The sequence below is a fragment of the Trinickia sp. EG282A genome, assembly GCF_040965455.1.
Taxonomy (GTDB): domain Bacteria; phylum Pseudomonadota; class Gammaproteobacteria; order Burkholderiales; family Burkholderiaceae; genus Trinickia; species Trinickia symbiotica.
In genome coordinates this window covers 1-56,325 of the sequence record NZ_JBFRCC010000007.1, presented here as the reverse complement: position 1 = coordinate 56,325, position 56,325 = coordinate 1, and the positions used below count along the sequence as shown (strand labels likewise).

At 62.4% G+C, this 56,325-nt stretch carries 60 protein-coding genes and 4 tRNA genes (1 of these 64 only partly in view); 6 read left to right on the top strand and 58 right to left on the bottom strand.

What is annotated here, in order from left to right; translation table 11 throughout:
- A protein-coding gene (gene pilM / locus AB4Y31_RS27970; RefSeq protein ID WP_368676840.1) for a pilus assembly protein PilM crosses the window boundary here: on the bottom strand, positions 1–876 show its 5' portion. 168 nt of this gene lie to the left of the window's left edge; 876 of the gene's 1,044 nt are visible here — the first part of the coding sequence; it begins with the start codon at positions 874–876; its stop codon lies beyond the left edge, outside the window.
- Between the two features lie 247 nt (positions 877–1,123).
- Here pilM and AB4Y31_RS27965 point away from each other — a divergent pair, with 247 nt between their 5' ends.
- Positions 1,124–3,574 (top strand): penicillin-binding protein 1A, encoded by a 2,451-nt coding sequence (locus AB4Y31_RS27965; RefSeq protein WP_368676940.1) that lies wholly within the window; start codon positions 1,124–1,126, stop codon positions 3,572–3,574.
- A gap of 12 nt (positions 3,575–3,586) precedes the next feature.
- Here AB4Y31_RS27965 and cyaY read toward each other — a convergent pair whose 3' ends face one another.
- Positions 3,587–3,904 (bottom strand): iron donor protein CyaY, encoded by a 318-nt coding sequence (gene cyaY / locus AB4Y31_RS27960; protein ID WP_368676839.1) that lies wholly within the window; start codon positions 3,902–3,904, stop codon positions 3,587–3,589.
- 41 nt (positions 3,905–3,945) lie between these two features.
- Here cyaY and AB4Y31_RS27955 point away from each other — a divergent pair, with 41 nt between their 5' ends.
- Both AB4Y31_RS27955 and lysA read left to right on the top strand, forming a co-directional pair.
- The gene (locus tag AB4Y31_RS27955; RefSeq protein ID WP_368676838.1) at positions 3,946–4,215 is read left to right on the top strand and encodes a lipoprotein; all 270 of its coding nucleotides are present in this window, start codon (positions 3,946–3,948) and stop codon (positions 4,213–4,215) included.
- A 27-nt stretch (positions 4,216–4,242) separates the two neighbouring features.
- A complete protein-coding gene (gene lysA / locus AB4Y31_RS27950; protein WP_368676837.1) occupies positions 4,243–5,505 on the top strand; it encodes a diaminopimelate decarboxylase in 1,263 nt (420 codons plus the stop codon).
- Here the strand turns inward: lysA and msrQ are convergent.
- From msrQ to AB4Y31_RS27925, 5 genes are all read right to left on the bottom strand, one after another.
- Positions 5,491–6,225 carry a protein-methionine-sulfoxide reductase heme-binding subunit MsrQ gene (msrQ, locus tag AB4Y31_RS27945; RefSeq protein WP_368676836.1) on the bottom strand — a complete coding sequence of 245 codons (735 nt, stop codon included), beginning with the start codon at positions 6,223–6,225 and terminating at the stop codon, positions 5,491–5,493. The two genes, lysA and msrQ, sit on opposite strands and share 15 nt — an antisense overlap.
- 60 nt (positions 6,226–6,285) lie before the next feature.
- Positions 6,286–7,296 (bottom strand): protein-methionine-sulfoxide reductase catalytic subunit MsrP, encoded by a 1,011-nt coding sequence (gene msrP, locus AB4Y31_RS27940; RefSeq protein WP_368676835.1) that lies wholly within the window; start codon positions 7,294–7,296, stop codon positions 6,286–6,288.
- Between the two features lie 192 nt (positions 7,297–7,488).
- A complete protein-coding gene (ccsB, locus tag AB4Y31_RS27935) occupies positions 7,489–8,682 on the bottom strand; it encodes a c-type cytochrome biogenesis protein CcsB (protein WP_368676834.1) in 1,194 nt (397 codons plus the stop codon).
- A 33-nt stretch (positions 8,683–8,715) separates the two neighbouring features.
- A complete protein-coding gene (locus tag AB4Y31_RS27930; RefSeq protein WP_368676833.1) occupies positions 8,716–10,881 on the bottom strand; it encodes a cytochrome c biogenesis protein ResB in 2,166 nt (721 codons plus the stop codon).
- Between the two features lie 91 nt (positions 10,882–10,972).
- A complete protein-coding gene (locus AB4Y31_RS27925) occupies positions 10,973–11,623 on the bottom strand; it encodes a cytochrome c (RefSeq protein ID WP_026229627.1) in 651 nt (216 codons plus the stop codon).
- A gap of 234 nt (positions 11,624–11,857) precedes the next feature.
- On the opposite strand from AB4Y31_RS27925, the gene yihA reads away from it, so the two are divergent.
- A complete protein-coding gene (gene yihA / locus AB4Y31_RS27920; RefSeq protein WP_018440454.1) occupies positions 11,858–12,505 on the top strand; it encodes a ribosome biogenesis GTP-binding protein YihA/YsxC in 648 nt (215 codons plus the stop codon).
- A 229-nt stretch (positions 12,506–12,734) separates the two neighbouring features.
- Positions 12,735–13,733 carry a porphobilinogen synthase gene (gene hemB, locus AB4Y31_RS27915; protein ID WP_368676832.1) on the top strand — a complete coding sequence of 333 codons (999 nt, stop codon included), beginning with the start codon at positions 12,735–12,737 and terminating at the stop codon, positions 13,731–13,733.
- Between the two features lie 44 nt (positions 13,734–13,777).
- Here hemB and dsbD read toward each other — a convergent pair whose 3' ends face one another.
- The 51 genes from dsbD to AB4Y31_RS27660 form a co-directional block, all read right to left on the bottom strand.
- On the bottom strand, positions 13,778–15,757 hold the full coding sequence (gene dsbD / locus AB4Y31_RS27910; RefSeq protein ID WP_368676831.1) for a protein-disulfide reductase DsbD: 1,980 nt from the start codon (positions 15,755–15,757) through the stop codon (positions 13,778–13,780).
- Entirely contained in the window at positions 15,711–16,022 is a 312-nt protein-coding gene (gene cutA, locus AB4Y31_RS27905) for a divalent-cation tolerance protein CutA (RefSeq protein ID WP_368676939.1), read from the bottom strand. The genes dsbD and cutA overlap by 47 nt, the downstream gene beginning before the upstream one ends.
- 216 nt (positions 16,023–16,238) lie before the next feature.
- Positions 16,239–16,634, bottom strand: a complete 396-nt coding sequence (rplQ, locus tag AB4Y31_RS27900) for a 50S ribosomal protein L17 (RefSeq protein WP_368676830.1) — start codon at positions 16,632–16,634, stop codon at positions 16,239–16,241.
- Positions 16,635–16,786: 152 nt separating this feature from the next.
- Positions 16,787–17,764, bottom strand: coding sequence for a DNA-directed RNA polymerase subunit alpha (rpoA, locus tag AB4Y31_RS27895; protein WP_018440459.1), 978 nt, complete (start codon positions 17,762–17,764; stop codon positions 16,787–16,789).
- A gap of 127 nt (positions 17,765–17,891) precedes the next feature.
- Positions 17,892–18,515, bottom strand: a complete 624-nt coding sequence (rpsD, locus tag AB4Y31_RS27890; protein ID WP_018440460.1) for a 30S ribosomal protein S4 — start codon at positions 18,513–18,515, stop codon at positions 17,892–17,894.
- A gap of 156 nt (positions 18,516–18,671) precedes the next feature.
- Entirely contained in the window at positions 18,672–19,076 is a 405-nt protein-coding gene (rpsK, locus tag AB4Y31_RS27885; protein WP_018440461.1) for a 30S ribosomal protein S11, read from the bottom strand.
- A gap of 28 nt (positions 19,077–19,104) precedes the next feature.
- The gene (rpsM, locus tag AB4Y31_RS27880) at positions 19,105–19,470 is read right to left on the bottom strand and encodes a 30S ribosomal protein S13 (protein ID WP_018440462.1); all 366 of its coding nucleotides are present in this window, start codon (positions 19,468–19,470) and stop codon (positions 19,105–19,107) included.
- 41 nt (positions 19,471–19,511) lie between these two features.
- Positions 19,512–19,628: a 50S ribosomal protein L36 gene (gene rpmJ / locus AB4Y31_RS27875; protein WP_004199844.1), complete on the bottom strand. Its 117-nt coding sequence runs from the start codon at positions 19,626–19,628 to the stop codon at positions 19,512–19,514.
- 21 nt (positions 19,629–19,649) lie between these two features.
- Entirely contained in the window at positions 19,650–19,877 is a 228-nt protein-coding gene (gene infA, locus AB4Y31_RS27870) for a translation initiation factor IF-1 (RefSeq protein WP_018440463.1), read from the bottom strand.
- 8 nt (positions 19,878–19,885) lie between these two features.
- On the bottom strand, positions 19,886–21,232 hold the full coding sequence (gene secY / locus AB4Y31_RS27865; RefSeq protein ID WP_018440464.1) for a preprotein translocase subunit SecY: 1,347 nt from the start codon (positions 21,230–21,232) through the stop codon (positions 19,886–19,888).
- Positions 21,233–21,293: 61 nt separating this feature from the next.
- On the bottom strand, positions 21,294–21,728 hold the full coding sequence (gene rplO / locus AB4Y31_RS27860) for a 50S ribosomal protein L15 (RefSeq protein ID WP_018440465.1): 435 nt from the start codon (positions 21,726–21,728) through the stop codon (positions 21,294–21,296).
- A 29-nt stretch (positions 21,729–21,757) separates the two neighbouring features.
- Positions 21,758–21,940: a 50S ribosomal protein L30 gene (gene rpmD / locus AB4Y31_RS27855; RefSeq protein ID WP_018440466.1), complete on the bottom strand. Its 183-nt coding sequence runs from the start codon at positions 21,938–21,940 to the stop codon at positions 21,758–21,760.
- Positions 21,941–21,956: 16 nt separating this feature from the next.
- A complete protein-coding gene (gene rpsE, locus AB4Y31_RS27850; protein ID WP_018440467.1) occupies positions 21,957–22,475 on the bottom strand; it encodes a 30S ribosomal protein S5 in 519 nt (172 codons plus the stop codon).
- 14 nt (positions 22,476–22,489) lie between these two features.
- Positions 22,490–22,855, bottom strand: coding sequence for a 50S ribosomal protein L18 (gene rplR / locus AB4Y31_RS27845; protein ID WP_008923336.1), 366 nt, complete (start codon positions 22,853–22,855; stop codon positions 22,490–22,492).
- 12 nt (positions 22,856–22,867) lie between these two features.
- Positions 22,868–23,398, bottom strand: a complete 531-nt coding sequence (gene rplF / locus AB4Y31_RS27840) for a 50S ribosomal protein L6 (protein WP_018440468.1) — start codon at positions 23,396–23,398, stop codon at positions 22,868–22,870.
- Positions 23,399–23,418: 20 nt separating this feature from the next.
- Entirely contained in the window at positions 23,419–23,814 is a 396-nt protein-coding gene (rpsH, locus tag AB4Y31_RS27835; RefSeq protein ID WP_368676829.1) for a 30S ribosomal protein S8, read from the bottom strand.
- Between the two features lie 14 nt (positions 23,815–23,828).
- Positions 23,829–24,134: a 30S ribosomal protein S14 gene (rpsN, locus tag AB4Y31_RS27830; protein ID WP_018440470.1), complete on the bottom strand. Its 306-nt coding sequence runs from the start codon at positions 24,132–24,134 to the stop codon at positions 23,829–23,831.
- A gap of 7 nt (positions 24,135–24,141) precedes the next feature.
- Positions 24,142–24,681 carry a 50S ribosomal protein L5 gene (rplE, locus tag AB4Y31_RS27825; protein ID WP_018440471.1) on the bottom strand — a complete coding sequence of 180 codons (540 nt, stop codon included), beginning with the start codon at positions 24,679–24,681 and terminating at the stop codon, positions 24,142–24,144.
- Positions 24,682–24,697: 16 nt separating this feature from the next.
- Complete coding sequence (gene rplX / locus AB4Y31_RS27820) at positions 24,698–25,006, bottom strand: 50S ribosomal protein L24 (protein WP_107153029.1); 309 nt, start codon at positions 25,004–25,006, stop codon at positions 24,698–24,700.
- A gap of 9 nt (positions 25,007–25,015) precedes the next feature.
- Positions 25,016–25,384, bottom strand: coding sequence for a 50S ribosomal protein L14 (rplN, locus tag AB4Y31_RS27815; protein WP_026229630.1), 369 nt, complete (start codon positions 25,382–25,384; stop codon positions 25,016–25,018).
- A 328-nt stretch (positions 25,385–25,712) separates the two neighbouring features.
- A complete protein-coding gene (gene rpsQ / locus AB4Y31_RS27810) occupies positions 25,713–25,985 on the bottom strand; it encodes a 30S ribosomal protein S17 (RefSeq protein WP_018440474.1) in 273 nt (90 codons plus the stop codon).
- Entirely contained in the window at positions 25,982–26,176 is a 195-nt protein-coding gene (gene rpmC / locus AB4Y31_RS27805) for a 50S ribosomal protein L29 (protein ID WP_026229631.1), read from the bottom strand. Before rpmC ends, rpsQ begins: the two co-directional genes overlap by 4 nt.
- 10 nt (positions 26,177–26,186) lie before the next feature.
- Positions 26,187–26,603, bottom strand: a complete 417-nt coding sequence (gene rplP, locus AB4Y31_RS27800) for a 50S ribosomal protein L16 (RefSeq protein WP_018440476.1) — start codon at positions 26,601–26,603, stop codon at positions 26,187–26,189.
- A 2-nt stretch (positions 26,604–26,605) separates the two neighbouring features.
- Positions 26,606–27,436, bottom strand: coding sequence for a 30S ribosomal protein S3 (rpsC, locus tag AB4Y31_RS27795; RefSeq protein ID WP_018440477.1), 831 nt, complete (start codon positions 27,434–27,436; stop codon positions 26,606–26,608).
- 11 nt (positions 27,437–27,447) lie between these two features.
- Positions 27,448–27,777, bottom strand: coding sequence for a 50S ribosomal protein L22 (gene rplV, locus AB4Y31_RS27790; protein WP_004199272.1), 330 nt, complete (start codon positions 27,775–27,777; stop codon positions 27,448–27,450).
- Positions 27,778–27,789: 12 nt separating this feature from the next.
- On the bottom strand, positions 27,790–28,065 hold the full coding sequence (gene rpsS, locus AB4Y31_RS27785) for a 30S ribosomal protein S19 (protein WP_018440478.1): 276 nt from the start codon (positions 28,063–28,065) through the stop codon (positions 27,790–27,792).
- A 10-nt stretch (positions 28,066–28,075) separates the two neighbouring features.
- On the bottom strand, positions 28,076–28,903 hold the full coding sequence (rplB, locus tag AB4Y31_RS27780; protein ID WP_368676828.1) for a 50S ribosomal protein L2: 828 nt from the start codon (positions 28,901–28,903) through the stop codon (positions 28,076–28,078).
- Between the two features lie 2 nt (positions 28,904–28,905).
- A complete protein-coding gene (rplW, locus tag AB4Y31_RS27775) occupies positions 28,906–29,220 on the bottom strand; it encodes a 50S ribosomal protein L23 (protein ID WP_018440480.1) in 315 nt (104 codons plus the stop codon).
- A complete protein-coding gene (rplD, locus tag AB4Y31_RS27770; RefSeq protein WP_018440481.1) occupies positions 29,217–29,837 on the bottom strand; it encodes a 50S ribosomal protein L4 in 621 nt (206 codons plus the stop codon). Before rplD ends, rplW begins: the two co-directional genes overlap by 4 nt.
- Entirely contained in the window at positions 29,837–30,496 is a 660-nt protein-coding gene (rplC, locus tag AB4Y31_RS27765; protein WP_026229632.1) for a 50S ribosomal protein L3, read from the bottom strand. Before rplC ends, rplD begins: the two co-directional genes overlap by 1 nt.
- 175 nt (positions 30,497–30,671) lie before the next feature.
- Positions 30,672–30,983, bottom strand: a complete 312-nt coding sequence (gene rpsJ, locus AB4Y31_RS27760; protein ID WP_006998489.1) for a 30S ribosomal protein S10 — start codon at positions 30,981–30,983, stop codon at positions 30,672–30,674.
- 186 nt (positions 30,984–31,169) lie between these two features.
- Complete coding sequence (gene tuf, locus AB4Y31_RS27755; RefSeq protein ID WP_368676822.1) at positions 31,170–32,360, bottom strand: elongation factor Tu; 1,191 nt, start codon at positions 32,358–32,360, stop codon at positions 31,170–31,172.
- A gap of 78 nt (positions 32,361–32,438) precedes the next feature.
- Positions 32,439–34,541 (bottom strand): elongation factor G, encoded by a 2,103-nt coding sequence (gene fusA / locus AB4Y31_RS27750; protein WP_368676827.1) that lies wholly within the window; start codon positions 34,539–34,541, stop codon positions 32,439–32,441.
- Between the two features lie 151 nt (positions 34,542–34,692).
- Positions 34,693–35,163, bottom strand: a complete 471-nt coding sequence (gene rpsG / locus AB4Y31_RS27745; RefSeq protein WP_008343817.1) for a 30S ribosomal protein S7 — start codon at positions 35,161–35,163, stop codon at positions 34,693–34,695.
- A 154-nt stretch (positions 35,164–35,317) separates the two neighbouring features.
- Complete coding sequence (rpsL, locus tag AB4Y31_RS27740; protein WP_018442855.1) at positions 35,318–35,698, bottom strand: 30S ribosomal protein S12; 381 nt, start codon at positions 35,696–35,698, stop codon at positions 35,318–35,320.
- 194 nt (positions 35,699–35,892) lie between these two features.
- The gene (gene recQ, locus AB4Y31_RS27735) at positions 35,893–37,740 is read right to left on the bottom strand and encodes a DNA helicase RecQ (RefSeq protein ID WP_368676826.1); all 1,848 of its coding nucleotides are present in this window, start codon (positions 37,738–37,740) and stop codon (positions 35,893–35,895) included.
- A 131-nt stretch (positions 37,741–37,871) separates the two neighbouring features.
- Entirely contained in the window at positions 37,872–38,063 is a 192-nt protein-coding gene (locus AB4Y31_RS27730) for an STY0301 family protein (protein WP_368676825.1), read from the bottom strand.
- A 256-nt stretch (positions 38,064–38,319) separates the two neighbouring features.
- Positions 38,320–41,721 (bottom strand): hypothetical protein, encoded by a 3,402-nt coding sequence (locus tag AB4Y31_RS27725; RefSeq protein ID WP_368676824.1) that lies wholly within the window; start codon positions 41,719–41,721, stop codon positions 38,320–38,322.
- Positions 41,722–42,050: 329 nt separating this feature from the next.
- Positions 42,051–46,295, bottom strand: coding sequence for a DNA-directed RNA polymerase subunit beta' (gene rpoC, locus AB4Y31_RS27720; RefSeq protein ID WP_018442860.1), 4,245 nt, complete (start codon positions 46,293–46,295; stop codon positions 42,051–42,053).
- 21 nt (positions 46,296–46,316) lie between these two features.
- Complete coding sequence (gene rpoB, locus AB4Y31_RS27715; RefSeq protein WP_368676823.1) at positions 46,317–50,423, bottom strand: DNA-directed RNA polymerase subunit beta; 4,107 nt, start codon at positions 50,421–50,423, stop codon at positions 46,317–46,319.
- A 391-nt stretch (positions 50,424–50,814) separates the two neighbouring features.
- Positions 50,815–51,195: a 50S ribosomal protein L7/L12 gene (rplL, locus tag AB4Y31_RS27710; RefSeq protein WP_018442862.1), complete on the bottom strand. Its 381-nt coding sequence runs from the start codon at positions 51,193–51,195 to the stop codon at positions 50,815–50,817.
- A gap of 84 nt (positions 51,196–51,279) precedes the next feature.
- Positions 51,280–51,777: a 50S ribosomal protein L10 gene (gene rplJ, locus AB4Y31_RS27705; RefSeq protein WP_026230078.1), complete on the bottom strand. Its 498-nt coding sequence runs from the start codon at positions 51,775–51,777 to the stop codon at positions 51,280–51,282.
- Between the two features lie 378 nt (positions 51,778–52,155).
- The gene (gene rplA / locus AB4Y31_RS27700) at positions 52,156–52,854 is read right to left on the bottom strand and encodes a 50S ribosomal protein L1 (RefSeq protein ID WP_018442864.1); all 699 of its coding nucleotides are present in this window, start codon (positions 52,852–52,854) and stop codon (positions 52,156–52,158) included.
- Positions 52,855–53,286 (bottom strand): 50S ribosomal protein L11, encoded by a 432-nt coding sequence (rplK, locus tag AB4Y31_RS27695; protein ID WP_018442865.1) that lies wholly within the window; start codon positions 53,284–53,286, stop codon positions 52,855–52,857.
- A 156-nt stretch (positions 53,287–53,442) separates the two neighbouring features.
- Complete coding sequence (nusG, locus tag AB4Y31_RS27690) at positions 53,443–54,003, bottom strand: transcription termination/antitermination protein NusG (RefSeq protein WP_018442866.1); 561 nt, start codon at positions 54,001–54,003, stop codon at positions 53,443–53,445.
- Position 54,004: 1 nt separating this feature from the next.
- The gene (gene secE, locus AB4Y31_RS27685; protein WP_107153018.1) at positions 54,005–54,385 is read right to left on the bottom strand and encodes a preprotein translocase subunit SecE; all 381 of its coding nucleotides are present in this window, start codon (positions 54,383–54,385) and stop codon (positions 54,005–54,007) included.
- 34 nt (positions 54,386–54,419) lie between these two features.
- Positions 54,420–54,495: transfer RNA gene (locus AB4Y31_RS27680), tRNA-Trp, on the bottom strand.
- A gap of 62 nt (positions 54,496–54,557) precedes the next feature.
- Positions 54,558–55,748: an elongation factor Tu gene (gene tuf / locus AB4Y31_RS27675; RefSeq protein ID WP_368676822.1), complete on the bottom strand. Its 1,191-nt coding sequence runs from the start codon at positions 55,746–55,748 to the stop codon at positions 54,558–54,560.
- A 62-nt stretch (positions 55,749–55,810) separates the two neighbouring features.
- Positions 55,811–55,885, bottom strand: a tRNA-Thr gene (locus tag AB4Y31_RS27670).
- Between the two features lie 16 nt (positions 55,886–55,901).
- Positions 55,902–55,975 (bottom strand) — tRNA-Gly (locus AB4Y31_RS27665).
- Between the two features lie 37 nt (positions 55,976–56,012).
- A tRNA-Tyr gene (locus AB4Y31_RS27660) sits at positions 56,013–56,098 on the bottom strand.
- Positions 56,099–56,121: 23 nt separating this feature from the next.
- On the opposite strand from AB4Y31_RS27660, the gene AB4Y31_RS27655 reads away from it, so the two are divergent.
- Positions 56,122–56,325, top strand: a 204-nt coding sequence (locus AB4Y31_RS27655; RefSeq protein ID WP_368676821.1) for a hypothetical protein, incomplete at its 3' end; no start/stop codon positions are given.

The following is a 56,325-nucleotide window of genomic DNA, read 5'->3' as shown; positions in this document are numbered from 1 at the left end:
CATCCCGCATTCAGCGAGCAGCTCCAAGTCGCCTCCGGTCATCGCGCATCCGAGCTCTTCGCCGTCGGTCAGCGCGCGCAGCGCGGCCGGTAAATCGGGGTGCTGGGGCGCCGGATACCGCACATGGGCTTCGACTGCATCATCGGCGATACGCCAACCGTAGACGCCGTCGCCGCCCACCCACACCGCGGCGTAGCGTTCGCTTTCCCGCAGCTCGTAATGGGCCGCGTAGCAAAGCGCACGCAATGCGGCGGGCGGCTCGCCGTCGATCGCGCTCAAGGCGATCCCCGCAGCCGCGGCGGCTTCGACACGTGCTTCGAGGTGCCGCCGAGCCGCCGCGGCAATCGTCACTCGCGCCGCGCCATCGCCCTGCGACGAGGCACCGCCCGGACCGCAGCCGCTATTGCTTTCGTCGACGAACCAGTCCACCGCCAGCGCCTGGCGCTCGAGGCCAGCCACCCGCTCGGCGTGGGCGTACACGGCGGGTTCCAGTTCCGCAAGGGTGTCCATCGACACCGCGCCCGACGCATCGGGCGGCGGGAGGTTCATCGGAATTGAGTCGACCAGCGTGGCGCTGCCGGGCAGCGCCATCGAACACGACAGCAGGCCGGTGGCGCGGCGCCGTGGCCACTCGGCGAAAAGCGCCGCGATCGCTCGCGAAACAGCGGCGCTATCCACGATTTCGACACCGGACATGGCGGCGCGGTCGAGCGGGACCGCGCCCAGCCATTCCACACGGACCGACGCCTCGCGTCGCGTGCGGCGGCTCAGCACGACGAGTCTGACCTCGGACGCGCTCACGTCGATGCCCGCGGCGAAGCGGCGGCTGAATGGCTGGGGAAGGGGCGAGCACAACAGTTCATTTGCAACCAGCATGATTTCTCCTTGCTAGACCCGGCCGGCTTGGCCGTGGCGTCGTTCGCGTTGGAGAAATTCTGCAGAGCGCGCAGCCGGCGCGACATTCGACCAAATGGCCAACGCGCGCGCCGATGCGAGGGGCACGACGATCGAGCGCCCGGCACGTCGGCCGCCGGCACGTCGCGCTTGTCCGCTCGGCCAAGCGGTGTCGAAACGGTCACCGTTCGCCCGCTATAATCGCGGCCTTCCTTACATCACCTTTCATATGCAGCCGCCCGCGTCGCCGCCGCCCACCGCACCGTCAGCGCCCGCCCCTCGCGGGCGCCGTCTGCTGACGAAGCTTCTCGCCGGACTCACAGGCCTCGCGGCCGCGGGCGCGCTGGCGGTCGGGCTCGTGGTCGCCTATGCGTTGATCGTGGCGAGTCCGCGACTGCCTTCCATCGACGCGCTGACGGATTACCGGCCGAAGATCCCGCTGCGGATTTACACGGCCGATCACGTGCTGATCGGGGAGTTCGGCGACGAGCGGCGCGACGTCGTCCATATCGCGGACGTGCCGCCCTACCTGAAGCAGGCCATTCTCGCGATCGAAGACGCGCGCTTTTACGATCACGGCGGCGTCGATCCCGCCGGCGTCGTACGCGCCGGCATGGCGGCGCTGACGAACGGCCACGCGACGCAGGGCGCGAGCACGATCACGATGCAAGTCGCGCGCAATTTCTTTCTCTCGAGCGAAAAGACCTACACGCGCAAGCTCTACGAAATGATGCTCGCCTACAAGATCGAGAGCGAGCTCACGAAGGATCAGATTCTCGAGGTCTACATGAATCAGATCTACCTGGGCCAACGCGCCTACGGGTTCGCGTCCGCCGCGCGCATCTACTTCGGCAAGAGTCTCAAGGAAATCACGTTGGCCGAGGCGGCGATGCTGGCCGGGTTGCCGAAGGCGCCATCGGCCTACAACCCCGTCGTCAATCCCGAGCGCGCGAAGCTGCGCCAGCGGTACATCCTGCAGCGGATGCTCGAGCTCGGCTACATCGCGCAGGCCCAGTACGAAACGGCGGCGAAAGAACCGCTCGCGCTGGTCAAAGGGCCGGCGCAGCAATTCAGCGTGCATGCCGAGTATGTCGCTGAGATCGTGCGCCAGGCCATGTATCAGCAATATCGCGACGAAGCCTACACGCGCGGCCTCATCGTCACGACGACGATCGATTCGGCCGACCAGGCGAGCGCCTATCGTGCGCTGCGCCGAGGTCTCCTCGCGTACGACGCGCGCCGCGGGTATCGCGGCCCGGAGGCTTTCATCGACTTGCCCGCCGAAGCGAGCGCGCGCGCCGACGCCATCGCCGATGCCCTCTCCGCGCGGCCGGACACGGGTGAGATCGCGGCGGCCGTCGTGACGGTCGCCGACCCTGGGCGAGTCGAGGCCATGCTGGCCGACGGCAGCACGGCGACGATCGAAGCGGACGGCCTGCGTTTTTCGGCGGCGGCGCTCAGCACGCGCGCGCAGGCGGCTTCACGCATTCGCCCGGGCGCCATCGTGCGCGTCGCAAAGCGGGACGACGGCGGTTGGGCAATCGTCCAGCTGCCGCAAGTCGAGGGCGCGTTCATCTCGATCGCGCCGCAAGACGGTGCTATCCGCTCACTCATCGGCGGCTTCGATTTCAACAAGAACAAATTCAATCACGTGACGCAGGCGTGGCGCCAACCCGGATCGAGCTTCAAGCCGTTCATCTATTCCGCCTCGCTCGACAAGGGCCTCGGCCCCGCGACCATCATCAACGACGCGCCGCTCTTTTTCAGCGCGGCGCAAACGGGCGGCGCGCCGTGGGAGCCGAAGAACTATGGCGGCGGCTTCGACGGACCCATGACGATGCGAACCGCCCTGCAAAAATCGCGCAACCTCGTCTCCATCCGCATCCTCTCCCACATCGGCACCCACTACGCGCAGCAATACGTCACGCGCTTCGGCTTCGACGCGGAGCGCCATCCGGCCTATTTGCCGATGGCGCTCGGCGCGGGCCTCGTGACGCCGTTGCAGATGGCCGCGGCATACTCCGTCTTCGCCAACGGCGGCTATCGCGTGAATCCCTATCTGATCGGCGAAGTGACCGATCAGCGCGGCACCGTGCTCGCGCGCGCGGTGCCGATCGAGGCAGAGAACGATGCGCCGCGCGCCATCGATGCGCGCAACGCTTACGTGATGAATAGCCTGCTGCAAAGCGTGGCGCAGCACGGCACGGGCGCGAAATCGAACGAGCTCGGGCGCAAAGACCTCGCGGGCAAGACAGGCACGACGAACGACTCACGCGATGCCTGGTTCGCAGGGTATCAGCACACGCTCGCGGCGATTGCATGGGTCGGTTACGATAGCCCGCGCAGCCTCGGCGACCGCGAGACGGGCGGCGGCGTGGCCTTGCCGATATGGATGGACTACATGCGCGATGCGTTGAAGGGTCTGCCCGAGTACACGATGCCGATGCCGGCCGAGGTCGTATCGGCGGGCGGCGAACTGTATTTCGACGCATTTCCGCCCGGGCATGGCTTCGTCGCGTCAGTGGGCGTGCCCGCGGCAGCCGAAACGGAAGCCGGCGAGAAACACGAAGCCGAACCACCGGGAGCAGCATCGGGCACGGCAGGTATCGAACCCGTCGCCGCGGGCCTGCCGGCCACCGATCACGGCGGCGGTGCCGCTAGTCCAACGGAAAGTCGCTGAACGCGGCGCGCCTCAAGGCTCGAACGTCACCGGCTCACCGGCTTGCTGGGAAGCATAATCCGATAGCGCCGAAAAGAACTCGATCCCGTTGCGCGTGTCCCGCCATTCGCCGTCGGTGAATTTGAAGTGAAAGCCGCCCGCCTTCGCGGCGATCCAGATCTCCTGCATCGGCGGCTGCAAATTGACGATGATCTTCGTGCCGTTCGCGAACTCGAGCGTCACGACGTTGCCGTTGCGCTCCGCCTCGATGTCGGCATCACAGTAGTCGAGCGAGCGCTCGACGGCTGTCAGCACGGCTTCGGCACGCGTCAGGTAGTCACTGTCGGTCATGCTAAACTCCGGGGTTTGAATACTTCACGGACCCAGCAGTCATGCGAGTCGTCTGCAGGATGAGCGCGATTGTAGCGGCTTTGACCATCGCCATCGCGGGCGGTGTCACGCTCGCAGGCTGCGGACAACGCGGACCGCTTTATCTGCCGACGGTTCCGCCGCTGCCGCCCAAGCCTGGCGCCGCAACCGAGGCACCTCAAGGCGCCACGTTCGATGCGCAGGCTGCGAGTCCTGCCGCCGGGAACGCGCCGTCGCCGGCAAGCGCCGCTTCGGACACGCGCGGCCGCTCGAACCCTTCGCAAGATCAGTAACCGCTCACGCGACACGGTCGTCACCGCATGGCTCATTCCGCCTTTACCTACATCGACGGTGTCTTGCACGCCGAACAGGTCAGCGCCGTTTCTCTTGCCGACGAGTTCGGCACGCCGCTCTACGTCTATTCGCGCGCCGCGTTGACCGACGCGTACGAAGCCTATGCGCGCGCCTGCGCCGGCCGTCGAGCATCGGTGCACGTGGCCGTGAAGGCGAACAGCAATCTCGCGGTGCTGAATGTCTTTGCACGACTCGGCGCGGGCTTCGACATCGTGTCGGGCGGCGAGCTCGCGCGCGTGCTCGCGGCAGGCGGCAAGGCCGAGAACGTCGTGTTCTCGGGCGTCGGCAAGAGCGCCGATGAAATGTGCCAGGCGCTTGAAGCCGGCGTCAAATGCTTCAACGTCGAATCGATCGCGGAGCTCGATCGGCTCGATGCGGTGGCGGGCGCGCTCGGCAAGAAGGCGCCCGTGTCGCTACGCGTGAATCCGGACGTCGATCCGAAAACCCACCCGTACATCTCGACGGGTTTGAAGGCGAACAAGTTCGGCGTCGCGTTCGACGATGCGCGCGATGCCTACCGGCGCGCGGCCGCGATGCCGCATCTCGAAGTAGTCGGCATCGATTGCCATATCGGCTCGCAAATCACCGAGATCGCCCCCTATCTCGATGCCGTCGATCGCCTGCTCGCGCTCGTCGAGCAAATCGAAGCCGACGGCACGAGGATCCATCACGTCGACGTCGGCGGCGGTCTCGGCATCACCTACGACGATGAAACGCCGCCCGACACCGGTTTGTTCGTACGCACGCTGCTTGACCATATCGACGCGCGCGGCCACGGCCACCGCTCGGTTTTCTTCGAGCCGGGCCGCTCGGTGACGGGCAATGCGGGCATGCTGCTGACGCGCGTCGAATTCCTGAAGCCGGGGGAAGAAAAGAACTTCGCGATCGTCGACGCGGCGATGAACGATCTCGCCCGCCCCGCGATGTACCAGGCGTTCCACGCAATCGATCCCGTCGTGCCGCGCAATGAGGCACCGAGCGTTTACGACGTGGTCGGCCCCGTTTGCGAAAGCGGCGACTGGCTCGGCCGCGAGCGCGCGCTTGCGGTCCGTCCCGGCGATTTGCTCGCCATCCGCTCGGCCGGTGCCTATGGCTTCGTCATGAGCTCCAACTACAACACGCGGCCGCGCGCCGCGGAAGTCATCGTCGACGGAAACAAGGCTTACGTCGCACGGCCGCGCGAAACGGTCGAGTCGCTCTTCGCGACTGAAGCGCTATTGCCGGACTGACCCTGGTCGGCCACGCAAGAGCCGCGGCCTCATCCACGCGACGAGCCGCCATCCGAGCAGCAGAACTATGATCGAGCCGTAGATTTTCGGCTCGATCAAATCGTGTTTGCCGGCCTTCATCCACCAGAAGTGCAAAATTGCCAGCGCGCCGATCAGATAGATGGCGCGGTGCAACGTCTGCCAGCGCCGCCCGAGCTTGCGCGCGGCGGCACGCGGCGAGGTCGCGGCCAGCACGACGAGCAACAAGAACGCAGCGAAGCCGACGGTAATGAACGGCCGCTTGCCGATGTCCTTGACGATCGACGCGATGTTGAACCACTGATCGAACCAGACGTAGGTGACGAAGTGCAGCGTACCGTAGAAGAACGCATAGAGACCGAGCATGCGCCTGAACCGTAACAGCGCGTTGATGCCGGTCAGCTTGCGCAGCGGTGTCACGGCAAGCGTGATGCAGAGAAAGACGAGCGTCCAGGTCCCCGTCGACCATGTGATGAAACGGATCGGATCCGCGGTGAGCCGGTCGGTCAATCCGTACACGAGAAGACGCACAAGCGGAAACCAGGCCGCCACGAAGACGGCGATCTTGGCCGGCACGACCCAGCCTTCGCCCTTGCGAGCAGGAGTGGCCGCGCGTGCTGGGCGGCCCTTCTTGGCGGGGGCGCTGACAGCCGCGAGGCGGCCCTCACCGCCTTGCGCCGCGGCCGCTCTCGATCGGGTCATAGTGGATGTGTCGGTCGTCATGGTTGCGTTTCGCCGCGAGTGATCAGGCATTGCCCGGAGTCAGTAGTCCTTGCGCAGGTCCATGCCCTGATACATCGAGGCGACGAGATTGCCATAGCCATTGAACATCAATGTCTTGCGCTTCGGCGTGAAAAAGCCGTCCTCGCCGATGCGCCGCTCCGTCGCCTGACTCCAGCGCGGGTGGTCGACGTTCGGATTGACGTTCGAATAAAAGCCGTACTCGTTCGGCGCATAGGTGTTCCACGATGTCGGCGGTTGCTTCTCCACGAAGCGAATCTTCACGAGCGACTTGGCGCTCTTGAAGCCGTACTTCCACGGCACGACGACGCGAATCGGCGCGCCGTCCTGATTCGGCAGCACTTGCCCGTAGAGGCCCACCGTCAGCAGCGTCAACGGATTCATGGCTTCGTCCATGCGCAGCCCTTCCGAGTATGGCCAATTCAGAATGGGATCCGCCAGACCCGGCATCTGCGACGGATCGGCAAGCGTGATGAACTGCACGAACTTCGCGTTGCCTGTCGGCTGCACGCGCTTGATGAGCTCGGCAAGCGGATAACCGATCCACGGAACGACGATCGACCAGCCCTCGACACATCGAAGCCGATAGACGCGCTCCTCGAGCGGGGCGAGCTTCAGCAGTTCGTCGATGTCGTAGACCTTCGCGTTCTTGACCTCGCCTTCGACGCTCACGCGCCACGGACGCGGGCGCAGCGTCCCGGCGTTTTGCGATGGATCGCCCTTATCGGTGCCGAACTCGTAGAAGTTGTTGTAGGTAGTGATGTCTTTGTACGACGTCACTTTATCGGGCACGACGAACTTCGTGTTCGTCGTCGCGGCGAGCTTTTGCGCCTTCGGATCGGCGGGCGCAAATTCGGCGCGAGCGGCCGGGCTCGCGAGGCCGAGCGCCCCACCCGCCGCGGCGAGGCCCGCCACGCCGGCCGCCTGCAGCAACCGCCGACGATGCTCGAAGACAGCGCGCGGCGCGATCTCGCTCGGGCGGAGGTCTTCGCCCGTCAGTTGCCGGCTCTGCTCTCGTTTGATCAACACCATGATGGTTCCTCATAGAAGACGTCGGGCTGCCTGCGCTGGGGCCGGATGATCGACCGATCACGCCCGTCGTTTTCATATACCGATCGTTTCGGCATTTGGATGCATGCCAATTCACCGACGAATAAAAAACCGCCGGGAGCCGAAAGGCTCATCCGGCGGTTTCGCGATGAAACCGGTATTCCGTCAGACGGCTTACAGCTTCCCGTAACTATGGAGACCGGACAGGAACATATTGACACCGAGGAACGCGAATGTCGTCACCAGCAGTCCCGTAAGCGCCCACCACGCCGCGACGGCCCCGCGCAAACCCTTCATGAGCCGCATGTGCAACCACGCGGCGTAGTTGAGCCAGACGATGAGCGCCCACGTTTCCTTCGGGTCCCAACTCCAGTAGCCGCCCCAAGCCTCGGCGGCCCAGAGCGCGCCGAGAATCGTCGCAATGGTGAAGAACGCGAAGCCGACGGCGATCGACTTGTACATGACGTCGTCGAGCACCTCGAGCGCCGGCAACTGGTCGGTGAGCACGCCGCGCTCCTTCACGAGATACGCGACGCCGACCATCGCCGACAGCGCGAAGCTGCCGTAGCCGATGAAGTTCGCCGGCACGTGGATCTTCATCCACCAGCTTTGCAGCGCCGGCACGAGCGGCTGGATCTGCTGCGCGTCGCGTGCGATCGAATACCACATCAGGAAGCCGACGGCCGCGCTGATCACGAGCATGACGAAGGCGCCGAGCGCGCGCGTGGCGTAATGCTGTTCGTAATACAGATAGAAGAGCGACGTGATCAGGCAGAAAAGAACGAAGACTTCGTAGAGATTCGAAATCGGAATGTGGCCGACGTCGGCGCCAATGAGATACGACTCGTACCAGCGCACCATCATGCCGGTGAAGCCCATGAGCACGGCGAACCAGGTCAGCCGGGTGCCGATTGCGCCGCCCGAGGGCGAGCGCGAGAGCATGCCGATCCAGTAAAAGAGCGTGGCTAGCACGAAGAGCGCGCTCATCCAGAGAATCGCGGACTGGCTCGACAGGAAGTACTTGAGCAGGAAGGCGCTGTCGGCCCGTGTCAGGTCGCCGTTATAGAGGTTGATCGACAGCAACGAGAGCACGGCGATGGCGGCCATCAGCGGCCGCGCGGATTTCCAGCGCCAGCCAAGGGCGACGAGCGCCGGCGTCGCGCCCATTAGCACCAGCTCGTCGTAGTAGTTCATGAACGCGTGATAGCGCGACAGCGCGAAGCCCGCGCCGCCGACGAGCGCCACCGCGAAAAGCCAATCGATGAGGCTCAGGCGCCGCAGGAACGAACGATCGTCGAAGACGTGGCTCGCGGCGGCGGAAGGTTCGTCCGCCATGGGGTCGGAGCGGGAGACGTTTGTCAGATCCATGCTGTTACCGGGTGAGATTCGTGGCCCGCGCGTTCAAGCGGGCGAGCTTGCATCACGAGGCGCCGCGCCGAGCGTGGCGCCCACCGTATCGCGCGTGCGCGCGAATTCCTTCTCGAAATCGAGTGTCTTGCGCGCCGACGACATCGCCATCACGACGCTAGTGCCCGCGCCCGAATCCTTGAGCCAGAACCAGACACGCCGCTCGCGCACATAAAACATCGAAAAGATGCCGGCCACGAGCAGCAGGCTGCCAAGATATACCACTTTCTTGCCCGGCGCGCGTGTGAGTTGAAACACCGATGCCTGCACTTGCTTGAACGAATCGAGCTGAAGATAAACGGGAGATCCGTACAGAAAGCTGTCCGAGAGCGCGTTGATCGAGCTTTGCACGAAACGGCTCGCCGCCGGGTCCGCCTGCGCATCGGGTTCGCCCGCCTGCTCGCGCGCGAGTTGCCAGAGGTCCCATGTGGCCCCTTCCAGCATGCGCAGCAACAACGATGCCGCCTTTTCCTGCTCGGCCTTCGGCACCGAGTGATCGATGAACGTCGCGATCGCCTGAAAGCCCGCGTTGGCTTGAGCCGCGCCGGAGCCGGCCGGCATCTGCTCGTCCGATCCGGCGAAAAGCGTCAGGACGCGCAGCGCGCTCTCTTCGAGATGCTGGCGCAGCTCCGCATTGTTCCCGGGCACGGAGCGCTCGGCGAAGCGGTGCGCGGCTTGCGCTCGCAGCGAGGGGTTGTCGAGCGCCGCGCGCAGCATCATCCATTCTTTGACCGTGCCGCTACTGTCGGCCGGGATGCGCAGATAGCGGAACGGATCGTCGGGCGCAAGCCGCACCCCGGCAAGAAACACGCGCTCGCCGCCGATCTCGACGGGCAGCATGTAGTTGTTGAATTCGCGCGCCTGCCCATCCGTGCCGCGCACCTTGTACTGCACCGACGGGCCGATGTTGCGCAGCTCGACGGGCTTGTCCGTCTTCGCGCCCGAGCCGAGTCGATCGTCGAAGAACTTCGCGAGCGTCTGGTGCGACGTTACGCCGCGGGCGTCGGTCTTGCCGCTCGCATCGGTGATGTTCTCGACGTTGATGGCCCGGAAGTCCGCGAACTCGACCGTCTGCCCGGAAACGCCGGGCATCGACGCTGACAGCGGCGCCGACGAGCCGATGGTGCCGTCGATCGACATCGTCTTCGCACTCGCGCTCGTCATCGGCCATGCCGTCATCGACAGTTGCGAGCCGCCGTCCTGGAAGCTCGATTGATAAATCGAGACGCCGTCGTACTCGAACGGCTTGTTGACTTCGACGCGGGCCGGAATGCGCTTGCCGGTCTTGTGGTCGACCACGACGATGTCGCTTGCGAAGAGCTTCGGCATGCCGGTCGAGTAGTAGTCGACGATGAACTTCTCGAGTTCGATCGAGAACGGCAGGTCCTGGATCAGCGAGCCGCTCGGTTGATTGAGGATCGCCGTCGACACGTGCTGCCCCTCGGGCACCCAGGCATAGCCGCGGAACGTGGGATTCGACGACGAGAGCCGATGCTCGGGCGAGATATCGGCGATCGGGGCATTGCTTGCGACAGGCGTCTTGCCGAAGAGCCACATCTGGAATCGGATGGGCAGATTGCTGTCGAGCAGCCCGCCGAGGCAGATCACGACGATCGCGAGATGCGCGAAGATGTAGCCGATTTTCGCGAGGGCGCCGCGCTTCGCGGAGACCAGCGTCGCACCCTCGCTCTCGCGAACGATGTAGCGATAGCCGAGCTTGCCGAGCAGCGACGCAAGCCGTGACGCGGTTTCGGCACGCGTGCCGCGCGCCTCGTACTCAGCCTTGTGGTGAAACGCGCGCAGGCTGCCTTCGCGCACTTTGTCCTTCCAGCTGCGCGCATCCGCGATCATCTTCGGCGCGTTGCGGATCACGCAGAGCGAGATCGACACGATCAAAAAGCCGAGGATCAGCATGAACCACCAGGCGCTATAGACCGTGTAGAGGCTGAGCCCGCGGAAGATGTCGGCCCAGAACGGACCGAATTGATTGACGTAGTTCGGGTAGGGATCGTCCTGCGTCAGCACCGTCCCGATGATGCTCGCGATCGCGAGCACGACGAGCAGCGCGATCGCAAACCGCATGGAGCTCAACAACTCGACGGCGCTTTTCAGCGCGCGCCGGTCCGACTTCAACTCATAACCCGAGGTGGTGACGCTCATTACCACTCCAAAACTGCCAGCAAAAAAGGGTAGGGCCGCCGGCCGATCGCGCGGCGCCCCACCCTTTTTGTTCTTGTCGCGCTTCGAGCCTTCAGTGCAGGCCGGCCATGTAATCGGCGACCGCCTTCACTTCCTGGTCCGACAACCGCTGCGCGATGTCGTGCATCGGCGCGCTATTGTTGCGCGTGCCTTGTTGGAAGGCCGTCAACTGCGCAGCGAGATAGTCGCCCCACTGCCCCGACACGCGCGGGTACTCGATCGGTATCCCCTGGCCCGTCGGCCCGTGACAGGCCGCACAAGCCGGCACGCCCTTGTCCGCGATACCGCCGCGGTAAATCTTCTGCCCAAGAGGGACCGTCGCCGCATCGCGCGCCACGCCAGGCTTCGGCGTTTGCGACGCAAAGTATGCCGCAACGTTGACCATGTCCTGATCGGAAAGCGACGCGGCAATGCCGGCCATGACCGGATTCTGGCGCGCGGCGACCTTCTCTCCCGCCTTGGTCTTGAAATCCTTCAACTGCTTGATCAGATACTCCTGGTGCTGACCCGCAAGCTTCGGAAACGCTGCCGTGGCGCTGTTCCCGTCGGCACCGTGGCAGGCTGCGCAAACGCCCGTTGCGATGGCTTGCCCCCGATTCATGTCCGGCTTCGGCGCCTCAGCCGCACTGACGTCTCCTGCCCAAACCAACCAACTTGCCGCCACCAGTTCAAGGACCACCAAGGACTTGCAGAGTCGATTCATTCGCACACCGTCTTGTCTCGTCTTTTGGAATGGAATGCCGACGCATGCTCAGGGTTCACGCATGCTTCCGGCGGGTGCAAACCGTCGTATTGTACAATACCGCGCTATCGCCCGAGACGCCAGTCGGCGACACCCCGGCCGCGCCCCACCGCTCGCCGCAAGACCTGTCAGGGTCGTGCCCGCCCGCGGTTTCAACTCTTCCAAGCCGCTCTCGAGCGCGTTTCACATTTCGTTATGGCCTTCTTGTTGCACCAATCGCGCTTTTTCACGACCGTCAACCATCTGCGCGACCTGCCTGCCACCGTCGCGCCCGAGATCGCGTTCGCCGGCCGCTCGAACGCAGGCAAGTCGACGGCGATCAACGTGCTCTGCAACCAGAAGCGCCTCGCTTTCGCCAGCAAGACGCCGGGACGTACCCAGCATATCAACTATTTCAGCGTCGGGCCCGTGGCCGAGCCGACCGCCTATCTCGTCGACCTGCCCGGCTACGGTTACGCCGAAGTGCCCGGCGCGGCGAAGGCGCATTGGGAAGCGCTGCTCTCGAGCTATCTGCAAAGTCGCGCGCAACTGCGCGGCATGGTGCTCATGATGGATTCACGCCGGCCACTGACGGAACTCGACCGGCGCATGATCGAATGGTTCGCGCCGACAGGCAAGCCGATTCATACGCTGCTGACCAAATGCGACAAATTGACGCGGCAGGAAAGCATCAACGCATTGCGCGCGACACAAAAAGGGCTCGTCGAATATCGCAATGCGGGATATGCGGGCGAGTTGACCGTTCAGCTTTTTTCCGCGCTGAAGCGCACCGGTCTCGACGAGGCGCACGAGTTGATCGAAGGCTGGCTGTCGACCGACGGTGTGTCGTCCGAAGCCAATTGAACCGCACGGACGTTCATAAAAAAACCCGCCGGACCTCGGCGGGTTAAACAGCCTAATCGAAAAAACGACAGGCACCCGCTCAGGGAGGAGAAGCGGGGAGCTCGGCGCCAAGCGCGTCACTCGATCGCTATCATATACCATTGTTAGCGCTTCAGCGCTCGCTCCGGCCCTGCCCCAAGCCGTGATCGGCGCCACCTGTCAACGAATTGCTCGACTTTTTCCGACGCTCATGAGTTTCCATCCGCACTACCGTCCGCGCCGTATGCGCCGCGACGAATTTTCCCGTCGTCTGATGCGTGAGAACGTGCTGACGACGAACGATCTCATCTACCCGGTATTCATTTCGGAAGGCTCGAACGCCCGCCAGTCGGTGCCATCGATGCCGGGCGTCGAGCGCGTATCGGTCGATCTGCTGCTCGGCGTGGCCGAGCAGTGCCTCGAGCTGGGCGTTCCCGTCCTGTCGCTGTTTCCGGCGATCGACCCGTCACTGAAAACGCCCGACGGCCGCGAGGCCACGAACCCCGAAGGGCTCATTCCGCGCGCCGTGCGCGAGCTCAAAGCACGCTTTCCGGAGCTCGGCGTGCTGACCGACGTCGCACTCGATCCGTACACGAGCCACGGTCAGGATGGCGTGCTCGACGAAGCGGGCTACGTCATCAACGACGATACGATCGAGATTCTCGTCGCGCAGGCGCGCGCGCAGGCGGAAGCCGGCGTCGATATCGTCGCGCCGTCGGACATGATGGACGGCCGTATCGGCGCGCTGCGCCGCATGCTCGAAGATGAAGGCCATATCCACACGAAGATCATGGCGTATGCCGCGAAGTACGCATCGGCGTTCTACGGACCGTTTCGCGATGCCGTCGGCTCGGCGTCGAACCTCGGCAAGAGCAACAAGATGACGTACCAGATGGACCCGGCGAACTCGGACGAGGCCCTGCGCGAGGTCGGTCTCGATATCGACGAAGGCGCCGACATGGTGATGGTCAAGCCCGGCATGCCTTATCTCGATGTCGTGCGGCGCGTGAAGGACGAGTATCGCTTTCCGACCTTCGTCTACCAGGTGAGCGGCGAGTACGCCATGCTGAAGGCCGCCGCGCAAAACGGCTGGCTCGATCACGACAAGGTGATGATGGAGTCGCTGCTCGCGTTCAAGCGCGCGGGTGCGGACGGCATATTGACCTACTTCGCGCTCGATGCGGCGAGGCTGCTGCGCACGCAAAAGTAAGCGCCTACGCCGCGCCGCGCCGCGAGAAGCAACCGGCGCTCAGCTCACGATTGCGGCACCGCGCTCGACAGGGGTGGCGCGGCGGTCAAGCGATCGAGACTACGCAGAAACGCATCGGCCGATTCGTATCCGACGACGCGCGTTATCTCCCTTCCGTTGCGGTCGAAGAAAACGATACCCGGCGGCCCGAACAGCGCAAAGCGCTTGAGTAGCGCCTGGTCGGCGGCGTTGTTGGCCGTCACGTCGGCACGCATCAATTGCAGTTGCGCGAGTCGCGCGCGCACGCGCGGGTCGCCGAACGTGATGCGCTCCATTTCCTTGCAGCTCACGCACCAATCGGCGTAGAAGTCGAGCATCGCGGGCCGCCCGGCCGCCTTCAAAGCGTCGTCGAGCACGGCGGTCGAGCGCACGGGTTCGAACGTCAGCGTATCCGTTGCATTGATAGCATGCCCCGCGGTCAACGAAGTCGCGGCCCCGGTGCCGGTTGACTGATCCGGCGCGCCGATGCGCCCCGCCAAGACCGCAAGCGGGCGCAGTGGGTCCGCGGAGCCGGCGGCAAGACCGACGAGCAAGGCCGCCGCCCAGATCGCGAGTGCCGCCCCGACGCCGCGGCCGAGCCGACGCCAGACCGAGACGGCCGCCGTTCCATGCGGGGTAAAGAGCCCGAGCATCGCGGCTGCGAGCAACAGCCAGAGGGCGGCGAGCAGCATCTGCGCCGTCGATCCGAGCACGGGCCAGACGATCCATAGCGCGGCGGCAAGCAGCATCACGCCGAAGAAGAGCTTGATGCCTTCCATCCATGCGCCGGCCTTCGGCAATATCGTGCCGGCGCCAAGGCCGACGATCAGAAGCGGCACGCCAAGGCCGAGCCCCATCGAAAAGAGCGCCGCGCCGCCCAGCACCGCGTCGCCGGTATGCGCGATGAATGCCAGCACGGCGAAGAGCGGTGCGGTCATGCAGGCGCCGACGACCAGCGCCGAGAGCGCACCCATTCCCGCGACGGCAGCGAACTTGCCCCCCGATCGGCGGTTCGATGCGTCCGTGACCTTGTCGTGCCAGCGCTGCGGCAAGACGATGTCGACGCCCGCGATCAATGTCAGCGCGAACGCGCTCAAGAGCAGCGCGAATGCCCCAAGCACCCACGGATTCTGCAGCCAGGCCCCGAGACTTTGCCCTACGAGCGCGGCGGCGATGCCGAGCACCGTATAGACGAGCGCCATGCCAAGGACGTAGGCGAACGAGAGCGCGAATCCGCGCGCGTGCGTCACCTTCCGCCCTTCGCCGACGATGATTGCCGACACGATCGGGATCATCGGATACGAGCACGGCAGCAAACTGAGGACGATGCCGGCGATAAAGTAGAGACCGACCGTGGCGAAGAAGCTGCCGCCTTGCAGCAGCGATTGCGCGTAGTCCGCACTCGTCGCGCGATCGAGCCATGACTGAGGCTCCGCCGCTCCGACATCGCGGATCCCGGTGATCGCGGCCGTCGCGTTGCCGCCAGTCGAGGTGGTAGCCTGCTGTAGCGCCGCGCCCTCGACTCGATAGACATGCGTGGCGGGCGGGTAGCAGACGCCGGCATCGGCGCACCCTTGCGACGTCACGACGAGCTCGAAGGGTCCGCCGGCGGCTTGCACAGGCACACGGATATCGACTTCCTGGCGATAGGTCTCGACGTTTTTTTGAAACGTCGGATCGAACTTCACATGTCCCGCGGGCAGCTGAGCCGTGCCCAGCGTTGCCGTGCCGCCCTTTACGGCGAACGCGAAACGCTCGCGATAGAGGTAGTAGCCGTCCGCGATCTTGAACTTGACATCGACCTCGCCGGGCTGCTCGCTCGCGCTGAAGCGAAACGCGGCCGAAGGATCGAGAAAATCGTCGGCACGCGCGGCACTCATCAATCCTGCCGCCAGGCAGGCGGCGAAGAGCCATAGAAAGAAGCGCATGACGCAGGTGTCGCGGCGCGGTGCAGCCGGTTTATACATGAGTCGGACGATGAGTTTCAGTGGCCACCCATTGTCCATAGGCGGCGGACGCGGTCGCGGGCCATGAGATGATTTCGGGCGTCTCATAGGGGTGATGCGCCGCGATGAACCGCTCGAGCTCGAGCGCGCGCACCGCGCTCGTCTTGAAGAGCAACTGCACTTCCTCGGCCGATTCGACCTGGCCTTTCCAGCGATAGCGCGAACGGACACGGCCGAGTTCCGTGACGCACGCTGCCAGCCGCTCGTCGAGCGCGCCATCGGCAAGCTGTTGCGCCGACGCGGCATCCGGCAGCGTCGTCAGCATCAGAACGATTTCGAGCGGCACGGCTCCCTCCAACGGCAAGCGATCAAGCTCGCATTATCGTATCACCGGCCGAGATTTCACTTGACCGACCGGGACTGGCCGGATGGTCGAAAGCGAGCGCCGGCGCACTCATCGGCGCGCCGAGCGGAGCCCTTCGATGAAAAAAGGGCCAAGCTCGAATGACGCTTGACCCTTTTTATCGACCGCGGATGGTGCTTATTCCGCTTCTTGTACGTCTTCCGCTTCCACCGGTTCCGGACGGTCGAGCAGTTCGACGAGCGCCATCGGCGCGTTGTCGCCCACGCGGAAGCCGAACTTCAGAATGCGCAGATAGCCGCCCGGACGATTCGCGAAGCGCGGACCGAGCACGTCGAAGAGCTTCGTCACCGAATCGCGATCGCGCAGGCGGTTGAATGCGAGGCGGCGATTGGCGAGCGAGGGCTTCTTGCCGAGCGTGATGAGCGGCTCGACGACTTTACGGAGTTCCTTCGCCTTCGGCAGCGTCGTCTTGATGACTTCATGCTCGATCAGCGAGTTGGACATGTTACGGAGCATTGCCAGGCGGTGGCTGCTCGTGCGGTTCAGTTTCCGCAAACCATGACGGTGACGCATTTCAGTTTCCTTGATTCAAAGTTTTGATCCAGCTCTTCTATCGCCCCCGCTTCGAACGACTGACGGGGACACGGGCCGGTAGAGAAAAACGGCAAGGCGCGGATTGTAATGCGAAATCCGCGACCTCGCCAGTTGCCGGGCCGCCCGCCGAGTTACTTGTCGAGACCGGCCGGCGGCCAGTTCTCGAGTTTCATGCCGAGCGTCAAGCCGCGCGAAGCGAGAACTTCCTTGATCTCGTTGAGCGACTTGCGGCCGAGGTTCGGCGTCTTCAGCAGCTCGTTCTCCGTGCGCTGGATCAGATCGCCGATGTAATAAATGTTCTCGGCCTTGAGGCAGTTCGCCGAACGGACGGTGAGCTCGAGGTCGTCGACGGGGCGCAGCAGGATCGGATCGATCTGCGGCGCGCGCGAAGGCGCTTCCGCGGCGGCTTCCGTGCCTTCCAGCGCCGCGAATACGGCGAGCTGGTCGACGAGGATGCGCGCCGATTGGCGAATCGCTTCCTCGGGCGAGATAACGCCGTTCGTCTCGATGTTCATGACGAGCTTGTCAAGATCGGTGCGCTGCTCGACGCGCGCGCTTTCGACGGCATAGCTGACGCGGCGAACCGGCGAGAACGATGCATCGAGGACGATGCGGCCGATGATCTTCGCCGTTTCGTCGCCGTAACGGCGCACGTTGCCGGGCACATAGCCACGGCCCTTCTCGATCTTTATCTGTACATCGAGCTTGCCGCCCTTCGACAGGTGCGCGACGATGTGGTCGGGGTTGATCACCTCGACGTCATGCGGCAGTTCGATGTCGCGCGCGGTCACCAGACCTTCGCCTTCCTTGCGCAGCGTGACCGTCACTTCGTCGCGATTGTGCAGCTTGAATACCACACCCTTCAGGTTCAGCAGCAGGTTGACGACGTCCTCCTGCACTCCGTCGAGCGTCGAGTACTCGTGCACGACGCCTGCGATCGTCACTTCCGTCGGCGCGTAGCCGATCATCGACGACAGCAGGACGCGCCGAAGCGCGTTGCCCAAAGTGTGGCCGTAGCCGCGTTCAAACGGCTCCATCACCACTTTCGCGTGGTTGTCGCCAAGCGATTCCACGGCGATGATCTTGGGCTTCAACAAACTGGTTTGCATATGTAGGTTTTCCTTTTCAATACCCTCGGCTCGTTACACCGATAAGGCTGACCGGTAACAACCCTAAAAAGATGAGCCGAGGCGCCCTCTTGCCCAAGGCAATCGGGTACCCCGGCCGTCAATCTGATTAACGCGAATACAATTCGACGATCAGGCTTTCGTTGATGTCGCCGGCGATATCGGCACGCTCGGGCATTTGCTTGAACGTCCCTTCGTACTTCTTCGTATCGACCGATACCCAGCTCGGCATACCGGTTTGCTCGGCGAGCGACACCGCCTCGAGGATCCGCGCCTGCTTTTTCGCCTGCTCGCGCACGGCGACGACGTCGCCGGCCTTCACTTGCAGGGACGGGATGTTCGCAACCTGGCCGTTCACCGTGATGGCACGGTGGCTCACGAGCTGGCGCGCTTCAGCGCGCGTCGAGCCGAAGCCCATCCGGTAGACGACGTTGTCGAGCCGCGACTCGAGCAACTGCAGCAGGTTCTCGCCCGTGTTGCCCTTGCGGCGGTCCGCTTCGGCGAAATAACGGCGGAATTGGCGCTCGAGCACACCGTAGATGCGCTTCACCTTTTGCTTTTCGCGCAACTGCGTGCCATAGTCGGACGTGCGCGCACCCGAGGTGCGGCCGTGCTGACCAGGCTTGCTGTCGAGCTTGCACTTGTCGGCGAGCGAGCGGCGAGCGCTCTTCAGAAAGAGGTCGGTGCCTTCACGGCGGGACAGCTTGGCTTTGGGGCCGGTATAACGTGCCACTTTGCGTTCCTTCTGGGTTTGATCACGCGAAGCTCATTGCCTCGCGCTAGTCCGACCCCTATCGGGCCGAACGGTGGACTTAGCAAATCGATCGATAGCAAATAGCCTGCTGGCGCAACCCATGCTGCGCAAGCAGGCGTCTTACGTGCGCACGCCTTAGATGCGGCGGCGCTTCGGCGGACGGCAACCGTTGTGCGGGATGGGCGTCACGTCGGAGATCGCGGTGATCTTGATGCCAAGACCATGCAACGCGCGCACCGCCGATTCGCGGCCGGGGCCGGGGCCCTTGATCCGCACTTCAAGGTTCTTCACGCCATACTCCATCGCCACGCGGCCAGCCGACTCGGCAGCAACCTGCGCCGCGAACGGCGTCGACTTGCGCGAGCCCTTGAAGCCCTGGCCACCCGACGTCGCCCAGGCAAGCGCATTGCCTTGACGATCGGTGATCGTGATGATGGTGTTGTTGAACGACGCGTGAACGTGAACCACGCCCTCGGCGACGTTCTTCTTGACCTTCTTGCGAACGCGTTGCGCCGCGGTGCTGTTCGAAGCCTTAGCCATTACGTTTTCCTGTAACTTTCAATCGCGCTTATTTCTTCAGCGCTGCCGCGGCACGGCGCGGACCCTTGCGCGTACGCGCGTTCGTGCGGGTACGCTGGCCGCGCAGGGGCAGACCTTTGCGGTGACGGACGCCGCGATAGCAGCCGAGGTCCATCAGGCGCTTAATGCTCATCGTCACTTCGCGGCGCAGATCGCCCTCGACCACGAACTTACCGACTTCTTCACGCAACTTTTCGAGATCCGCGTCGGTCAGGTCCTTGACCTTCTTCGAATACTGGACACCAGCCGCGTCGCAAATTTGTCGCGAGCGCGTGCGGCCGACACCGTAGATCGCCGTGAGGCCGATTTCGGTATGCTGGTGGTTCGGGATGTTCACCCCTGCAATACGAGCCATTGTTTTTCCTCAAACAAAAAGCGCAAGCAAAAGCGAGGCCGTTAGCCTTGACGCTGTTTGTGGCGCGGATCAGAGCTGCAAATCACGCGCACGACACCTTTGCGCTTGATGATCTTGCAATTGCGGCAAATGCGCTTAACCGATGCCATCACTTTCATGATATTACCCTTTTTTCCAAATCACTTCGCCCGGAACACGATTCGCGCACGCGAGAGATCGTAAGGCGTCAACTCAACCGTTACCTTATCGCCCGGCAGAATGCGGATGTAGTGCATCCGCATCTTGCCCGAGATGTGGCCCAGCACGACATGGCCGTTCTCCAGCTTCACTCGGAAGGTTGCATTGGGGAGGTTTTCGATGACCTCACCCTGCATCTGGATCACATCCTCTTTGTCTTTGGCAGCCATAAGCCCTTCTAACGCATCGGAATGTTGCTGCCCTTGAAATTGGCTTTCTTGAGCAGCGATTCATACTGTTGCGACATGACGTACGACTGCACTTGCGCCATGAAATCCATGGTGACGACGACGATGATCAGCAGCGACGTTCCGCCGAAATAGAACGGCACGTTCCAGCGCAACACCAAAAACTCGGGCAGCAGGCAGACGAACACGATATAGATCGCACCGGCAAGCGTAAGCCGCGTGAGGATGCGGTCGATGTATCGCGCGGTCTGGTCGCCCGGGCGAATGCCCGGAACGAACGCCCCACTCTTCTTCAGGTTGTCGGCCGTTTCCCTGCTGTTGAACACCAGCGCGGTGTAGAAAAAGCAGAAGAACACGATCGCCAACGCATACAGCAACACATAGACGGGCTGACCCGGCTTCAGCGCATTGGCCACGTTATGCAGCGTGTCCGAGAACCATCCGCTGTGCGAGCCTGCGCTGAACCAGTTCAGGATCGTTGCCGGAAACAGGATGATCGACGACGCGAAGATCGGCGGAATCACACCTGACATGTTCAGCTTCAGCGGCAAGTGCGACGATTGCCCGCCGTAAATCTTGTTACCGACCTGCCGCTTCGCGTAGTTCACGAGAATCTTGCGCTGGCCGCGCTCGATGAACACCACGAGATACGTCACCGCCGCGATCAGCACAACGATGACGATCGCCGAGAACGGATTCATCGAACCCGACTGCACGAGCGAGGCGAGGCCGCCGACCGCGTTCGGGAAGCCCGCCGCGATCCCGCCGAAAATGATGATCGAGATACCGTTGCCGAGCCCGCGCTCCGTGATCTGCTCGCCGAGCCACATCAGGAACATCGTGCCCGTCACGAGCGTCACGACCGTCGTCAGGCGGAACAGCATGCCCGGATCGATGACGAGGCCCGGCTGGTTCTCGAGCGCCACGGCGATGCCGAACGCCTGGAACGTGGCGAGCACCACCGTGAAGACCCGCGTGTACTGCGTGATCTTGCGCTGGCCCGCCTGCCCTTCCTTCTTCAGCGCCTCGAGCTGCGGCGAAACGATCGCGAGCAGCTGCATGATGATCGACGAGGAGATGTAAGGCATGATCCCCAACGCGAAAATCGTGAAGCGCGACAGCGCGCCGCCCGAGAACATGTTGAACATGCCCAGGATGCCGCCTGCCTGGCTCTGGAACAGCTTCGCCAGCTGATCCGGGTCGATCCCCGGCACCGGAATGTGCGCGCCGATCCGATAGACGACGAGCGCCAGCAGCAGAAAAACTGCGCGCCGGCGCAAGTCGCCGAACTTCGCCGTGCTTTTGCCGGTTTTTGCGAGACTCGGACTGTTAGCCAAGTACCTTCTCCGATTCGAACGCCTTGATCGGCAATCGGCTTCTCACGCGATCGAAAGCCGCTTACTCGGCAAACGAGCCGCCGGCGGCTTCGATTGCCGCGCGAGCGCCCTTCGTAGCCGAAAGACCCTTCACGACCAGCTTGCGCGAGATCTCGCCCGTGGCGATGATCTTTGCGCTCTTCGTCAGCTCGCTGACGAGACCGGCCTGCTTCAACGCGAGCAGGTCGATTTCGTCGACCGGCAGCCCTTGCAGGTCGCCAAGGCGCACTTGACCGACGAACTCCTTCGTCAGCGACTTGAATCCGCGCTTCGGCAAGCGACGCTGCAGCGGCATCTGACCGCCTTCGAAGCCGACCTTGTGAAAGCCGCCCGAACGCGATTTCTGCCCCTTGTGACCGCGGCCTGCCGTCTTGCCGAGGCCCGAGCCGATACCGCGGCCAACGCGGCGCTTCGCGTGCTTCGCGCCTTCCGCCGGCTTCAGGTTATTCAATTCCATATTCAACTCCTCGAGTCCCTGGTGCGCGTTCAGTCGACGACCTTAACAAGGTACGAAACCTTGTTGATCATGCCGCGCACGGCGGGCGTGTCTTCCAGAACGCTAACCGAGTTGAGTCGGCGCAGGCCCAGGCCGCGCACCGTGGCGCGGTGCGATTCGCGGGTCCCAATCAGGCTCTTCACGAGCTGAACTTTGACAGTTTTTTCAGACATGGTGACCACCCGGGCTTCAGCCCAAAATTTCTTCGACCGACTTGCCGCGCTTCGCGGCGATGTCAGCCGGCGTCGACTGCTTACGCAGTCCGTCGAGCGTCGCGCGAACGAGGTTGTACGGGTTCGTCGAGCCGTGGCTCTTCGCGACGACGTTCGAGACGCCCATCACGTCGAACACGGCGCGCATCGGACCACCGGCGATCACGCCGGTACCGTCCTTCGCCGGAGCGAGCAGGACCGTCGAAGCGCCGTGCTTGCCGTGCACTTCATGCTGCAACGTGCCGTTCTTGAGCGGCACCTTGAACATGTTGCGGCGTGCTTGCTCCATCGCCTTTTGCACGGCGACGGGCACTTCCTTCGCCTTGCCCTTGCCCATGCCGACGCGGCCGTCGCCGTCGCCCACCACGGTCAGTGCGGCGAAGCCGAGAATCCGGCCGCCCTTCACGACCTTGGTCACGCGGTTGACCGAGATCATCTTTTCGCGAAGGCCGTCGTCGCGTTCGTCAGCCTGAACTTTCGCTTGCATCTTTGCCATGACGAATTCTTCCCTTAGAACTTGAGCCCGGCTTCACGCGCCGCATCGGCCAGCGCCTTAACGCGGCCGTGGTAGCGGAAACCCGAGCGGTCGAAGGCGACGGATTCGATGCCGGCAGCCTTGGCTTTTTCCGCGATGCGCTTGCCGATCAGCGTGGCCGCGGCAACGTTGCCGCCCTTGCCCGATTGATCGGCGAGTTGAGCGCGCACTTCGGCTTCGAGCGTCGACGCACTGGCGAGCACCTTCGTGCCGCAAGGCGAGAACACCTGCGCATAGATGTGCGTGTTCGTGCGATGCACGGCGAGACGCGCGACCTGCAGTTCCGCGATCTTGATACGCGTCTGGCGAGCACGGCGCAGGCGAGATTGAGTCTTATCCATGATTGCGCACCCTTACTTCTTCTTCGTTTCCTTGAGGATCACGACCTCGTCGGCATAGCGCACACCCTTGCCCTTGTAGGGCTCCGGCGGGCGATAGCCGCGCACGACGGCGGCCACCTGGCCAACCTTCTGCTTGTCGATCCCCTTGATCACGATTTCCGTTTGCGAGGGCGTTTCCGCCTTCACGCCTTCAGGCATCTGGTGCACGACAGGGTGCGAGAAGCCCAGCGACAGGTTGAGCTTGTCGCCTTGCACCTGCGCGCGATAGCCCACGCCCACGAGCGTCAGCTTGCGCTCGAAACCCTTCGTCACGCCATGTACCATGTTCGCGACGAGCGCGCGGAACGTACCCGACATCGCATTCGCTTCGCGGCTTTCGTCGACCGGCTCGAACTTCAGCGTGCCGTTGTCGTCCTTGACGTCCACGAGCTTGTTCAGCGCCTGCGAGATCGTGCCGAGCGGACCCGTGATGGTGATGAGCCCGCCGCTCAGAGCCACTTTCGCGCCGTTCAGCGCAACCGGGCTTTTACCTACTCGAGACATTGTTTCCTCTCCTTTCGGTGTTAAGCGACGTAGCAGATGACTTCGCCGCCGACGCCGTTTGCACGCGCCTTGCGGTCGGTCATCACACCCTTGGGCGTCGAAACGATGGCCACGCCGAGGCCGTTCATGACCTGCGGAATGTCGTTGCGGCCGCGGTACACGCGCAGGCCCGGCTTCGACACGCGCTCGAGGCGCTCGATGACGGGGCGACCCGCGTAGTACTTCAACGCGATGTTGAGCTCCGTCTTCGTGCCGTCCGCTTTCACCGCGAAGTCTTCGATATAGCCTTCGTCCTTCAGGACTTGTGCAATCGCCACCTTGACCTTCGACGAAGGCATCGTCACCGAAACCTTCTCGACCAACTGCGCATTGCGAATGCGAGTCAGCATGTCGGCGATAGGATCACTCATGCTCATTTACGTTTCTCCTATTACCAGCTTGCCTTGGTCAGGCCAGGGATCTCGCCGCGGAATGCGATTTCGCGAATCTTGTTGCGCGCCAGTCCGAATTTGCGGAACGTGCCGCGCGGACGGCCCGTGATCGCGCAGCGATTGCGCTTGCGCGTCGGGTTCGCATTGCGGGGCAGTTGCTGCAGGTCGAGGCGAGCCGCGTAGCGCTCTTCTTCCGATTTCGATTGGTCGTCGATGATCGCCTTCAGCGCCGCGCGCTTTCCTGCGTATTTGGCCGCCAGGCGGGCGCGCTTCTTTTCACGTTCGATCAGTGCCAGTTTAGCCACGGTAACCTCAGTTTCTGAACGGGAACTTGAAGCTGGCGAGCAGTGCCTTGGCTTCTTCGTCGGTCTTCGCGGTCGTCGTGATGCTGATGTTCAGCCCACGCAGCGCGTCGATCTTGTCGTAATCGATCTCGGGGAAAATGATCTGCTCTTTCACACCGATGTTGTAGTTGCCGCGACCGTCGAACGCGCGGCCCGAAACGCCGCGGAAGTCGCGTACGCGCGGCAGCGCCACGGTGACGAAACGATCGAGGAATTCGAACATCGCTTGACCGCGCAGCGTCACCATCGCACCGATCGGGTAGCCCTGACGGATCTTGAAGCCCGCGATAGCCTTGCGCGCCTTCGTGACGACGGGCTTCTGACCCGCGATCTTCGTCAGATCGCCGACGGCGTTCTCGATGATCTTCTTGTCCGCAACCGCTTCGCCAAGACCCATGTTCAGCGTGATCTTCGTGATGCGCGGCACTTCCATGACGGACTTGTAGCCGAACTTCTTGATGAGTTCGGGTACAACGTTCTCTTTGTAAAACTCTTGCAAACGAGCCATTTTTTACTCCGCAGCGTCAGGCGCTAAGCACGGCGCCGGTCGTCTTCAGGAAGCGGACCTTCTTGCCGTCCTCGACCTTGATGCCCACGCGCGAAGCCTTGCCGTTCGCGTCGACGAGCGCGACATTCGAAATGTGCAGCGGCATCGACTTGGCTTCCACGCCGCCCGTCGTACCCTTCATCGGGTTCGGCTTCACGTGCTTCTTGACGAGGTTGAGGCCTTCGACCGTCACATGCTCATCCTTGACGGCGAGCACCACGCCACGCTTACCCTTGTCCTTGCCGGTGATGACGATGACTTCGTCACCCTTGCGAATCTTGTTCATCGCGACTCCTTACAGCACTTCGGGCGCGAGCGAAACGATCTTCATGAACCGTTCGCTACGCAGCTCACGCGTGACGGGCCCGAAAATGCGGGTGCCGATAGGCTCGAGCTTGTTGTTCAAAAGCACGGCGGCGTTGCCGTCGAACTTGATCAGCGAGCCGTCCTGGCGACGCACGCCCTTGGCCGTACGGACGACCACGGCATTGTAGATTTCGCCTTTCTTCACGCGCCCGCGCGGCGTTGCCTCTTTGACGCTCACCTTGATGATGTCGCCGATGTTGGCGTAACGACGCTTCGAGCCGCCGAGCACCTTGATGCACATGACTTCACGCGCACCCGTGTTGTCGGCCACTTCAAGCCGAGATTCGGTCTGGATCATGGTTTGTCTTTCCCAACTTAATCCGCCTGCACCACCATGGTTCAGCCGGTCAGTCTTGGTCCCGTCAGCCAATCGGCTGCTTGGGTTGGAACAGCAGCGACGGCATGCGAAACCGCCATCGCATTCGAGTGAATCCTTCGGACGAGCCTGGGACCCGCCGCTCCCCCCTTCCGCCCGGACCCCGCTCGGCTCTACCAGCCCTGACGGACCCCGCAAAAAGAGGGAAGACCGAGATTCTATCAAACGAAATCTCGGTCTTGCAAGCAAAATTACTGCTTTTTCAACGACTTCTTCGACAGAAGTCGCTTCGATCGGGCACGAGCCGGTGTCAGATCACGCGGGCGGCTTCGACGAGACGCGATACCGTCCAGGCCTTCGTCTTCGAAACCGGACGCGTTTCCTGGATTTCGACGAGATCGCCTTCGTTGTACGTGTTCGCTTCGTCGTGCGCGTGGTACTTCTTCGAACGCACGACGTACTTACCGTAGATCGGGTGCTGCACGCGATGCTCGACGAGCACGGTGACCGTCTTGTCCATCTTGTTGCTGACGACCTTGCCGACCAGCGTCCGCTTGAGCGAGGTTTTCACGCTATCGTTCATTTCTGGTTCGCCTTCTGAGTCAGGACGGTCCGCACACGTGCGATGTCGCGACGAACCTTCTTCAGCTGGCTCGTGTTCGTGAGCTGCTGCGTCGCGAGCTGCATGCGCAGGCCGAATTGCGCTTTCAACAGGTCCGACAGCTCCTTGTTGAGCGCCGCCTTGTCTTTTTGGTGAAGTTCGGAAGCCTTCATCATCTGCTCCTTAGGCGCCCAACTGACGGACGATGAAGGTCGTCTTGAGCGGCAGCTTCGCTGCAGCCAGACGGAACGCTTCACGCGCCAACTCTTCGGACACGCCATCCATTTCATATAGCATCTTGCCCGGCTGGATCTCGGCGACGTAGTACTCGGGGTTACCCTTACCGTTACCCATCCGCACTTCAGCCGGCTTTTGCGAGATCGGCTTGTCGGGGAAGATGCGAATCCAGATGCGGCCGCCGCGCTTGATGTGACGCGTCATGGCACGACGCGCCGCCTCGATTTGACGGGCAGTCAAGCGGCCGCGACCGATCGCCTTGAGGCCGAACTCACCGAACGATACGGCGTTGCCGCGCGTCGCTACACCGGTGTTACGACCCTTCTGCTCTTTGCGATACTTTCTGCGTTTCGGTTGCAGCATCGTTATTCTCCAGTCTTGCCGTCGCCTTCGGGCTTGCCGCCGGCACCACCGGCACCGCCGCCACCACGGCGGGGACCGCCGCGGCGTTGGCCCGCCGGCGCGCCACCCTCACCGTCGCGACGCGGACGGCGATCGCCACCCGGACGTGCGTTGCGGCGCGGACGCTTTTCCTCGACAGCCTCTTCGACGACCGGCGCTTCGTTGCGGCCGAGCGTGTCGCCCTTGTAGACCCAGACCTTGACGCCGATGATGCCGTACGTCGTCTTCGCTTCCGACACGGCGTAATCGATGTCTGCGCGCAGCGTATGGAGCGGCACGCGGCCTTCGCGGTACCACTCGGTGCGCGCGATTTCGATGCCGTTCAGACGACCGGCGCTCATGATCTTGATACCTTGCGCGCCGAGACGCATCGCGTTTTGCATCGCACGCTTCATCGCGCGGCGGAACATGATCCGGCGCTCGAGCTGCTGCGTGATCGAATCGGCGATCAACTGCGCATCGGTTTCCGGCTTGCGGATTTCCTCGATGTTGACGTGGACCGGCACGCCCATGCGGCGCTGCAGCTCCGACTTCAACAGCTCGATGTCCTCGCCCTTCTTGCCGATGACGACGCCCGGACGCGAGCTGAAAATCGTGATGCGCGCGTTCTTCGCCGGACGCTCGATGACCACGCGGCCGACCGAAGCGTTCTTCAGCTTCTTCTTCAGATACTCACGGACGCCGATGTCTTCCTGCAGCATCGCCGCGAAATTGTTGTTGTTCGCGTACCAACGCGAAGCCCAATTGCGGCTGACGGCCAGACGGAAGCCAGTCGGATGAATTTTCTGTCCCATCGTGTGACCCCTTAATTCCCGACCGTCACAGTGATGTGACAGGATTGCTTCTCGATGCGATTGCCGCGGCCCTTCGCGCGCGCCGTGAAGCGCTTGAGCGAAGCAGCCTTGTCGACGTAGATGCTCTTGATCTTGAGCTCGTCGATATCGGCGCCTTCGTTGTGCTCCGCATTCGCGATCGCCGACAGCACGACCTTCTTCACGATGCCAGCCGCCTTCTTCGGCGAGAACGTCAGGACGTTCAGCGCCTTGTCGACCGGCAAACCGCGGATCTGGTCAGCCACAAGGCGCGTCTTTTGCGCCGAGATGCGGGCACCGCGATGAATTGCTTTCACTTCCATCTTGATTGCCCCTTATTTCTTGGCCTTCTTGTCGGCCGCGTGACCCTTGAACGTCCGGGTCAATGCGAACTCGCCAAGCTTGTGGCCGACCATGTTTTCCGAGATGTACACCGGAACGTGTTGACGCCCGTTGTGCACGGCGATCGTCAGGCCGATGAAGTCGGGAAGGATCGTCGAACGACGCGACCACGTCTTGATCGGCTTCTTGTCGCGCGAAGCCACAGCCGCCTCGACCTTCTTCAGCAAATGGGCGTCGCAGAACGGACCTTTTTTAACAGAACGTGCCATTGCCTACTCCTTAACGCTTGTGACGGCGCTGGACGATCATCGTCGTCGTGCGCTTGTTGCGACGGGTGCGATAGCCCTTCGTCGGCGTGCCCCACGGGCTCACCGGATCGCGGCCCGCGGCAGTACGGCCTTCGCCGCCGCCGTGCGGGTGGTCGATCGGGTTCATCGCCACGCCACGGACGGTCGGGCGGATGCCGCGCCAACGGTTGGCACCGGCCTTGCCGATCTGGCGCAGGCTGTGCTCTTCGTTGCCGACTTCACCGATCGTCGCGCGGCACTCGATATGCACGCGGCGGATTTCGCCCGAGCGCAGGCGGACCTGAGCATACGTGCCTTCGCGCGCGAGGAGCATGGCCGAGGTGCCGGCCGAACGCGCCATCTGCGCGCCCTTGCCAGGCAGCATCTCGATGCAATGGATCGTCGTACCGACCGGAATGTTGCGGATCGGCAGCGCGTTGCCCGCGCGAATCGGCGCTTCCGAGCCCGACATCAGCTGCGCGCCCACCGCCACGCCCTTCGGCGCGATGATGTAGCTACGCTCGCCGTCTGCGTAGAGCACGAGCGCGATATTCGCGCTGCGGTTCGGGTCGTATTCGATACGCTCGACTTTCGCCGGGATACCGTCCTTCGTGCGACGGAAATCGATCACGCGATAGTGCTGCTTGTGACCGCCACCCTTGTGGCGCGTCGTGATATGGCCGTTGTTGTTGCGGCCGGCGGTCTTGGATTGCTTGTCGACGAGGGCCGCGAACGGCTTGCCCTTGTGCAGATCCTTGTTGACCACCTTGACCATCGCACGGCGTCCGGGCGAGGTCGGCTTAACTTTCACGAGTGCCATGATTACTTGGCCTCCGCTTCAAAGTTGATTTCCTGGCCCGGCTTCAGGCAGACATAGGCCTTCCTGACGTCCTTGCGGCGACCCATGAAACGGCCGAAGCGCTTTGCCTTGCCCTTGACGTTGAGCACGTTGACGGATTCGACATCGACCTTGAAGAGCAGCTCGACAGCAGCCTTCACTTCCTGCTTCGTCGCATCCGGCGCGATCTCGAACACCACTTGCTCGTTCTTGTCGGCCACCAGCGTCGCCTTTTCGGAGATCACCGGCGCGAGCAGGACCTGCATCAAACGATGATCGTTCTTGCGAATCTCGCTCATGACAGCAACTCCTCGATCTGGGCGACCGCAGCCTTCGTGATCAGAACTTTCTTGAAGTAGATCAACGACAGCGGATCGGCATAGCGCGGCTCGACAACGGCCACGTTGGCCAGGTTGCGCGACGCGAGGTAGAGGTTCTCGTCGACCGTGTCCGTAATGATGAGCACGGAATCGAGACCCATGGCTTTGAACTTGCTGGCCAAAAGCTTCGTCTTCGGCGCTTCGAGGACGATATCCTCGACGACCGACAGGCGGCCTTCGCGGACGAGCTGCGAGAAGATCGAGCAGAGGCCTGCGCGATGCATCTTCTTGTTGACCTTGTGCGAGAAGTTCTCTTCGGGCGAGTTCGGGAAAATCCGACCACCGCCGCGCCAGAGCGGGCTCGACGACATACCGGCGCGGGCACGGCCCGTGCCCTTCTGACGCCACGGCTTCTTCGTCGTGTGCTTGACCTGCTCGCGGTCTTTCTGCGCACGGTTGCCGCTGCGCGCGTTGGCTTGATACGCGACGACGATCTGGTGAATCAGCGCTTCGTTGTAGTCACGGCCGAACACGACGTCCGACGCGTTCACGCCCGCGGCTTCCTGACCATTCGCATTGAGGAGCTTCAGTTCCATTATTTCGCCCCCTTGACGGCACGCGCCTTGACAGCCGGCGTCACGAAAACTTTGCCGCCCTTCGCGCCCGGCACCGCGCCCTTGACGAGCAGCAGCTTGCGCTCGGCGTCGATACGAGCGATTTCGAGGTTCTGAACGGTGACGGTATCGTCACCCATGTGGCCGGTCATGCGCTTGCCCGGAAACACGCGACCCGGATCCTGCGCCATACCGATCGAGCCCGGCACGTTGTGCGAACGCGAGTTACCGTGCGTGGCACGGCCCGAGCTGAAGTTGTATCGCTTGATCGTACCGGCGTAGCCCTTACCGATCGACACACCCTGAACGTCGATCTTCTGGCCTACTTCGAAAATATCGATGCCGACCATGGCGCCGACGGCGAGGTCGGCGGCCTTCGCCGCATCGATCTTGAATTCCTTGAGGATTTCACCGGCTTCAACACCGGCTTTGGCGAGGTGACCTGCCAACGGCTTTGTCACGCGCGACGCACGACGCTTGCCGAATGCCACTTGAACGGCGGTGTAGCCATCCGTTTCAACGGTCTTGATCTGCGTCACGCGGTTGTCGGACACGTCCAGCACGGTGACGGGGATCGAATCCCCTTCAGCCGTGAAGATACGGGTCATGCCAACCTTGCGACCTACGAGTCCAAGGCTCATCGTTTTCTCCATTCCCGACTGCGATTGGCCGGGGCTAATAACGTTGACTTTTTTCGCAAATGCGCGAAAAGCCTTGCATTATAGCTAGGCTTTTCGTTTTCCGCAAGCAATCAAAGACTTACCGCCGTCGGCGCCGCACAACGAGACCGAGCGGGCCGGCGACGGCACGAAAACCTTATTGCAGCTTGATCTCGACGTCCACGCCGGCCGGCAGATCGAGCTTCATCAGCGCGTCGACGGTCTTGTCCGTCGGATCGACGATGTCCATCAGCCGTTGGTGGGTGCGGATTTCGAGCTGATCGCGCGACGTCTTGTTGACGTGCGGCGAACGCAGGATGTCGAAACGCTGGATGCGCGTCGGCAGGGGCACGGGGCCACGGACGATCGCACCAGTCCGCTTTGCCGTGTCGACGATTTCGGCTGCCGACTGATCGATCAGGCGATAGTCGAATGCCTTCAGGCGAATGCGGATTTTCTGGTTCTGCATGACGATTCCTTGAAAGAGCGAGGCGGCCTTGCACCGCCGGATTGATGAAAGAACGTAGGGCCGGGCGCCGAACTCGGCAGCCCGCACCAGGCCCCTGGTTTTGCACTACACAGCGACAGACTGCTGGTTTGCCGCGGGTGCCCGCTCGACCATGCCGAGCGGGATTCCCGAAGCAAATCGTCGATTTTACTCGATGATCTTCGCGACGACACCGGCGCCGACGGTACGACCGCCTTCACGGATAGCGAAGCGCAGGCCTTCTTCCATCGCGATCGGCGCAATCAGCTTCACCGTGATCGATACGTTGTCGCCCGGCATCACCATTTCCTTGTCCTTCGGCAACTCGATCGAGCCCGTCACGTCCGTCGTACGGAAGTAGAACTGCGGCCGGTAGTTGTTGAAGAACGGCGTGTGACGACCGCCTTCGTCCTTCGACAGCACGTACACCTCGGCCGTGAAGTGCGTGTGCGGCGTGATCGAGCCCGGCTTGGCCAGCACTTGACCGCGCTCCACTTCCTCGCGCTTCGTGCCGCGCAGCAGGATACCCACGTTGTCGCCCGCTTGCCCCTGGTCCAGCAGCTTGCGGAACATTTCCACGCCCGTGCACGTCGTCTTCGCCGTCGCCCGGATCCCCACGATCTCGATTTCGTCGCCCACCTTCACGATGCCGCGCTCCACGCGACCCGTCACCACCGTGCCGCGACCCGAGATCGAGAACACGTCTTCCACCGGCATCAGGAACGTGCCATCCACCGCGCGCTCCGGCGTCGGGATGTACGTATCCAGCGCATCGGCCAGGCTCATGATCGCCTGCTCGCCCAGCTCGCCCTTGTCGCCTTCGAGCGCCAGCTTCGCCGAGCCCTTCACGATCGGCGTCTCGTCGCCCGGGAAGTCGTACTTCGACAGCAGCTCGCGCACTTCCATTTCCACCAGCTCGAGCAGCTCCGCGTCATCGACCATGTCGCACTTGTTCAGGAACACGATGATGTACGGCACACCGACCTGACGCGCCAGCAGAATGTGCTCGCGCGTTTGCGGCATCGGGCCGTCCGCGGCCGAACACACCAGGATCGCGCCGTCCATCTGCGCCGCGCCCGTGATCATGTTCTTCACGTAGTCCGCGTGACCCGGGCAGTCCACGTGCGCGTAGTGACGGTTGGCCGTCTCGTACTCCACGTGCGCCGTGTTGATCGTGATGCCGCGCGCCTTTTCTTCCGGCGCCGCGTCGATCTGGTCGTACGCCTTCGCTTCGCCGCCGAACTTTTGCGACAGAATCGTCGTGATCGCCGCCGTCAGCGTCGTCTTGCCATGATCCACGTGACCGATCGTGCCGACGTTCACGTGCGGCTTGGTCCGCTCAAACTTACCTTTTGCCATGATTCGCTTCTTTCAAAAATAAAGTATCGATGAGAATGCTCAGCCGGTATTCGAGTCACTGCGCGAGCAACTTCGGGCTTACTTCGCCTTCGCGCTGATGATCGCTTCGGCAACGTTGCGCGGCGCTTCGGCGTAATGCTTGAACTCCATCGTGTACGTCGCGCGGCCCTGCGTGAGTGAGCGCAACGACGTCGAGTAGCCGAACATTTCCGAAAGCGGCACTTCCGCACGGACGATCTTGCCGCCGCCGACCATGTCTTCCATGCCCTGGACGATACCGCGGCGGCCCGACAAATCGCCCATCACGTTGCCCATGTAGTCTTCCGGCGTCTCCACTTCGACAGCCATCATCGGCTCGAGGAGAACCGGGCTCGCGCGGCGCATCGCTTCCTTGAACGCCATCGAGCCGGCCATCCGGAACGCATTTTCGTTCGAGTCCACGTCGTGGTACGAACCGAACGTCAGATGAACCTTCACGTCGACGACGGGGAAGCCCGCGAGCACGCCGCTCTTCAACGTCTCCTGGATACCCTTGTCGACCGCCGGGATGTATTCGCGAGGAATCACACCGCCCTTGATCTCGTCCAGGAACTCGTAGCCCTTGCCCTGCTCGTGCGGCTCGAGCGTGATGACCGCGTGACCGTACTGGCCGCGACCGCCCGATTGCTTGACGAACTTGCCTTCGACGTCCGTCGCCGTCGCGCGGATCGTTTCACGATACGCGACTTGCGGCTTGCCGACCGTCGCTTCGACGCCGAACTCACGCTTCATGCGGTCCACCAGAATTTCGAGGTGGAGCTCGCCCATGCCCGAGATGATCGTCTGGCCCGACTCTTCGTCCGTCTGCACGCGGAACGACGGATCTTCCTGCGCAAGACGATTGAGCGCGATGCCCATCTTTTCCTGGTCGGCCTTCGTCTTCGGCTCGACCGCCTGCGAGATCACGGGCTCAGGGAAGATCATGCGCTCGAGCACGATCGGATGCGCCGGGTCGCAGAGCGTATCGCCCGTCGTCGCTTCCTTCAAGCCGACGGCCGCGGCGATGTCGCCCGCGCGCACTTCCTTGATTTCCTCGCGCTGGTTCGCGTGCATCTGCAGAATCCGGCCGATGCGCTCCTTCTTGCCCTTCGTCGAGTTCAGGACCGTGTCGCCCGAGTTGACGACGCCCGAATAGGCGCGGAAGAAGATCAGCTGGCCGACGAACGGGTCCGTCATGATCTTGAACGCGAGCGCCGAGAACTTCTCGTCGTCCGACGCCTTGCGCTCGGCCGATTCGCCGCTTTCGAGCTCGCCCTTCACCGGCGGAATGTCGACCGGCGACGGCAGGAAGTCGATCACGGCGTCGAGCATGCGCTGCACGCCCTTGTTCTTGAACGCGGTGCCGCACAGCATCGGCTGGATTTCGCAGGCGATCGTACGGTCGCGCAGCGCCTTGACGATCTCCGCTTCCGTGAGCTCTTCGCCGCCGAGATACTTCTCCATCAGCTCTTCGCTCGCCTCGGCGGCCGATTCGATCATCTTCTCGCGCCACTCGTTGCAGGTATCGACGAGCTCGGCCGGGATGTCGACGTAGTCGAACTTCGTGCCTTGCGAGGCCTCGTCCCAAATGATCGCCTTCATCTTCAGCAGATCGACGACGCCCTTGAAGTTCTCTTCCGAGCCGATCGGCACGACGACGGGCACCGGGTTCGCCTTCAGGCGCAGCTTCAACTGGTCATAGACCTTGAAGAAGTTTGCGCCGGTGCGGTCCATCTTGTTGACGAACGCGAGACGCGGCACCTTGTACTTGTTGGCCTGGCGCCAGACCGTTTCCGATTGCGGCTGCACGCCGCCCACGGCGCAATAGACCATGCAGGCACCGTCGAGCACGCGCATGGAGCGCTCGACTTCGATCGTGAAGTCGACGTGCCCCGGGGTGTCGATGATGTTGATCCGGTGCTCCGGATAGTTGTTGCCCATGCCCTTCCAGAAGGCCGTCGTCGCAGCGGACGTGATGGTGATGCCGCGCTCCTGCTCCTGCTCCATCCAGTCCATGGTCGCCGCGCCGTCGTGAACCTCGCCGATCTTATGGTTCACGCCGGTGTAAAACAGAATGCGCTCGGTCGTCGTCGTCTTGCCGGCGTCGATGTGAGCGCTAATACCGATATTGCGGTAGCGCTCGATGGGTGTCTTACGAGCCACTTTTATCCTCTATTGGATCGCGCGAAGCATCTCGAAAAGTCTTCGCGCCCTAACACAAACGGGCGAGGCGCTGAAAAGCGCACCCGCCCGGAAAGTATTTCCGCTTGATTTCGCCTGCGAGCAGACCGGGAAGGCCGCCGCAAGCGCGTTGTTAGAAACGGAAATGCGAGAACGCCTTGTTGGCCTCGGCCATCCGGTGCACTTCGTCGCGCTTTTTCATCGCGCCGCCGCGACCTTCCGCGGCTTCTTGCAACTCACCGGCGAGACGCAGAGCCATCGACTTCTCGCTGCGCTTCTTCGCGGCCTCACGCAACCAGCGCATCGCCAATGCCATACGACGCGACGGACGCACTTCGACCGGAACCTGGTAGTTCGCCCCACCAACGCGCCGGCTCTTCACTTCGACCACCGGCTTCACGTTGTTGAGCGCCACCGTGAACACTTCCAGCGGGTCCTTGCCACCCTTGGTCTGGATTTGCTCAAAAGCGCCATAAACGATGCGCTCGGCCACCGACTTCTTGCCCGAGAGCATCAACACGTTCATGAACTTAGCTACATCAACGTTGCCGAACTTCGGATCCGGCAACACTTCCCGCTTGGGAACTTCGCGACGACGCGGCATGTTTCTTCCTTTGACGTTTCAGTTGGAGCGCTTGCACGCCCCGCGGCCACCAACTAACCCGATCGATCGCACGACAAACCAGCTTGGCCGGGTGACCACTTACTCGACAGCACCGGCAATTCCGGCACCACCGCTTTTGATTGCTTCCTGCTGCTTACTTCGCAGCCTTTGCGCGCTTCGCGCCGTACTTCGAGCGAGCCTGCTTACGATCCTTGACGCCTTGCGTATCGAGCGAGCCACGGACCATGTGGTAACGCACACCCGGCAAGTCCTTCACACGGCCGCCGCGAATCAGTACGACCGAGTGCTCCTGCAGGTTGTGGCCTTCACCACCGATGTACGAAATGACTTCGAAGCCGTTCGTCAGTCGAACCTTGGCGACCTTACGAAGCGCCGAGTTCGGCTTTTTCGGCGTCGTGGTGTACACACGCGTGCACACACCGCGACGCTGAGGGCAGTTCTGCAGGGCCGGGCTCTTGCTCTTCGTCTCTTCCGAAGCACGGCCTTTGCGAACCAATTGATTGATGGTTGGCATTGTGTATTCCCGAAATTAATCAAAACCGACGCGACGCCTTGCCGGGCAAAGCAGCAGCGCGCCTGCGTCCAAACCTAAGCCTTCTTCTCCCGTTCGGGGCGAGCGATACCAAAAGCCACGAACAGGAACCCGGCATGATATGGCAAAAACGTCAAGCGCGTCAATAGTTTGCGAGCGTTGCCGCGGCGGGGCGCTCAGTCGGCGGCGACGACTTCGAGCAATTCGCCCCCGAAGCGCTCCAGTTTGCGCGCGCCGATGCCCGGTATCTGGCGCAGATCGTCGATCGAGTCCGGCGAGCTGCGTGCGATCTCGGCAAGGGTGGCATCGTGAAAAATGACGTAGGCCGGCACCCCGTCGCGCTTCGCCGTATCGGTACGCCAGACGCGCAGCCGCTCCCAGCGGGCGCGCTCGCGCGGTGCCATGCCGGCCGTGGGGTCGGCTCGTTGCGCCGAGCGCCCGGAAGCCTGGCGCGTGCGCTGCGGTTTTGCATAAGGACGCAGGGTGACCGTTCGCTCCCCCTTCAGCACGGGCTTACTCGCCTCCGTCAGCACCAGCGCCCCGAACCCGCCGTGGTCGACGGCGAGGTAGCCGAACGCCACCAGTTGCCGGAAAACGGCACGCCATTCGGCTTCGGAAAGGCTTGCTCCGATCCCGAACGTGCTGAGGGACTCATGGCCGCGCTGCAGCACCTTCTCCGTGCGATTGCCGCGCAAAACGTCGATCAGGTGCCCCGCTCCGAAGTTGAAGCCGCTCGCGCGCTGGGCGCGGAACGCGCACGAGAGCGCCATTTGTGCCTCGCGCGTCGCGTCCCACGAGGCAGGCGGCTCGAGGCAGACGTCGCAATTGCCGCACGGTGCGCTCGTTTCGCCGAAGTAGTCGAGCAGCCGCACGCGGCGGCAGGAGATCGTCTCGCAAAGACCGAGGAGCGCCTCGAGCTTGGCCGTTTGGACCCGCTTGTGCGCATCGTCGGCATCGGACTCGTCGATCATCTTGCGCTGCTGCACGACATCGCCAAGGCCATAGGCCATCCACGCGTTCGCGGGCAAGCCGTCGCGGCCCGCGCGGCCCGTCTCCTGGTAGTAGCCCTCGACGCTCTTCGGCAAATCGAGGTGGGCGACGAAGCGCACGTCGGGCTTGTCGATGCCCATGCCGAACGCGATCGTCGCGCAGATCACGACGCCTTCCTCTCGCTGGAAAATCTCCTGATGGCGCTGCCGCATCTCGAACTGCATGCCGGCGTGGTACGGCAGCGCGCGTATGCCCTGCGCTTTGAGCCATTCGGCCGTCTCCTCGACCTTGCGGCGCGACAGGCAGTAGATGACGCCGGCGTCGGTCGTGCCGTCGGCATTCGTATGCTCGGCGCGGATGAAGTCGAGCAGTTGCGCGCGCGCATTGTCCTTTTCGACGATCCGATAGCGGATGTTCGGGCGATCGAAGCTCGAAACGAAGATGCGCGCGTCGTCGAGCGCGAGGCGGTGAACGATCTCCTCGCGCGTGATCGCGTCGGCTGTGGCCGTCAGCGCGATGCGCGGCACCGATGGGAACCGCTCGTGCAGCACCGACAGCTGGATGTACTCGGGCCGGAAATCGTGTCCCCATTGAGACACGCAATGCGCCTCGTCGATGGCGAACAGAGCGACGCGCGTGCGCTCGAGCAGATCGAGAAACCGCGGCGTCATCAGGCGCTCGGGCGCGACGTAGAGCAGATCGATTTCGCCGTTGCGTAGCGCGCGTTCTGTCGCGGCCGCCTCGGCGCCGGAGAGCGTCGAATTCAGGAAAGCGGCGCGCGCGCCAAGCTCGGTGAGCGCGGCGACCTGATCCTGCATCAGCGCGATCAGCGGCGAGACGACGATGCCCGCGCCGAGGCCTGCCTCGCTGCGCACGAGCGAAGGAATCTGATAGCACAGCGACTTGCCGCCGCCCGTCGGCATGAGGACGAGACAATCGCCGCCACCGGCCACGTGTTCGACAATATCGCGCTGCTGCCCTCTGAAAGCGGGATAACCAAAGACTTCGTTGAGGATTTCGAGCGGGCGTGACATGAAATGGTGAGAAGGGCTGCGACTGGCTGCGGATGGCGCAATTCTAACAACGCGTGGCGCGGTGAGGCCGCCCGGAATGCGCGCGTTGGCCGATCGGCAGATCGCGCGGCCCGCAAACGGGGCAAACGGTATCACCGGGCGGCTGTGCAATGCCAGGTGTTTGCAACGGGGTTCGAGAACCGGCCGCCGTACTCGACGGTACAAGCCCGCGTCTCCTTGCCGAGCGGCCTCGCCACTAGCACGCTTGTCCCCGCATATTCGCATGCTATCCAGTACCCGTTTGGTGAGTCAGGAAACGTCCAACTGTCGACTGGCCATTCCACCTATAAGACCTAGTGGGATCATAGAAAATCAGCGAATGCATCCGTGCTGCGCGACGTCGATGGCGGACGGCGTCGTGGCCGCCAAGGAGGTCCAGCGGCGTATCGCAGCCGGAGCGCAGGACGCTTTCATCGCGGCGGTGCGCGAGGCGAATCGACTCCGCGCGGGGACGGTTGATCAGTCCTCGGGAGCCTTGCCAGAGAAGGCATAGGGGCCGCCATGTTGCCGCGCCCCTCCCCACACCATCAGCATGTGGGTCTACTTGCTGAAATAGACCTTGCCAGTTTGGGTATTCACGATCTTCCAGGGGCGTTTTTCGAGAAGACGCGAGAACTCTGGAAGCCCATACGTTTGAACGCCGAATGCTCCCTCCTCGCGCGTAGGCGCATCCGGGTACTCATCTGTTGGTCCCAGCTTCACCCGGAACGCGTCGGACGTTCCGTTTGGGTTGTTGCTACCCACGTCGCGAATCTTGTCAACGAAGCTCTTTGGAACGTCGATCTCAAGTCGGTATGGCGAAGGCTTACTCTGGATCGGAGGTTTGGTTCGGTCAGTGTAAAACCACTTATGCTGCTCGAAAGAGCTTTCACCCTGCCTCAACTCGCCAGAACCCTTGATATCGTCGGCCTCCGCTTTCGACATCAGACGCATTACCGTGCCGCCCTCAGATGATCGTCCGGACTGTACGCCATCCACCACGGACTTGACGGTGCTCTCAATCCTGGTTACGTGATCAAGTTTGTCGTTGACTTTCCTGCCGACTTTCTCCAGCGCTAAGCTAAACTTGAGCGACAAGTCGCCGTACTGCGCTGCCTTCTCGTTGAACCGACTTTTATGAACCGATATTGCGTCAACGAGCCAGCTTTTTTCGCTATCAGTTGATGCTTTTTTCAAGAGCTCTTTTTTCTCAACTAGCGCCTGCTTCTCACGACGTCCCTCTTCCTTCAGCCGCTCCATCGGATCCAACTGAAGGGACAGGCTGATAACGTCGTCATCGAGCCCGAGCCGCTTGTCTCGGTTATACGTTTCAATTTTCTCGACGCGCTCTCGCGCCAGCTCCACCTTGAAGTATCCTCTCTCATCATACGCATTGGTATCGACGCCATGCGCCCCGGTTTCCCCGTCCGGGTTGCCGCCCTTGAGGCCGGGAAGGTTCTTCGCATCCCGCCACTGGCCCACCTCCACATCCTTATCGAATATGTATTCGAGACGGGCGGTCACTAACCTGTTGGAGCCGTCCGGGGAAACGACGTTCCAGATCGGCCGTTGCGGCGTGGTTTTTGCCCTATCGGGAGCGAGCCGATACAGGTTGCCTTCGAACTCGGCGTAATGCGCAGCGGTGGAAGGGTCCCAGAGCATGCCAGAGGCGGTTCGCTGCAACATAGGAGGTCGCGTCCCGACTTCGTAACCCTGCAGCTTCTTCGCAAGCCGAACGGCATCGACCGAGGGAATCACCGATATGGATGGGACGGGATTTAGAGCCGGTTTGCCAGGTAGTTTCACCCTAGCGACTTTTAGCGCCGCGGCGTCGGGGGCAAACCCAAGATCCTTCAGTGCGATCAGGCTCTGGTTCACCTGCATTTGAAGTGGGCGAGAAATCCCCTCGAGCGGGATCGTACGCGAAGTCATGCGTGCCTCGTCCACGGCGGAGTAGGAGACCAGCTTGCGAAGGCCTCCAGATTTGCCTTTGACAAAGGGCGCGATGTCGAGCGCGAGGCCCAAGGCTCCACCCACCACTTGAGCCGTATCATCGTTGGCGATGCCGTCGGCGATAGTCACGCCCGATCCAACGACAGGAATCATCGTAACCACCGCCATCCCGAAACGCTCGTGGTCGCCCGTGCGAAGGCCCTCCACCATGTTATAGGCGTTCCCGACCACCGGCACAGAGTTGATGATCTGCTCCAAGTTGCCGGTCTTGACCCCTTCGGCAAAACCAATAACGCTCGAGAGGATAGGCATGTTATCCAGCCAGTGCCTGATATTCGTCCCCCTCTCTGAGTCGAAGTCCTTCACCCGCGCCAAGATCCAGTTGACGGCGTTTACCGTAGGACCGACCAAGGGGTCTACCAGAACGGGAGGATGTTTCTCCATTGCCCTGCTGACGGCGGCGGCCCTCTGTGAGTCGCGCTCCTGCTTCTGAGCGGTCTTCGCAAGCTCCGCCAGTATGGCCTCGACGGCCGCATCCGTCTGTGGAACCTTATCGATGGTGCGCAGCCGAAGGCGAGCCGCGGCCCTGAAGTAGGGTGTGTTGAATTGGTCGTGAGTCCGGAACGTCGACTCGGCTTTTTTCACTTTGCCAGGAGCGGATGGAACAAAGATCTGGGAACCGTTGTCCGTGGTCAGGACGACATCCCCATTGGGCGTTTGTTTGCACTGATCGAGAAACGTATCGAGCATGCTCTTTCCGGTCGCCTGCAACGGCCGGGTGAGTTGAGCCGCGCTCAGGCCGCTCTCCTCTATCAGGATTTCGAGCGTGGCGGCGCGCTCATCAAAGCGCGGTGGCCCACTGCATTCTGTCGTCAGGACATCGTTGATATACCGATGCAGGTCGGCAAACCGTTCCTCCGGAGTATCGCCGGCGAGGGTAACGCCTCTCGTTTTGGCGAGATTGATTCCGAGGAGGACTCGCGGGTCAATCAAGGTTCCGTCTGCCTGCTGCCAATCGTCGACGAGCACTATAAAGGCGCGATAGACGTCGGCTTCAGTGGCGTAACGATCCGGGACCGGGTTGCCACGCGCAAGCGCCGAAGCCTTGAGCACGCTGGCCATGGCATTCTCCATGCTGCCGATCGGATATTGGTAATCCAACCCGCGCTCGTCCAAGAATTTCTCGACTGCAGCGCGTCGTTCGGTCGCACTCAATCGGGCATAGGCGGGAATGCTCAAGAGCGACGGCTCCTCCGCGAGCTGTGAGACGCTCTTGCCGAGAGCATTGACAAGCGCGTTGCCGTCGAAATAAATCTTGTCTTGTAACTCTTGCTCAGGTAGGGAAGGGCGCTCGAACATGAAGTGCCCGAGCGCCTCGCCCTCAAGCGCAGCGTTGAACACCTCGAGTGCGGCATCCCCATCCAGCGTTATCTCTCGGCTCGAGGGCGAGACCTTTGCGCGAGCGGCGCAGTAAAGCAGAGCAGCGAATTCGGACAGTCGCTGTCGCTTCCCTTCGCTATCGACCACTTGCGAAATTTCGGGAGGTAGCGATCGCGCTCGCTCGCCGTTCGGGTCCAACAATCGCTCGATGAAGCCTTCGGCGACGGCCAAACCTTGCTCTTTATGCTGTGTGTCGGCCGCGGCCAGCAACGCCTGAGTCGCTGTCTGAATCTCAAACAGCTTGCCCCATGCGGGCGAGTTCTTATCTATCGTCAGGGATACAATCCGATCACGCTTGGCGACGGCCGCGATTGCCGGCTTGATGTCACTACTGTCTGACCGACCGGCAACGGACCGCTTTGAGCGCGGCTCCATCCCTTCTGCGACGAGCGCCTTTATCCTTACTTCTTCCGCAGCAAGTGGAACGAGGCCCGGCGAATCGGGTTGATCGGGCATAGGATCAGCGGCTGCATGCTCGCCCCCCTGCTGTTGTGCCTGCAATGGATTGGGCAACGCTTCGTCATGTCCGTTTTCGTTGACGGGGCGAGGCGATGATTGACTGATTCTCACTGGAAGCCTGTTTGAATGCGCTCGCCCCTCGAATCTTCGTTTGCCAGGCGTGCGGTCGCTAAGATCGTTGCGTGTTGGCGCCCGCACAGAATAGATAGATGACGCTAGCTCTTCTTTCGGAAATCAGGCTGGATTTCTACAATTTGGAATTTTCTTGATCGACCACCGATCGTGACAGTGCGGTAGGAAAAGACGCGGGCTCAGCGCCCACCTCGCGCCACGCTGATTGGGAAGGGGCTACGCCGGGCGCGCCACAAAAAAAAACCGCCCAGCCTCGCGACTGAGCGGTTTCACCGTGGAATCGGCCGAGCGGCATACGCCGCCGCGGCTTACTCCGTCGGATGCTGCTGCTGCGGCTCCTCGACAGGTGTCTCGGGCGTGCCGAACTCGAACGCTTCTTCGGCCGCGATCTGATCGTAACGCTCACGATCGGACGCTTCCTTGATCTTGCGCGCCTTATGGAACGCAAGGCCCGTACCGGCCGGAATCAGGCGACCGACGATCACGTTCTCCTTAAGACCGCGCAGGTCGTCGCGCTTGCCCATGATCGCCGCCTCGGTCAGCACGCGCGTCGTTTCCTGGAACGATGCAGCCGAGATGAACGAATCGGTCGAGAGCGACGCCTTCGTGATACCGAGCAGCACGTTCTCGTACGTGGCCGGGCGCTTGTCTTCCGCCGTCATCCGGTCGTTCTCGTCGAGCATGTCGGACCGCTCGACTTGTTCGCCCGGGATGAAGCGCGTATCGCCGTTATCGACGATCTGCACGCGGCGCAGCATCTGACGCACGATGACTTCGATGTGCTTGTCGTTGATCTTCACGCCCTGCAGACGGTACACGTCCTGCACTTCGTCCACGATGTAGCGCGAGAGCGCCTCGACGCCCTGCAGACGCAGGATGTCGTGCGGATCGGCAGGACCGTCGACGATCATTTCGCCCTTGTTGACAACCTGACCGTCGTGGACCAGGACCTGCTTTTCCTTCGCGATCAGGAACTCGTGCTGGTTGCCTTCGAGATCCGTGATGACGAGGCGCTGCTTGCCCTTCGTGTCCTTGCCGAACGACACGGTGCCCGTGACTTCCGCGAGAATGCCGGCGTCCTTCGGCGATCGCGCTTCGAAGAGCTCGGCCACACGCGGCAGACCGCCGGTAATGTCACGCGTCTTCTGCGATTCCGTCGGAATACGCGCAAGCACTTCACCGACCTGCACCTGCTGGCCGTCCTTCACGGTGATCAGCGCGCCGACCTGGAAGCCGATCTGCACCGAATGCTCGGTGCCGGGGATCTTCACTTCTTCGCCGGTTGTGTCGAGCAGCTTCACCTGCGGACGCACGCTCTTGCCCGCTTGCGAGCCGCGGCGCTTCGCGTCGATGACGACGAGCGTCGAAAGACCCGTCACATCGTCGATCTGCTTGGCGACCGTAACGCCTTCCTCGACGTTCTCGAACTTCACCGTACCGCCGTACTCGGTGATGATCGGACGCGTCAGCGGATCCCACGTCGCGAGCTGCGTGCCGGCCTTGATCTGCGCACCGTCGAGCTGCAACAGCGTCGCGCCGTACGGCACCTTGTGACGCTCGCGCTCGCGGCCGTGATCGTCGGCGATCATCGCTTCGCCCGAACGCGAAATGACGATTTGCTCGCCCTTCGCGTTCGTCACGTAGCGCATCGTCGACGTGAAGCGCACGGTACCGTTGCTCTTCGCTTCGACCGACGACGCAACAGCCGCACGCGACGCCGCGCCACCGATGTGGAACGTACGCATCGTGAGCTGCGTGCCCGGTTCGCCGATCGATTGCGCCGCGATCACGCCGACCGCTTCGCCGACGTTCACGAGCGAGCCGCGGCCGAGGTCGCGGCCGTAGCAAGATGCGCACAAGCCATAGCGCGTTTCGCACGTGAGCGGCGTGCGCACGCGCACTTCGTCGATGCCGAGGCGCTCGATCTCTTCGACGGCCACTTCGTCGAGCAGCGTGCCCGATTCGTAAAGCGTCTCCTGCGTCTCGGGGTTGACGACGTCCGCCACGGCCACGCGGCCGAGGATCCGGTCGCGCAGCGCTTCGACGACTTCACCGCCTTCGACGAGCGCCTTCATCGCGACGCCGTTGCTCGTGCCGCAATCGTCTTCGGTGACGACGAGGTCTTGCGTCACGTCGACGAGACGACGCGTGAGGTAGCCCGAGTTCGCCGTCTTCAGCGCCGTATCGGCCAGACCCTTACGTGCGCCGTGCGTCGAGATGAAGTACTGCAGCACGTTCAAGCCTTCGCGGAAGTTCGCCGTGATCGGCGTCTCGATGATCGAGCCGTCCGGCTTCGCCATCAGACCGCGCATCCCGGCGAGCTGACGGATCTGCACGGCGGAACCGCGCGCGCCCGAGTCGGCCATCATGTAGATCGAGTTGAACGACTCCTGACGCACCTCATTGCCGTCGCGATCGGTAACGGGTTCCGTCGAGAGCTGCTCCATCATCGCCTTGCCGACCGCTTCCGACGTGGCCGACCAGATGTCGACGACGTTGTTGTAGCGTTCTTGCGCGGTGACGAGACCCGACATGTACTGACGGTCGTACTCCTTCACCTTCTTCGCGGCATCGCCGACGATCACTTCCTTTTGCGGCGGCACGAGCATGTCGTCGACGCAGATCGAAATGCCGGCGCGCGTCGCCAGGCGGAAGCCCGACTGCATCAGCTGGTCGGCGAAGATAACAGTCTCGCGCAAACCGCAACGGCGGAACGCCGTGTTGATGAGGCGCGAGATTTCCTTCTTCTTGAGCGGCTTGTTGAGCACCGAGAACGGCAGGCCCGGAGGCAGGATCTCCGAGAGGATCGCGCGGCCGACCGTCGTCGGATAGAGCGTGATCTTCGGCACGAACTTCGGCGCGCCTTCGGACGTATCCTCGTTCGCCACCATTTCGGTGATCCGCACGTTCACGCGCGAAGCGAGCTCGACTTCCTTGTTTTCATACGCGCGCAGGACTTCCGACACGCCCGTGAACGACATGCCTTCGCCCTTGCCGTTGACGGCTTCGCGCGTCGCGTAGTACAGGCCGAGCACGATGTCCTGCGACGGCACGATCGACGGATCGCCGTTGGCCGGGAACAGCACGTTGTTCGACGCGAGCATCAGCGTGCGCGCTTCCATCTGCGCTTCGAGCGACAGCGGCACGTGCACGGCCATCTGGTCGCCGTCGAAGTCGGCGTTGAACGCCGCGCAAACGAGCGGGTGCAGCTGAATGGCCTTGCCTTCGATCAGCACGGGCTCGAACGCCTGAATGCCGAGACGGTGCAGCGTCGGCGCGCGGTTCAGCATCACCGGGTGCTCGCGGATCACCTCTTCGAGGATGTCCCACACGACCGGCGTCTGGTTCTCGACTTCCTTCTTCGCCGCTTTGATCGTCGTCGCCACGCCCATCACTTCGAGCTTGTTGAAGATGAACGGCTTGAAGAGCTCGAGCGCCATCAGTTTCGGCAGACCGCACTGATGCAGCTTCAGCGTCGGGCCGACCACGATGACCGAACGGCCCGAGTAGTCGACACGCTTGCCGAGCAGGTTCTGACGGAAACGACCGCCCTTGCCCTTGATCATATCGGCGAGCGACTTCAGCGGACGCTTGTTCGCCCCCGTCATCGCCTTGCCGCGGCGGCCGTTGTCGAGCAGCGAGTCGACGGCTTCCTGCAGCATCCGCTTTTCGTTGCGGACGATGATTTCAGGCGCCTTCAGCTCGAGCAGGCGCTTCAACCGGTTGTTACGGTTGATCACGCGGCGATAGAGGTCGTTGAGGTCCGACGTCGCGAACCGGCCGCCGTCGAGCGGCACGAGCGGGCGCAGTTCGGGCGGCAGCACCGGCAAAACTTCGAGGACCATCCACTCGGGCTTGATGCCCGAGCGCTGGAATGCCTCGAGAACCTTCAGGCGCTTCGCGAACTTCTTGATCTTCGCTTCGGAGCCCGTGTTCTTGAGCTCGGTGCGAAGCTGCTCGACCTGCTCGTCGATGTTGATCGCGCGCAGCAGTTCGCGCACGCCTTCCGCGCCCATTTCGGCGCGGAATTCGTCGCCGTACTCCTCGACCTTGTTGTAGTAATCCTCTTCGGTCATGATCTGACGCGCCTTCAGCGGCGTCATGCCCGGATCGATCACTACATACGCTTCGAAATAAAGCACGCGCTCGATGTCGCGCAGCGTCATGTCGAGCACCATGCCGAGACGAGACGGCAGCGACTTCAGGAACCAGATGTGCGCAACGGGCGAGGCGAGCTCGATATGGCCCATGCGCTCACGGCGCACCTTCGCGAGCGTCACTTCGACGCCGCACTTCTCGCAGATCACGCCACGGTGCTTGAGCCGCTTGTACTTGCCGCACAAGCACTCGTAGTCCTTGATCGGGCCGAAGATCTTCGCGCAGAACAAGCCGTCGCGCTCGGGCTTGAACGTGCGGTAGTTGATCGTCTCGGGCTTCTTGACTTCACCGAACGACCACGAACGGATCTTGTCGGGCGAGGCAAGACCGATCTTGATCGCATCGAAAACTTCTTCTTGTTGGACTTGCTTGAATAGATCGAGCAAAGCTTTCATCGCTTTTCTCCAATAGTCCTATTAGTTCCGGTCCAAATCGATATCGATACCGAGCGACCGGATTTCCTTCACCAGCACGTTGAACGACTCGGGCATGCCGGCGTCGATCACGTGGTCGCCCTTCACCAGGTTCTCGTAGACCTTGGTCCGGCCCGTCACGTCGTCCGACTTGACCGTCAGCATTTCCTGCAGCACATACGACGCACCGTACGCTTCGAGCGCCCAGACTTCCATCTCACCGAAGCGCTGACCGCCGAACTGCGCCTTACCGCCCAGCGGCTGCTGAGTCACGAGCGAGTACGGACCGGTCGAACGGGCGTGCATCTTGTCGTCCACCAAGTGGTGCAGCTTCAGGTAGTGCATGTAGCCGACCGTCACCGGGCGCTCGAATGCCTCGCCCGTACGGCCGTCATAGAGGCGCACCTGGTTCTTCGACTTGGTCATGCCGAGCTGTTGGGCAACGTTGTCCGGGAACGCGAGGTCGAGCATCTTCGACATCTCGTGCTCCGTCGCACCGTCGAACACCGGCGTCGCGAACGGCACGCCTTCGCGCAGGTTCTTCGCGAGCTCGATGATGTCGTCGTCGGAGAAGCCGTCGAGCTCCTCGGCACGGCCCGACTCGTTGTAGAGCTTCGTCAGGAACACGCGCAGCTCTTCGACCTTCGCCTGACGCTGCAGCATCTCGCCGATGCGCCAGCCGAGACCCTTCGCCGCCCAGCCGAGATGCACTTCGAGCACCTGACCGACGTTCATCCGCGACGGCACGCCGAGCGGGTTCAGCACGACATCGGCGGGACGGCCGTCGGCCATGTACGGCATGTCTTCGATCGGCACGATCTTCGACACGACGCCCTTGTTGCCGTGACGGCCCGCCATCTTGTCGCCAGGCTGCAGGCGGCGCTTCACCGCGAGGTACACCTTCACCATCTTCAGCACGCCCGGCGGCAGCTCGTCGCCCTGCGTGAGCTTCTTGCGCTTCTCTTCGAACGCAAGATCGAACTGGTGACGCTTCTGTTCGAGCGAATCCTTGATCGCTTCGAGCTGAGCGGCCGCGTCTTCGTCGGCGAGGCGAATGTCGAACCAGTGGTAGTGGTCGAGATCCTCGAGGTACGCCTGATCGATCTTCGTGCCCTTCGCGAGCTTCTTCGGACCGCCGTTCGCGACCTTGCCGTCGAGCATGCGTGCGAGACGGTGGAACGCGTCGCCCTCGACGATGCGAAGCTGGTCGTTGAGATCCAGGCGGTAGCGCTTCAGCTCATCGTCGATGATCTGCTGAGCGCGCTTATCGCGCTGAATGCCTTCGCGCGTGAACACCTGGACGTCGATCACGGTGCCGCTCATGCCCGACGGCACGCGCAGCGACGTATCCTTCACATCCGAGGCCTTCTCGCCGAAGATCGCACGCAAGAGCTTCTCTTCCGGCGTGAGCTGCGTTTCGCCCTTGGGCGTCACTTTGCCGACGAGGACGTCGCCCGCCTCGACTTCGGCGCCGATGTAGACGATGCCCGACTCGTCGAGACGCGAGAGCTGCACTTCCGCGAGGTTCGAGATGTCGCGTGTGATTTCCTCAGGTCCGAGCTTCGTATCGCGAGCGACGACGTTGAGCTCTTCGATGTGGATCGACGTATAGCGATCGTCGGCCACGACCTTCTCGGAGATCAGGATCGAGTCCTCGAAGTTGTAGCCGTTCCAGGGCATGAACGCGACCAGCATGTTCTGGCCGAGCGCGAGCTCGCCGAGATCCGTCGATGCGCCGTCGGCGAGCACGTCGCCGCGCGTGACGCGGTCGCCGACCTTCACGATCGGACGCTGGTTGATGTTCGTGTTCTGGTTCGAACGCGTGTACTTGATCAGGTTGTAGATGTCCACACCGACTTCACCGGCAACCGCTTCATCGTCGTTCACGCGAATGACGATACGGCCCGCGTCGACATAGTCGACCTGACCGCCGCGCAGCGCCTGCACCGTCGTACCCGAGTCGACCGCCACCGTGCGCTCGATACCCGTGCCGACGACCGGCTTTTCGGGACGCAGACACGGCACAGCCTGCCGCTGCATGTTCGAGCCCATCAGCGCGCGGTTCGCGTCGTCGTGCTCGAGGAACGGAATCAACGAAGCCGCGACCGAGACGATCTGCGACGGCGCGACGTCCATGTACTGGATGCGATCCGGCGTGACCATCAGCGTTTCGCCCGCTTCACGCGACGAAACGAGCTCGTCGGTCAGCGTGCCGTCGTCGGACACCGCCGCGTTCGCCTGCGCGATCACGTAGCGCCCTTCTTCGATCGCCGAGAGGTAATCGATCTGGTTCGTGACCTTGCCGTCTTCGACCTTCCGGTACGGCGTCTCGAGGAAGCCGTACTCGTTCAGGTGCGCATAAAGCGCGAGCGAGTTGATAAGACCGATGTTCGGACCTTCCGGCGTTTCGATCGGGCACACACGGCCGTAGTGCGTCGGGTGCACGTCGCGCACCTCGAAGCCCGCGCGCTCGCGCGTGAGACCGCCCGGACCGAGCGCGGAGACGCGGCGCTTGTGCGTGATCTCCGAGAGCGGGTTCGTCTGGTCCATGAACTGCGAGAGCTGCGACGAGCCGAAGAACTCGCGGATCGCCGACGAAATCGGCTTCGAGTTGATCAGATCGTGCGGCATCAGGTTTTCGCTCTCGGCCTGGCCGAGACGCTCCTTGACCGCGCGCTCGACACGCACGAGACCCGCGCGGAACTGGTTCTCCGCGAGCTCGCCGACGCAGCGCACGCGCCGGTTGCCGAGGTGGTCGATGTCGTCGACCTCGCCCTTGCCGTTGCGCAGCTCGACGAGGATCTTGATCGCCGCGAGGATGTCGTCGTCGTTCAGCGTCATCGGGCCCGTGATCTCTTCACGGCCCACGCGACGGTTGAACTTCATACGGCCGACCTTCGAGAGATCGTAAGCCTCTTCGCTGTAGAACAGACGATTGAAGAGCGCTTCGACCGCTTCTTCCGTCGGCGGCTCACCCGGACGCATCATCCGGTAGATCGCGATACGCGCGGCCGTCTTGTCGGCCGTCTCGTCGATACGCAGCGTCGACGAAATGTATGCGCCCTGATCCAGATCGTTCGTGTAGAGCGTCTGGATGTCCTTGACCTTCGCCTCGCGCAGCTTTTGCAGCGTGCTTTCGGTGATCTCTTCGTTCGCGTTCGCGATCACTTCGCCCGTCTCGCTGTCGATGACGTTCTTTGCGAGAACGCGGCCGATCAGATAGTCCTCGGGCACCGAGATGTACTTGGTCTTCGCGTTTTCGAGGTCGCGAATGTGCTTCGCATTGATCCGCTTGTCCTTCTGGACGATGACCTTGCCATCGCGATCGGTGATGTCGAAGCGCGCGACTTCACCGCGCAGACGCTCGGGCACGAACTCCATTTGCGCGCCTTCGCCCATCAGCGCGAAGTTGTCGAAGACGAAGAAGTTCGCGAGGATCTGCTCGGGCGTCAGGCCGATCGCCTTCAAGAGGATCGTGACCGGCATCTTGCGGCGACGGTCGACGCGGAAATAGAGGATGTCCTTCGGGTCGAATTCGAAGTCGAGCCACGAGCCGCGGTACGGAATGATCCGCGCGGAAAACAGCAGCTTGCCCGAGCTGTGCGTCTTGCCCTTGTCGTGCTCGAAGAACACGCCCGGAGAACGGTGCAGCTGCGAGACGATGACACGCTCGGTGCCGTTGATGACGAACGAGCCGGTCGGCGTCATGAGCGGAATTTCGCCCATGTAGACTTCCTGCTCCTTCACTTCCTTGACGACGGGCTTGCTCGGCGACTCTTTGTCGAGAATGACGAGACGCACCTTGGCGCGCAGCGCCGAGCAATAGGTGAGGCCGCGCTGCTGGCATTCCTTGATGTTGAACGCAGGTGCCGACAGCGCATAGCTCACGAACTCGAGGCGCGCGAAGCCATTGTGCGAAACGATCGGGAAAACGGAGGTGAACGCCGCCTGCAAACCTTCGGGCTTGCGTTGCGAAGCGGGCACTTCCGCTTGCAGAAACGTGCTGAATGATTCAAGCTGGGTGGCCAGCAGGAAAGGTACTTGGTGAACGATGGGGCGCTTCGCGAAACTCTTGCGAATGCGCTTCTTCTCGGTGAAGGAATATTGCATACGATCTCCGAATCACGGCGGGCATTGTCGAGGCGTGTGGCCAAGATTTGAGAACCCGAGTGTTCACCGACTGAGACCCGATGGCCGTCCTAAGGCTTGAACGAGCCTAGAAGCTTGGTGGTTGGCCGCTACCAACCGCTGGCTGACGGCAACGGAGCCTGCTGCTTTTGAATACTGCGTTCCGTTGCCCGACCAAACTTGCCTTCTGCAGTCGCTTCAGAAGACAAAGAAAAATGCCGATCGAGCTGGCCGAGGCGCGGCCGATGGGCAATTTTCTTTGGCCTCTGGGGCCCATGTCGCGGCGCTCGCACGTCGCAAAAACATAGTCCCCACAAAGCACAAAAAGGCCGGCGGTGGAAATACCGCCAGCCTTCGCACAGCGCGCAGGATGTTACTTGATCTCTGCCTTCGCGCCGGCGTCTTCGAGCTTCTTCTTCGCTTCTTCGGCGGCAGCCTTGGGCACCGCTTCCTTGACGGGCTTCGGTGCACCGTCGACGAGGTCCTTCGCTTCCTTCAGGCCCAGGCCCGTCAGTTCGCGAACGGCCTTGATGACGGAGACCTTGTTCGCGCCGGCTTCGAGCAGGTTGACCGTGAATTCGGTCTGCTCTTCCGCCGCCGCGGCCGCGCCGCCGCCAGCACCCGCCGGGCCCGCCACTGCCACGGCAGCGGCCGACACGCCAAACTTCTCTTCGAACGCCTTGACGAGCTCGTTCAGTTCCAGCACCGACATCGCGCCAACGGCTTCGAGGATGTCTTCTTTTGCGATTGCCATTTGAAATACTCCTAAATTGAATTCGGATACAGCCAGCGATCAGTTACGCCCGGCCGCCGTCCCTCATGCGTGGCCTGAGCAAGCTCAGGCGGCTTCGCCCTGCTTCTTCTCGGCGAGCGCGGCGAGCGCGCGCGCAAAGCCCGAAACAGGCGCCTGCATGACGAACAGCAGCTTCGAGAGCAGTTCCTCGCGGCTCGGGATGTTGGCGAGCGCTTGCACGCCAGCCTTGTCCATCACCTTGCCTTCGTAGGAACCGGCCTTGATGATCAACTTGTCATTGCCTTTGCTGAAGTCGTTGACGACTTTTGCCGCGGCAATGGCATCTTCGGAGATGCCGTAGATCAGAGGACCGGTCATCTGCTCAGCCAGCGGAGCAAACGGGGTACCTTCGACGGCGCGACGCGCCAGCGTGTTCTTCAACACGCGCAGGTACACCTGCTGCTCGCGCGCTTTCGCGCGCAGCTTCGTCAGATCGCCAACCGTGATTCCACGATACTCGGCCAGCACCATGGACTGGGCTTTCGCAACCTGCGCGGAAACCTCAGCCACGACGGCCTGCTTATCTTCCTTGTTGAGTGGCACGGTCAACCTCCAAATTCGACACACGCGGTGCGATTGCTTCAATCGAACCTTGCGTGCCGCGTTCAACAACGGCGTCCGACGTGTTAGGAGTATTTCGACCATCCGCCTTCGCATCGCTGCAGCCGGCGGTCGGCTTCATCACTGCAAAACTGTTCGGGTTCGCCATCTGCGTTGGCTTTGGGATTAAGGAAATGCCCAACTGCTGCACTTCCGCCAACGGTCTTTGACAACCGGCCGAGAGAGGCGAACTTCCGCTTCCCGCGACCGCCCAAAGCACTTAAATATCGCGCCGGCTACCGGCTTTTCCGACTACCTGAGTGGCCTTGCCTGCCGGCACGATAGATTCTTTACTACCTTGCGCTATTCCGCGGTGACTGCTTACTGCGCGGCGAGCGATGTTTGATCGACGCGTACGCCGACACCCATCGTGCTCGACACCGCGATCTTGCGCAGGTACACGCCCTTGCTCGACGCCGGCTTCGCCTTTTGCAGCGCTTCGACGAGCGCCGACAGGTTGGTGCGCAGCGCGCTCGGCTCGAACGAGGCACGGCCGATCGTAGCGTGGATGATCCCTGCCTTGTCGACGCGGAACTGCACCTGACCGGCCTTCGCGTTCTTCACGGCGGTGGCGACGTCGGGCGTCACGGTGCCGACCTTCGGGTTCGGCATCAGGCCGCGCGGACCGAGGATCTGACCGAGTGTACCGACCACACGCATCGTGTCCGGCGACGCGATCACCACGTCGAAGTTCAGGTTGCCGCCCTTGATCTGCTCGGCCAAGTCTTCCATGCCGACAATCTCGGCGCCGGCGGCGCGGGCCTGCTCGGCCTTTTCGCCTTGCGCGAAGACGGCGACTCGCACCGATTTGCCGGTACCGGCCGGCAGCACGACGGAGCCACGCACGACCTGATCCGACTTCTTCGCATCGATGCCGAGCTGCACGGCCACGTCGATCGACTCATCGAACTTCGCCGTCGCGCATTCCTTGACGAGCACGAGCGCTTCCTCGATCGGGTAGAGCTTCTGACGATCGACCTTGTTTGCGAATGCCTGCAAACGCTTCGAAACCTTAGCCATTTACACGCCCTCCACGGTGATGCCCATCGAGCGGGCGCTGCCGGCGATCGTACGGACCGCGGCATCCAAGTCGGCTGCCGTGAGATCCGGCATCTTCGTCTTGGCGATTTCTTCTGCCTGGGCGCGCGTGATCTTGCCGACCTTGTCGGTATGGGGCTTGCTCGAGCCCTTGTCGACCTTCGCGGCCTTCTTGATCAGCACCGTGGCCGGCGGCGTCTTCAGAATGAACGTGAAGCTCTTGTCGGCGAACGCGGTGATGACGACGGGGACGGGCAGACCCGGCTCCATCGACTGGGTCTGCGCGTTGAACGCCTTGCAGAACTCCATGATGTTCAGGCCGCGCTGGCCCAGTGCCGGACCGACCGGCGGCGACGGGTTGGCTTTACCTGCAGGAATCTGCAGCTTGATAAAGCCGATAATTTTCTTTGCCATTTGGACAACCTCGTTGGAACGCGTGGGCGTTCGGTGAGTGATAACGCGCGTTCGTCGCTTCGATGCTTGCGGCTACTGACGCTCCTCAACGGTCATTGAGCGGACCGTAAGCGCTGAAGGGACTGCCCGCGCGCGGGCAATCCGCACGAAATTCGATTACAGCTTTTCGACCTGTCCGAATTCCAACTCGACAGGCGTGGCGCGACCGAAAATGGTGACGGAAACGCGGACGCGCGACTTCTCGTAGTTGACCTCTTCGACGCTGCCGTTGAAGTCCGTGAAGGGGCCGTCTTTGACGCGCACCATTTCGCCGACCTCGAACAATGTCTTCGGACGCGGCTTCTCCACGCCCTCTTGCATCTGCGACATGATCTTTTCGACTTCCCGCGGGGAAATCGGGCTCGGGCGATTGCGCGCCCCGCCGACGAAGCCCGTGACCTTGGCCGTGTTTTTCACGAGGTGCCAGGTTTCGTCGGTCATTTCCATCTCGACGAGCACGTAGCCGGGGAAGAAGCGGCGTTCCGTCACCGATTTGTGACCGCCCTTGACTTCGACGACTTCTTCAGTCGGAACGAGAATCTGGCCGAACTTGTCTTGCATGCCGGCGCGTTCGATGCGCTCCTGAAGCGCGCGTTGCACGCTCTTCTCCATGCCGGAGTAGGCGTGCACGACGTACCAACGTTTGCCGCTCGGGGATGCCGGAGTATCGCCGCTCATATCATTTCCAACCCAGAATCGCCGAGAAAATGACCCATTCGATGGACTTATCGCTAACCCAAAGAAAGACCGCCATTGCGAGCACGAAGCCGAAGACCACGAGCGTGGTCTGCGTCGCTTCTTTGCGAGTCGGCCAGACGACCTTGCGAACTTCTTTGTAGGAGTCCTTGGCGAAAGCGATGAAGCTCTTACCGGGGGAGGAGAACAGACCGACCACAACACCCGCGGCGATGCCGACCACCAAGGCCGCACCGCGCACATACCATTCCTGGCCACTCAGCCAGAAGAAAGCAACGAATCCGGCCAAGAAAAGCAGTACGCCCGCGATAAGCATCAATTTGTCGCTGGAAGTATCCACAGCTTCGACGGAAGGATTCGCCATAACACCTTATTTGCGCCTACTACGCGCAGAAAGTTGGCAGGGGCAGAGGGAATCGAACCCCCAACCTTCGGTTTTGGAGACCGACGCTCTGCCAGTTGAGCTATACCCCTAAACCATTTGGGGCTGGCTTGCCGCCAACCCCGAAACCACTGATCAACGAGACGGGACTGGCTTACTCGATGATCTTCGCGACGACACCGGCGCCGACGGTACGACCGCCTTCACGGATAGCGAAGCGCAGACCTTCTTCCATCGCGATCGGCGCAATCAGCTTCACCGTGATCGATACGTTGTCGCCCGGCATCACCATTTCCTTGTCCTTCGGCAACTCGATCGAGCCCGTCACGTCCGTCGTACGGAAGTAGAACTGCGGCCGGTAGTTGTTGAAGAACGGCGTGTGACGACCGCCTTCGTCCTTCGACAGCACGTACACCTCGGCCGTGAAGTGCGTGTGCGGCGTGATCGAGCCCGGCTTGGCCAGCACTTGACCGCGCTCCACTTCCTCGCGCTTCGTGCCGCGCAGCAGGATACCCACGTTGTCGCCCGCTTGCCCCTGGTCCAGCAGCTTGCGGAACATTTCCACGCCCGTGCACGTCGTCTTCGCCGTCGCCCGGATCCCCACGATCTCGATTTCGTCGCCCACCTTCACGATGCCGCGCTCCACGCGACCCGTCACCACCGTGCCGCGACCCGAGATCGAGAACACGTCTTCCACCGGCATCAGGAACGTGCCATCCACCGCGCGCTCCGGCGTCGGGATGTACGTATCCAGCGCATCGGCCAGGCTCATGATCGCCTGCTCGCCCAGCTCGCCCTTGTCGCCTTCGAGCGCCAGCTTAGCCGACCCCTTCACGATCGGCGTCTCGTCGCCCGGGAAGTCGTACTTCGACAGCAGCTCGCGCACTTCCATTTCCACCAGCTCGAGCAGCTCCGCGTCATCGACCATGTCGCACTTGTTCAGGAACACGATGATGTACGGCACACCGACCTGACGCGCCAGCAGAATGTGCTCGCGCGTTTGCGGCATCGGGCCGTCCGCGGCCGAACACACCAGGATCGCGCCGTCCATCTGCGCCGCGCCCGTGATCATGTTCTTCACGTAGTCCGCGTGACCCGGGCAGTCCACGTGCGCGTAGTGACGGTTGGCCGTCTCGTACTCCACGTGCGCCGTGTTGATCGTGATGCCGCGCGCCTTTTCTTCCGGCGCCGCGTCGATCTGGTCGTACGCCTTCGCTTCGCCGCCGAACTTTTGCGACAGAATCGTCGTGATCGCCGCCGTCAGCGTCGTCTTGCCATGATCCACGTGACCGATCGTGCCGACGTTCACGTGCGGCTTGGTCCGCTCAAACTTGCCTTTAGCCATGTTCGACTCCTAAGAGGATTTACCGTATGTTGCGCCGCACGCAAACTATCACTGACACTCTCTGGTGCCCATGGGCAGGATCGAACTGCCGACCTCTCCCTTACCAAGGGAGTGCTCTACCACTGAGCCACATGGGCAGGTACTTCTTGGCATTGGAGCGGGTGAAGGGAATCGAACCCTCGTCGTAAGCTTGGAAGGCTTCTGCTCTACCATTGAGCTACACCCGCTTGGGCCATGCGATTCCTGCCACTCACCATTGCATTCTGGTGGAGGGGGTTGGATTCGAACCAACGTAGGCGTAAGCCAACAGATTTACAGTCTGCCCCCTTTAGCCACTCGGGCACCCCTCCGCAGAGAACGGACGATTATGACGGTGACCGCCGACTATGTCAAGCATAGTGCAGCCAAGCCATTTCTCGACGCCCTCACTTATACCTATTTTGGTGCGCTAAAGCACAAACCCCCGCGAGCGAGAGCTGGCGGGGGTTTGATGGGGTTGGGGAGCCTGACGATTACCTACTTTCACACGGGGATCCGCACTATCATCGGCGTGGAGTCGTTTCACGGTCCTGTTCGG

Bases quoted from the DNA above. Each gene is read 5' to 3' on its own strand.
- tuf (WP_368676822.1), bottom strand. From the start codon at position 55,748: ATGGCTAAAGGCAAGTTTGAGCGGACCAAGCCGCACGTGAACGTCGGC.
- rplW (WP_018440480.1), bottom strand. From the start codon at position 29,220: ATGAGCGAGATTCGCAAGAACGATCATCGTTTGATGCAGGTCCTGCTC.
- rpsJ (WP_006998489.1), bottom strand. From the start codon at position 30,983: ATGCAGAACCAGAAAATCCGCATTCGCCTGAAGGCATTCGACTATCGC.
- rpsQ (WP_018440474.1), bottom strand. From the start codon at position 25,985: ATGAACGATAGCGTGAAAACCTCGCTCAAGCGGACGCTGGTCGGCAAG.
- ccsB (WP_368676834.1), bottom strand. From the start codon at position 8,682: ATGGATCTGACAAACGTCTCCCGCTCCGACCCCATGGCGGACGAACCT.
- rpmD (WP_018440466.1), bottom strand. From the start codon at position 21,940: ATGTCTGAAAAAACTGTCAAAGTTCAGCTCGTGAAGAGCCTGATTGGG.
- cutA (WP_368676939.1), bottom strand. From the start codon at position 16,022: ATGCTGACGACGCTGCCGGATGCCGCGTCGGCGCAACAGCTTGCCGAT.
- secE (WP_107153018.1), bottom strand. From the start codon at position 54,385: ATGGCGAATCCTTCCGTCGAAGCTGTGGATACTTCCAGCGACAAATTG.
- rplR (WP_008923336.1), bottom strand. From the start codon at position 22,855: ATGGATAAGACTCAATCTCGCCTGCGCCGTGCTCGCCAGACGCGTATC.
- rpmC (WP_026229631.1), bottom strand. From the start codon at position 26,176: ATGAAGGCTTCCGAACTTCACCAAAAAGACAAGGCGGCGCTCAACAAG.
- lysA (WP_368676837.1), top strand. From the start codon at position 4,243: ATGGCTCATTCCGCCTTTACCTACATCGACGGTGTCTTGCACGCCGAA.
- rpoC (WP_018442860.1), bottom strand. From the start codon at position 46,295: ATGAAAGCTTTGCTCGATCTATTCAAGCAAGTCCAACAAGAAGAAGTT.
- rpsS (WP_018440478.1), bottom strand. From the start codon at position 28,065: ATGGCACGTTCTGTTAAAAAAGGTCCGTTCTGCGACGCCCATTTGCTG.
- rplN (WP_026229630.1), bottom strand. From the start codon at position 25,384: ATGATCCAGACCGAATCTCGGCTTGAAGTGGCCGACAACACGGGTGCG.
- rpsL (WP_018442855.1), bottom strand. From the start codon at position 35,698: ATGCCAACCATCAATCAATTGGTTCGCAAAGGCCGTGCTTCGGAAGAG.
- rplP (WP_018440476.1), bottom strand. From the start codon at position 26,603: ATGCTGCAACCGAAACGCAGAAAGTATCGCAAAGAGCAGAAGGGTCGT.
- hemB (WP_368676832.1), top strand. From the start codon at position 12,735: ATGAGTTTCCATCCGCACTACCGTCCGCGCCGTATGCGCCGCGACGAA.
- rplO (WP_018440465.1), bottom strand. From the start codon at position 21,728: ATGGAATTGAATAACCTGAAGCCGGCGGAAGGCGCGAAGCACGCGAAG.
- dsbD (WP_368676831.1), bottom strand. From the start codon at position 15,757: ATGGACAATGGGTGGCCACTGAAACTCATCGTCCGACTCATGTATAAA.
- rplB (WP_368676828.1), bottom strand. From the start codon at position 28,903: ATGGCACTCGTGAAAGTTAAGCCGACCTCGCCCGGACGCCGTGCGATG.
- recQ (WP_368676826.1), bottom strand. From the start codon at position 37,740: ATGTCACGCCCGCTCGAAATCCTCAACGAAGTCTTTGGTTATCCCGCT.
- rpoB (WP_368676823.1), bottom strand. From the start codon at position 50,423: ATGCAATATTCCTTCACCGAGAAGAAGCGCATTCGCAAGAGTTTCGCG.
- msrQ (WP_368676836.1), bottom strand. From the start codon at position 6,225: ATGACCCGATCGAGAGCGGCCGCGGCGCAAGGCGGTGAGGGCCGCCTC.
- nusG (WP_018442866.1), bottom strand. From the start codon at position 54,003: ATGAGCGGCGATACTCCGGCATCCCCGAGCGGCAAACGTTGGTACGTC.
- rpsC (WP_018440477.1), bottom strand. From the start codon at position 27,436: ATGGGACAGAAAATTCATCCGACTGGCTTCCGTCTGGCCGTCAGCCGC.
- rplF (WP_018440468.1), bottom strand. From the start codon at position 23,398: ATGTCTCGAGTAGGTAAAAGCCCGGTTGCGCTGAACGGCGCGAAAGTG.
- rplK (WP_018442865.1), bottom strand. From the start codon at position 53,286: ATGGCAAAGAAAATTATCGGCTTTATCAAGCTGCAGATTCCTGCAGGT.
- infA (WP_018440463.1), bottom strand. From the start codon at position 19,877: ATGGCTGCCAAAGACAAAGAGGATGTGATCCAGATGCAGGGTGAGGTC.
- cyaY (WP_368676839.1), bottom strand. From the start codon at position 3,904: ATGACCGACAGTGACTACCTGACGCGTGCCGAAGCCGTGCTGACAGCC.
- msrP (WP_368676835.1), bottom strand. From the start codon at position 7,296: ATGGTGTTGATCAAACGAGAGCAGAGCCGGCAACTGACGGGCGAAGAC.
- rpmJ (WP_004199844.1), bottom strand. From the start codon at position 19,628: ATGAAAGTGATGGCATCGGTTAAGCGCATTTGCCGCAATTGCAAGATC.
- rplX (WP_107153029.1), bottom strand. From the start codon at position 25,006: ATGAACAAGATTCGCAAGGGTGACGAAGTCATCGTCATCACCGGCAAG.
- rplL (WP_018442862.1), bottom strand. From the start codon at position 51,195: ATGGCAATCGCAAAAGAAGACATCCTCGAAGCCGTTGGCGCGATGTCG.
- rpsH (WP_368676829.1), bottom strand. From the start codon at position 23,814: ATGAGCATGAGTGATCCTATCGCCGACATGCTGACTCGCATTCGCAAT.
- tuf (WP_368676822.1), bottom strand. From the start codon at position 32,360: ATGGCAAAAGGTAAGTTTGAGCGGACCAAGCCGCACGTGAACGTCGGC.
- rplV (WP_004199272.1), bottom strand. From the start codon at position 27,777: ATGGAAGTGAAAGCAATTCATCGCGGTGCCCGCATCTCGGCGCAAAAG.
- rpsE (WP_018440467.1), bottom strand. From the start codon at position 22,475: ATGGCAAAGATGCAAGCGAAAGTTCAGGCTGACGAACGCGACGACGGC.
- AB4Y31_RS27925 (WP_026229627.1), bottom strand. From the start codon at position 11,623: ATGAATCGACTCTGCAAGTCCTTGGTGGTCCTTGAACTGGTGGCGGCA.
- AB4Y31_RS27930 (WP_368676833.1), bottom strand. From the start codon at position 10,881: ATGAGCGTCACCACCTCGGGTTATGAGTTGAAGTCGGACCGGCGCGCG.
- rpsM (WP_018440462.1), bottom strand. From the start codon at position 19,470: ATGGCTCGTATTGCAGGGGTGAACATCCCGAACCACCAGCATACCGAA.
- rpoA (WP_018440459.1), bottom strand. From the start codon at position 17,764: ATGCAAACCAGTTTGTTGAAGCCCAAGATCATCGCCGTGGAATCGCTT.
- rpsK (WP_018440461.1), bottom strand. From the start codon at position 19,076: ATGGCTAAGGCTTCGAACAGCACCGCGGCGCAACGCGTTCGCAAGAAG.
- rpsG (WP_008343817.1), bottom strand. From the start codon at position 35,163: ATGCCGCGTCGTCGCGAAGTTCCCAAGCGGGAAGTGTTGCCGGATCCG.
- rplQ (WP_368676830.1), bottom strand. From the start codon at position 16,634: ATGCGTCACCGTCATGGTTTGCGGAAACTGAACCGCACGAGCAGCCAC.
- AB4Y31_RS27965 (WP_368676940.1), top strand. From the start codon at position 1,124: ATGCAGCCGCCCGCGTCGCCGCCGCCCACCGCACCGTCAGCGCCCGCC.
- AB4Y31_RS27955 (WP_368676838.1), top strand. From the start codon at position 3,946: ATGCGAGTCGTCTGCAGGATGAGCGCGATTGTAGCGGCTTTGACCATC.
- rplA (WP_018442864.1), bottom strand. From the start codon at position 52,854: ATGGCTAAGGTTTCGAAGCGTTTGCAGGCATTCGCAAACAAGGTCGAT.
- rplC (WP_026229632.1), bottom strand. From the start codon at position 30,496: ATGAGCCTTGGACTCGTAGGTCGCAAGGTTGGCATGACCCGTATCTTC.
- rplE (WP_018440471.1), bottom strand. From the start codon at position 24,681: ATGGCTCGTTTGCAAGAGTTTTACAAAGAGAACGTTGTACCCGAACTC.
- rplD (WP_018440481.1), bottom strand. From the start codon at position 29,837: ATGGAACTGAAGCTCCTCAATGCGAATGGTCAGGAAGCCGCGGGCGTG.
- yihA (WP_018440454.1), top strand. From the start codon at position 11,858: ATGGCCTTCTTGTTGCACCAATCGCGCTTTTTCACGACCGTCAACCAT.